The organism is Frankia sp. R43 (assembly GCF_001306465.1).
GTDB lineage: Bacteria > Actinomycetota > Actinomycetes > Frankiales > Frankiaceae > Parafrankia > Parafrankia irregularis.
The window spans coordinates 922,742-979,658 of sequence record NZ_LFCW01000001.1; the positions used below are offsets into that span (position 1 = coordinate 922,742).

General features: G+C 69.2%; 54 protein-coding genes and 3 pseudogenes (1 of these 57 only partly in view). 30 read left to right on the forward strand and 27 right to left on the reverse strand.

What is annotated here, in order from left to right:
* The first annotated feature begins 148 nt into the window (after nucleotides 1-148).
* The 4 genes from ACG83_RS03260 (at nucleotide 149) to ACG83_RS03275 (ending at nucleotide 4,779) form a co-directional block, all read left to right on the forward strand.
* On the forward strand, nucleotides 149-1,501 hold the full coding sequence (locus ACG83_RS03260) for a hypothetical protein (RefSeq protein WP_054564642.1): 1,353 nt from the start codon (nucleotides 149-151) through the stop codon (nucleotides 1,499-1,501).
* Nucleotides 1,498-2,034, forward strand: a complete 537-nt coding sequence (locus ACG83_RS03265; protein ID WP_054564643.1) for a flavin reductase family protein — start codon at nucleotides 1,498-1,500, stop codon at nucleotides 2,032-2,034. The genes ACG83_RS03260 and ACG83_RS03265 overlap by 4 nt, the downstream gene beginning before the upstream one ends.
* Before the next feature lie 93 nt (nucleotides 2,035-2,127).
* Nucleotides 2,128-2,898, forward strand: coding sequence for an SDR family NAD(P)-dependent oxidoreductase (locus ACG83_RS03270; protein ID WP_054565383.1), 771 nt, complete (start codon nucleotides 2,128-2,130; stop codon nucleotides 2,896-2,898).
* A gap of 111 nt (nucleotides 2,899-3,009) precedes the next feature.
* Nucleotides 3,010-4,779, forward strand: coding sequence for an amidohydrolase family protein (locus ACG83_RS03275; protein ID WP_054564644.1), 1,770 nt, complete (start codon nucleotides 3,010-3,012; stop codon nucleotides 4,777-4,779).
* A 29-nt stretch (nucleotides 4,780-4,808) separates the two neighbouring features.
* Here the strand turns inward: ACG83_RS03275 and ACG83_RS03280 are convergent, their stop codons facing one another.
* From ACG83_RS03280 to ACG83_RS03295, 4 genes are all read right to left on the reverse strand, one after another.
* The gene (locus tag ACG83_RS03280; protein WP_054564645.1) at nucleotides 4,809-5,204 is read right to left on the reverse strand and encodes a hypothetical protein; all 396 of its coding nucleotides are present in this window, start codon (nucleotides 5,202-5,204) and stop codon (nucleotides 4,809-4,811) included.
* Between the two features lie 10 nt (nucleotides 5,205-5,214).
* A complete protein-coding gene (locus tag ACG83_RS03285) occupies nucleotides 5,215-5,679 on the reverse strand; it encodes a MerR family transcriptional regulator (RefSeq protein ID WP_054564646.1) in 465 nt (154 codons plus the stop codon).
* Nucleotides 5,676-6,014, reverse strand: a complete 339-nt coding sequence (locus ACG83_RS03290; protein ID WP_054564647.1) for a hypothetical protein — start codon at nucleotides 6,012-6,014, stop codon at nucleotides 5,676-5,678. Before ACG83_RS03290 ends, ACG83_RS03285 begins: the two co-directional genes overlap by 4 nt.
* 174 nt (nucleotides 6,015-6,188) lie before the next feature.
* Nucleotides 6,189-7,109: a C40 family peptidase gene (locus tag ACG83_RS03295; RefSeq protein ID WP_235497559.1), complete on the reverse strand. Its 921-nt coding sequence runs from the start codon at nucleotides 7,107-7,109 to the stop codon at nucleotides 6,189-6,191.
* Nucleotides 7,110-7,657: 548 nt separating this feature from the next.
* Here ACG83_RS03295 and ACG83_RS03300 point away from each other — a divergent pair.
* Nucleotides 7,658-8,047 carry a BlaI/MecI/CopY family transcriptional regulator gene (locus ACG83_RS03300; RefSeq protein WP_054564649.1) on the forward strand — a complete coding sequence of 130 codons (390 nt, stop codon included), beginning with the start codon at nucleotides 7,658-7,660 and terminating at the stop codon, nucleotides 8,045-8,047.
* The gene (locus tag ACG83_RS03305; protein WP_054564650.1) at nucleotides 8,044-8,973 is read left to right on the forward strand and encodes a M56 family metallopeptidase; all 930 of its coding nucleotides are present in this window, start codon (nucleotides 8,044-8,046) and stop codon (nucleotides 8,971-8,973) included. Before ACG83_RS03300 ends, ACG83_RS03305 begins: the two co-directional genes overlap by 4 nt.
* Before the next feature lie 69 nt (nucleotides 8,974-9,042).
* On the opposite strand, the gene ACG83_RS03310 is transcribed toward ACG83_RS03305, so the two are convergent.
* From ACG83_RS03310 to ACG83_RS03320, 3 genes are all read right to left on the reverse strand, one after another.
* On the reverse strand, nucleotides 9,043-9,654 hold the full coding sequence (locus ACG83_RS03310) for a DUF305 domain-containing protein (RefSeq protein ID WP_054564651.1): 612 nt from the start codon (nucleotides 9,652-9,654) through the stop codon (nucleotides 9,043-9,045).
* 91 nt (nucleotides 9,655-9,745) lie between these two features.
* Nucleotides 9,746-10,162, reverse strand: a complete 417-nt coding sequence (locus tag ACG83_RS03315; protein WP_054564652.1) for a hypothetical protein — start codon at nucleotides 10,160-10,162, stop codon at nucleotides 9,746-9,748.
* A gap of 304 nt (nucleotides 10,163-10,466) precedes the next feature.
* The gene (locus ACG83_RS03320) at nucleotides 10,467-12,596 is read right to left on the reverse strand and encodes a copper-translocating P-type ATPase (protein WP_235497561.1); all 2,130 of its coding nucleotides are present in this window, start codon (nucleotides 12,594-12,596) and stop codon (nucleotides 10,467-10,469) included.
* Nucleotides 12,597-13,012: 416 nt separating this feature from the next.
* Between ACG83_RS03320 and ACG83_RS03325 the strand changes: the two genes are divergently transcribed.
* The 6 genes from ACG83_RS03325 to ACG83_RS03350 all read left to right on the forward strand — a co-directional run bounded on the left by ACG83_RS03325 (nucleotide 13,013) and on the right by ACG83_RS03350 (nucleotide 18,514).
* Nucleotides 13,013-14,143 carry a sulfite exporter TauE/SafE family protein gene (locus ACG83_RS03325; RefSeq protein ID WP_054564653.1) on the forward strand — a complete coding sequence of 377 codons (1,131 nt, stop codon included), beginning with the start codon at nucleotides 13,013-13,015 and terminating at the stop codon, nucleotides 14,141-14,143.
* Between the two features lie 112 nt (nucleotides 14,144-14,255).
* Nucleotides 14,256-14,477, forward strand: coding sequence for a heavy-metal-associated domain-containing protein (locus ACG83_RS03330; protein WP_054564654.1), 222 nt, complete (start codon nucleotides 14,256-14,258; stop codon nucleotides 14,475-14,477).
* 44 nt (nucleotides 14,478-14,521) lie between these two features.
* A complete protein-coding gene (locus ACG83_RS03335) occupies nucleotides 14,522-15,307 on the forward strand; it encodes a hypothetical protein (protein WP_235497562.1) in 786 nt (261 codons plus the stop codon).
* Nucleotides 15,308-15,476: 169 nt separating this feature from the next.
* Nucleotides 15,477-15,683 (forward strand): heavy-metal-associated domain-containing protein, encoded by a 207-nt coding sequence (locus ACG83_RS03340; protein WP_054564655.1) that lies wholly within the window; start codon nucleotides 15,477-15,479, stop codon nucleotides 15,681-15,683.
* A gap of 53 nt (nucleotides 15,684-15,736) precedes the next feature.
* Complete coding sequence (locus ACG83_RS45745) at nucleotides 15,737-15,961, forward strand: hypothetical protein (protein ID WP_054564656.1); 225 nt, start codon at nucleotides 15,737-15,739, stop codon at nucleotides 15,959-15,961.
* A gap of 24 nt (nucleotides 15,962-15,985) precedes the next feature.
* Complete coding sequence (locus ACG83_RS03350) at nucleotides 15,986-18,514, forward strand: cation-translocating P-type ATPase (protein ID WP_235497564.1); 2,529 nt, start codon at nucleotides 15,986-15,988, stop codon at nucleotides 18,512-18,514.
* A 33-nt stretch (nucleotides 18,515-18,547) separates the two neighbouring features.
* Here the strand turns inward: ACG83_RS03350 and ACG83_RS03355 are convergent, their stop codons facing one another.
* A complete protein-coding gene (locus ACG83_RS03355) occupies nucleotides 18,548-19,258 on the reverse strand; it encodes a hypothetical protein (RefSeq protein ID WP_235497565.1) in 711 nt (236 codons plus the stop codon).
* 38 nt (nucleotides 19,259-19,296) lie between these two features.
* On the opposite strand from ACG83_RS03355, the gene ACG83_RS03360 reads away from it, so the two are divergent.
* Complete coding sequence (locus ACG83_RS03360) at nucleotides 19,297-19,947, forward strand: TetR/AcrR family transcriptional regulator (protein WP_054564657.1); 651 nt, start codon at nucleotides 19,297-19,299, stop codon at nucleotides 19,945-19,947.
* Between the two features lie 107 nt (nucleotides 19,948-20,054).
* Here the strand turns inward: ACG83_RS03360 and ACG83_RS03365 are convergent, their stop codons facing one another.
* The 6 genes from ACG83_RS03365 to ACG83_RS03390 are packed head-to-tail and all read right to left on the reverse strand — an operon-like array spanning nucleotide 20,055 to nucleotide 26,618.
* Nucleotides 20,055-21,641, reverse strand: a complete 1,587-nt coding sequence (locus ACG83_RS03365) for a class I adenylate-forming enzyme family protein (protein WP_054564658.1) — start codon at nucleotides 21,639-21,641, stop codon at nucleotides 20,055-20,057.
* Entirely contained in the window at nucleotides 21,638-22,528 is an 891-nt protein-coding gene (locus tag ACG83_RS03370; RefSeq protein WP_054564659.1) for an amidohydrolase family protein, read from the reverse strand. The genes ACG83_RS03365 and ACG83_RS03370 overlap by 4 nt, the downstream gene beginning before the upstream one ends.
* Nucleotides 22,525-23,493 carry an enoyl-CoA hydratase-related protein gene (locus ACG83_RS03375; RefSeq protein WP_054564660.1) on the reverse strand — a complete coding sequence of 323 codons (969 nt, stop codon included), beginning with the start codon at nucleotides 23,491-23,493 and terminating at the stop codon, nucleotides 22,525-22,527. Before ACG83_RS03375 ends, ACG83_RS03370 begins: the two co-directional genes overlap by 4 nt.
* A gap of 30 nt (nucleotides 23,494-23,523) precedes the next feature.
* Nucleotides 23,524-24,702, reverse strand: a complete 1,179-nt coding sequence (locus ACG83_RS03380; RefSeq protein WP_054564661.1) for an amidohydrolase family protein — start codon at nucleotides 24,700-24,702, stop codon at nucleotides 23,524-23,526.
* A gap of 51 nt (nucleotides 24,703-24,753) precedes the next feature.
* Nucleotides 24,754-25,587 carry an enoyl-CoA hydratase-related protein gene (locus ACG83_RS03385; protein ID WP_054564662.1) on the reverse strand — a complete coding sequence of 278 codons (834 nt, stop codon included), beginning with the start codon at nucleotides 25,585-25,587 and terminating at the stop codon, nucleotides 24,754-24,756.
* Nucleotides 25,584-26,618, reverse strand: a complete 1,035-nt coding sequence (locus tag ACG83_RS03390) for a TIGR03617 family F420-dependent LLM class oxidoreductase (RefSeq protein ID WP_054564663.1) — start codon at nucleotides 26,616-26,618, stop codon at nucleotides 25,584-25,586. Before ACG83_RS03390 ends, ACG83_RS03385 begins: the two co-directional genes overlap by 4 nt.
* Before the next feature lie 81 nt (nucleotides 26,619-26,699).
* Here ACG83_RS03390 and ACG83_RS03395 point away from each other — a divergent pair, with 81 nt between their 5' ends.
* The 3 genes from ACG83_RS03395 (at nucleotide 26,700) to ACG83_RS03405 (ending at nucleotide 30,197) form a co-directional block, all read left to right on the forward strand.
* Nucleotides 26,700-27,350, forward strand: coding sequence for a TetR/AcrR family transcriptional regulator (locus tag ACG83_RS03395; protein WP_054564664.1), 651 nt, complete (start codon nucleotides 26,700-26,702; stop codon nucleotides 27,348-27,350).
* A gap of 23 nt (nucleotides 27,351-27,373) precedes the next feature.
* Nucleotides 27,374-28,522, forward strand: a complete 1,149-nt coding sequence (locus tag ACG83_RS03400) for an acyl-CoA dehydrogenase family protein (RefSeq protein ID WP_255354679.1) — start codon at nucleotides 27,374-27,376, stop codon at nucleotides 28,520-28,522.
* Between the two features lie 976 nt (nucleotides 28,523-29,498).
* The gene (locus ACG83_RS03405) at nucleotides 29,499-30,197 is read left to right on the forward strand and encodes a hypothetical protein (RefSeq protein ID WP_054564665.1); all 699 of its coding nucleotides are present in this window, start codon (nucleotides 29,499-29,501) and stop codon (nucleotides 30,195-30,197) included.
* A 449-nt stretch (nucleotides 30,198-30,646) separates the two neighbouring features.
* On the opposite strand, the pseudogene ACG83_RS47865 reads toward ACG83_RS03405, so the two are convergent.
* Nucleotides 30,647-30,727, reverse strand: a pseudogene (locus ACG83_RS47865) (DDE-type integrase/transposase/recombinase); the annotation flags it as partial.
* A gap of 63 nt (nucleotides 30,728-30,790) precedes the next feature.
* On the opposite strand from ACG83_RS47865, the pseudogene ACG83_RS46435 reads away from it, so the two are divergent.
* Nucleotides 30,791-31,006, forward strand: a pseudogene (locus tag ACG83_RS46435) (hypothetical protein); the annotation flags it as partial.
* 134 nt (nucleotides 31,007-31,140) lie between these two features.
* On the opposite strand, the gene ACG83_RS03415 reads toward ACG83_RS46435, so the two are convergent.
* On the reverse strand, nucleotides 31,141-33,807 hold the full coding sequence (locus ACG83_RS03415; protein WP_054564667.1) for a CHAT domain-containing protein: 2,667 nt from the start codon (nucleotides 33,805-33,807) through the stop codon (nucleotides 31,141-31,143).
* A 55-nt stretch (nucleotides 33,808-33,862) separates the two neighbouring features.
* Entirely contained in the window at nucleotides 33,863-34,663 is an 801-nt protein-coding gene (locus tag ACG83_RS03420; protein WP_054564668.1) for a hypothetical protein, read from the reverse strand.
* Nucleotides 34,664-35,783: 1,120 nt separating this feature from the next.
* Here ACG83_RS03420 and ACG83_RS43845 point away from each other — a divergent pair.
* Together ACG83_RS43845 and ACG83_RS43850 are read left to right on the forward strand one after the other, a co-directional pair.
* On the forward strand, nucleotides 35,784-36,362 hold the full coding sequence (locus ACG83_RS43845) for a hypothetical protein (RefSeq protein WP_152991245.1): 579 nt from the start codon (nucleotides 35,784-35,786) through the stop codon (nucleotides 36,360-36,362).
* A gap of 15 nt (nucleotides 36,363-36,377) precedes the next feature.
* Complete coding sequence (locus ACG83_RS43850) at nucleotides 36,378-36,881, forward strand: effector-associated domain EAD1-containing protein (RefSeq protein ID WP_152991246.1); 504 nt, start codon at nucleotides 36,378-36,380, stop codon at nucleotides 36,879-36,881.
* A gap of 7 nt (nucleotides 36,882-36,888) precedes the next feature.
* Here the strand turns inward: ACG83_RS43850 and ACG83_RS03425 are convergent, their stop codons facing one another.
* Nucleotides 36,889-37,212 (reverse strand): hypothetical protein, encoded by a 324-nt coding sequence (locus tag ACG83_RS03425; RefSeq protein WP_054564669.1) that lies wholly within the window; start codon nucleotides 37,210-37,212, stop codon nucleotides 36,889-36,891.
* Between the two features lie 1,574 nt (nucleotides 37,213-38,786).
* Here ACG83_RS03425 and ACG83_RS41925 point away from each other — a divergent pair.
* Nucleotides 38,787-40,175 carry a toll/interleukin-1 receptor domain-containing protein gene (locus ACG83_RS41925; protein WP_083472995.1) on the forward strand — a complete coding sequence of 463 codons (1,389 nt, stop codon included), beginning with the start codon at nucleotides 38,787-38,789 and terminating at the stop codon, nucleotides 40,173-40,175.
* Nucleotides 40,176-40,311: 136 nt separating this feature from the next.
* Nucleotides 40,312-40,767: a DUF4231 domain-containing protein gene (locus ACG83_RS41930; protein ID WP_083472996.1), complete on the forward strand. Its 456-nt coding sequence runs from the start codon at nucleotides 40,312-40,314 to the stop codon at nucleotides 40,765-40,767.
* A 68-nt stretch (nucleotides 40,768-40,835) separates the two neighbouring features.
* Here the strand turns inward: ACG83_RS41930 and ACG83_RS03430 are convergent, their stop codons facing one another.
* Together ACG83_RS03430 and ACG83_RS03435 are read right to left on the reverse strand one after the other, a co-directional pair.
* Nucleotides 40,836-41,351, reverse strand: a complete 516-nt coding sequence (locus tag ACG83_RS03430; RefSeq protein WP_235497567.1) for a 2'-5' RNA ligase family protein — start codon at nucleotides 41,349-41,351, stop codon at nucleotides 40,836-40,838.
* 169 nt (nucleotides 41,352-41,520) lie between these two features.
* On the reverse strand, nucleotides 41,521-42,783 hold the full coding sequence (locus tag ACG83_RS03435) for a helix-turn-helix domain-containing protein (RefSeq protein WP_152991247.1): 1,263 nt from the start codon (nucleotides 42,781-42,783) through the stop codon (nucleotides 41,521-41,523).
* 233 nt (nucleotides 42,784-43,016) lie between these two features.
* Here ACG83_RS03435 and ACG83_RS03440 point away from each other — a divergent pair, with 233 nt between their 5' ends.
* On the forward strand, nucleotides 43,017-43,640 hold the full coding sequence (locus ACG83_RS03440) for a hypothetical protein (RefSeq protein ID WP_054564672.1): 624 nt from the start codon (nucleotides 43,017-43,019) through the stop codon (nucleotides 43,638-43,640).
* On the opposite strand, the gene ACG83_RS03445 is transcribed toward ACG83_RS03440, so the two are convergent.
* Nucleotides 43,637-44,080: a hypothetical protein gene (locus ACG83_RS03445; RefSeq protein ID WP_235497569.1), complete on the reverse strand. Its 444-nt coding sequence runs from the start codon at nucleotides 44,078-44,080 to the stop codon at nucleotides 43,637-43,639. The genes ACG83_RS03440 and ACG83_RS03445 overlap by 4 nt on opposite strands.
* A gap of 127 nt (nucleotides 44,081-44,207) precedes the next feature.
* Here ACG83_RS03445 and ACG83_RS03450 point away from each other — a divergent pair, with 127 nt between their 5' ends.
* Nucleotides 44,208-44,744: a hypothetical protein gene (locus ACG83_RS03450; protein ID WP_235497570.1), complete on the forward strand. Its 537-nt coding sequence runs from the start codon at nucleotides 44,208-44,210 to the stop codon at nucleotides 44,742-44,744.
* 215 nt (nucleotides 44,745-44,959) lie between these two features.
* On the opposite strand, the gene ACG83_RS45930 is transcribed toward ACG83_RS03450, so the two are convergent.
* From ACG83_RS45930 to ACG83_RS03480, 6 genes are all read right to left on the reverse strand, one after another.
* Nucleotides 44,960-45,535, reverse strand: a complete 576-nt coding sequence (locus ACG83_RS45930) for an AlpA family transcriptional regulator (RefSeq protein WP_200931260.1) — start codon at nucleotides 45,533-45,535, stop codon at nucleotides 44,960-44,962.
* A 264-nt stretch (nucleotides 45,536-45,799) separates the two neighbouring features.
* A complete protein-coding gene (locus ACG83_RS03460; protein ID WP_054564676.1) occupies nucleotides 45,800-46,150 on the reverse strand; it encodes a hypothetical protein in 351 nt (116 codons plus the stop codon).
* Nucleotides 46,151-46,565: 415 nt separating this feature from the next.
* Nucleotides 46,566-47,996, reverse strand: a complete 1,431-nt coding sequence (locus ACG83_RS03465) for a DUF3987 domain-containing protein (RefSeq protein WP_054564677.1) — start codon at nucleotides 47,994-47,996, stop codon at nucleotides 46,566-46,568.
* A complete protein-coding gene (locus ACG83_RS03470) occupies nucleotides 47,996-48,835 on the reverse strand; it encodes a bifunctional DNA primase/polymerase (RefSeq protein ID WP_054564678.1) in 840 nt (279 codons plus the stop codon). Before ACG83_RS03470 ends, ACG83_RS03465 begins: the two co-directional genes overlap by 1 nt.
* A 166-nt stretch (nucleotides 48,836-49,001) precedes the next feature.
* On the reverse strand, nucleotides 49,002-49,262 hold the full coding sequence (locus ACG83_RS03475; RefSeq protein WP_054564679.1) for a hypothetical protein: 261 nt from the start codon (nucleotides 49,260-49,262) through the stop codon (nucleotides 49,002-49,004).
* Complete coding sequence (locus ACG83_RS03480; protein ID WP_083472998.1) at nucleotides 49,259-49,492, reverse strand: helix-turn-helix domain-containing protein; 234 nt, start codon at nucleotides 49,490-49,492, stop codon at nucleotides 49,259-49,261. Before ACG83_RS03480 ends, ACG83_RS03475 begins: the two co-directional genes overlap by 4 nt.
* Before the next feature lie 119 nt (nucleotides 49,493-49,611).
* On the opposite strand from ACG83_RS03480, the gene ACG83_RS03485 reads away from it, so the two are divergent.
* From ACG83_RS03485 to ACG83_RS03515, 7 genes and pseudogenes are all read left to right on the forward strand, one after another.
* Nucleotides 49,612-50,715 (forward strand): helix-turn-helix transcriptional regulator, encoded by a 1,104-nt coding sequence (locus ACG83_RS03485; protein ID WP_054564680.1) that lies wholly within the window; start codon nucleotides 49,612-49,614, stop codon nucleotides 50,713-50,715.
* Nucleotides 50,712-52,403, forward strand: coding sequence for a tyrosine recombinase XerC (gene xerC, locus ACG83_RS03490; RefSeq protein ID WP_235497572.1), 1,692 nt, complete (start codon nucleotides 50,712-50,714; stop codon nucleotides 52,401-52,403). Before ACG83_RS03485 ends, xerC begins: the two co-directional genes overlap by 4 nt.
* Nucleotides 52,400-52,717 (forward strand): annotated as a pseudogene (locus ACG83_RS03495) (hypothetical protein); the annotation flags it as partial. The gene xerC and the pseudogene ACG83_RS03495, both read left to right, overlap by 4 nt.
* Nucleotides 52,718-52,837: 120 nt before the next feature.
* A complete protein-coding gene (locus ACG83_RS03500) occupies nucleotides 52,838-53,944 on the forward strand; it encodes a site-specific integrase (RefSeq protein ID WP_054565389.1) in 1,107 nt (368 codons plus the stop codon).
* A complete protein-coding gene (locus ACG83_RS03505) occupies nucleotides 53,941-54,279 on the forward strand; it encodes a hypothetical protein (RefSeq protein ID WP_043591750.1) in 339 nt (112 codons plus the stop codon). The genes ACG83_RS03500 and ACG83_RS03505 overlap by 4 nt, the downstream gene beginning before the upstream one ends.
* Complete coding sequence (locus ACG83_RS03510) at nucleotides 54,276-56,540, forward strand: site-specific integrase (RefSeq protein WP_051623938.1); 2,265 nt, start codon at nucleotides 54,276-54,278, stop codon at nucleotides 56,538-56,540. Before ACG83_RS03505 ends, ACG83_RS03510 begins: the two co-directional genes overlap by 4 nt.
* A protein-coding gene (locus ACG83_RS03515; protein ID WP_023841883.1) for a DUF6262 family protein crosses the window boundary here: on the forward strand, nucleotides 56,530-56,917 show its 5' portion. Its footprint extends 62 nt past the window's final position; the window shows 388 of its 450 coding nt (coding positions 1-388); its start codon is at nucleotides 56,530-56,532; the stop codon falls past the right edge of the window. Before ACG83_RS03510 ends, ACG83_RS03515 begins: the two co-directional genes overlap by 11 nt.

Consider the following 56,917-nt stretch of genomic DNA (forward strand, 5'->3'; position numbering starts at 1 on the left):
GGTAGCGCGCGTCGCGCGCGAACCATCGCGACTCTCACCAAAACCCGGAACCACGAAACCGGAAACCGGAACAGCTTGACCGCAACCAGCACATTTTCTAGATTAGAACTGGTTCTAGTTCTATCCCGCAAAGGCGGTATACGGTGCGATGAGCGAATCAGGAGAGACCAGCGAAGCCCCCGTCGAGGAACTCGGCGAGGACCCCTTCGACGGCCTCGGACGTCGAGAGCTGTGCTCCCTCGGCCGTGAATGGCTGCTGCACGGCCACCTCCAGGACCGCATCGGAATGCCGCTGGTGCTGGAGAACAGCGACCGGGAGACGATGGAGAAGGCCGCCATCGACCAGTGGATGGCGGCCAGCCCGGTCTATTCCCGGCGGGTTCAGCGGGCGCTCGGGTTCGGCGCTCCCACCGTCGAGTCGATATTCAAGAACCTCCAGCTCGACATCGGCACTCCGCACCAGTACCTCGACGTCCGGTACCGCCTCCTCGGGCCCGACCGCGGAGAGTTCTTCCTCGCCCACTGCGGTGCGCTGTTGGATGTGGAGCCGATGGGCGAGGAGTTCGTCCGCGGTATGTGCCACACGATCGAGGACCCCACCTTCGACGCGACCGCCGGCGCGGGCAACCCCCGGGCCCGGGTTCGGCCGCTGCATCGACCGCCGCGCACACCGGCCGGCCGCGAGCCGCACTGCCACTGGACGGTCCACATCGACGACGGCCCGCCCGTCGCGCCTCACCGCAACGAGGCACTCGTGGCCGCGTCACTCGCGGCGACGGTGACGCTGCCGGCGCCACGAGACGTGCCTGGCACCGAGCCCGGGGGGTGGCCTGACTACAGCGGCCCGTTCGCCGCGGACTTCGCGCTCGAGGACCTGTCCCGTTCCGCGCTGGTGATCGCGCTGCGCGAGGTGGCGCTGCAGAGCCACCTGTTGTTCCGCTCCTACCAGCTCGCCGTCGAGGACCACTTCGGTACGGAGCGGGTGGCCCAGGTCGTGCCCCGGGTCTTCGCCGGCCTCGGTGGGCTGACCTCGGAACGGCTACGGCGCTCGATGCGTCTGCCGGGCGGCGCGGAGAGCGTGGCCAGGGTCCTGCGGCTGCACCCGATGCTGGCGCCCGCCGGCTATGTGAGGACCCGGATCGAACTCGTGGACGCCACCCGGGTGAGATTCGCCCTTCGGGAGAGTCCCGTGACCTCGGAACCCGACGGCCGCACCTGGTTCGCCCGCCTGGGCCACGGTGCGGACAGCCTTGCCCAGATAGCCGCGCTGGTACGCGGCGTCGACGCCCGGGCCAGGGTGGGTGCCGCGCGCCTGCGGCCGGACGAGGTGCTCGCCTACGAGATCGAGGTCGACCCGGCCGCGCCGGAAGCACCCGAGGCCCCGGAGGTGGGGCTGGCGAAGATCAGCAATGGTGCGGGCTTCCTCTTCCGGCAGCGCCGTTCCCCGCGTGGCCCCGAACCGGTCGCGGACGTGCCGACGCGGACGGGTGGCCGGCCATGAGCTCGCAGCCCGGCGCGGCGGAGCGCGATGTCAACCGCGGGACGGCCCGCGTCGACGACACCGATCATCTACGTCGCGTCTTCAGCGCCTTCCCCAGCGGGGTGACCGCGGTCGCCGCGCTCGTGGACGGGTCCCCGGTCGGCATCGCCGCCAGTTCGTTCACCTCGGTGTCGCTGTGCCCGGCCTACGTCTCGATCTGCGTCGCACACAGCTCCACCACCTGGCCGGTGCTGCGGACGGCCGGCCGGTTCGGTGTCAGCGTGCTCAGCGCCAGCCAGGAGCAGGCCTGCCGGCAGCTTGGTTCCCGTGCTGGTGACCGGTTCGCCGCCCTCTCCTGGCAGGCCACTCCCGGCGGCGCGGTGCTGATGAACCAGGCGAGCGCGTGGTTCGAGTGCGGCATCGAGCAGGAGGTCCCGGTCGGGGACCACAACGTCGTGCTGATGCGTGTGCTCGATCTGAACGCCGACCTTCGGATCCCTCCACTGGTCTTCCAGTCCAGCCGGTTCCATCGGCTGCACTCGGTCGGCGTGTAGATGACCGCCGACCCCACCGGCGATCTCCCCGTTGCCGGCGGCCCGCCGCTGCCAGCACGCCCCGCCCGCCCCGACTCGACGACGGAGATCGTGATGTCACCCACCCTGACCGGCCGGCGATTCATCGGACGCAACGCACTCGTCACCGGCGCCGCGTCCGGAATCGGCCGCTCCGTCGTTCTCCGCCTCGCCGCGGAGGGTGCCTCGGTACTGGCCTGCGACGTCGACGCGGCCGGCCTGGCGGAGACGGAGAAGCTGGCCACGGACAGCGACGGAACGGTGCGCACCCGCGTCACGGACGTACGTGACCCGGCCGAATGCCGGGCGGCGGTCTCGGCCGCCGTCGAGGCGTTCGGCAGCCTGCACGTACTCGGAAACGTCGCCGGGATCCTGCGTTTCAACAACGTGGCCGATGTCAGCGAGCAGGAGTACCGGTCCATGTTCGCGGTGAACACCGACGGCTATTTCTTTCTGTGCCAGGCCGCTGTTCCCCACCTTCTCGCCAGCCACGGAAACATCGTGAACATCGCCTCCAACGCCGGAGTCATGGGGGGCGCCTACACGGTTGTCTACTGCATGACGAAGGGCGCGGTCGTCCAGCTCACCCGTGCGCTTGCCATGGAGTTCCTCAAGAAGGACCTCCGAGTCAACGCCATCGCACCCGGTGGGACACAGACGAACATCGTCCGCACGGCCGAGTTCCCCGCCGACACCGACTGGGAGCTGGTCGGGCGCTACAGCCTGCCGAAGCCCCTGGCCACCCCGGAGCAGATAGCGGCTCTGTTCGCCTTCGTGGCCAGCGACGAGGCCGCGAACATCAACGGCGCCATCCTCGCCAGTGACGGCGGGCTGACCGCCGGGTAAGTCGCCCGCCACCGAGCGAGCTTTTCCTGTCGCCACTGTGAACGGTTCAGATGACGCACCGGTCGGCAGGTCACCGATGAGGTTGCCGACGCCGCGAGTTAGGAGGTTCCCGTGTTCGACCTGATCATCGCTGGCGGGCGCGTCGTGGACGGCTCGGGCCGACCAGGCGTCCTGGCTGATGTCGGGGTACGGGACGGTCGCGTTGTCGCCGTGGACCACCCGGGCGCGCTGTCCGGCGTGCCGGCGAGGACCCTGGACGCGACCGGGCTCGTCGTGGCGCCCGGCTTCATCGACGTGCACACGCACTACGACGCCCAGCTGTGGTGGGACCCTGCCGCGAGCGCCTCCAGCCAGCATGGCGTCACGACCGTGCTGGGCGGGAACTGCGGCTTCAGTCTGGCTCCGCTGCGGGCGGACGACGGCAGCGCGGCCGGCAGCGCGGCCGGGGGCGCGACCGAGGCCGACTACCTGCGCCGGATGATGGCGAAAGTCGAAGGAATGCCCTTGGCGGCCCTGGAGACCGGCGTCAGCTGGGACTGGGAGTCTTTCGGCGAGTTCCTCACCGGCCTGGAGGGACGCATCGCGGTGAACGCGGGCTTTCTCGTCGGGCACTGCGCGCTGCGCCGCTATGTCATGGGCGCGTCCGCGGTCGGATCGGCGGCAGACGACGACGCGGTCGAGGCGATGGTCGTCCAGCTGCACGGCGCGCTGGACGCCGGCGCCCTCGGGCTGTCGACGACACTGTCGACGTCGCACGCGGACGGCGACGGGCGGCCCGTCGCCTCACGCTGGGCCACGACCGACGAGCTGCTCACGCTGTGCCGCGCGGTCGGCCAGCATGAGGGCACCTTCCTGGAAGCGATCGTGCCCGGCTGCCTGGACCAGTTCGACGACGAGGAGATCGAGCTGCTCGCGGGCATGTCCGCGGCGGCCGGCCGCCCCCTGAACTGGAACGTCCTCACCGTCGACGCGGCCGTCCCGGCACGGGTTCCCCGGCAGCTGGAAGCGTCACGCCGTGCCCGCGAGACCGGCGGACGAGTGATCGCGCTGACCATGCCGACCCTCGTCCCGATGAACATGAGCCTGCTGACCTTCTGCGCGCTACACCTGATTCCCGGCTGGGGCGAGGTGCTGCGCCATCCCGTCCCGGAGCGGATCAGCAGGCTCCGCGACCCCGAGGTGCGCGCGCGGATGCAGGCCCAGGCCCGGTCACCGGAGGCGGGGGTCCTGCGCCGGCTGTCCAGTTTCGAGGGCTACGTCATCGGCGACACCTATTCCACGGCCAACACGGGCCTGTCCGGACGCGTCGTCGGTGACGTCGCGGCCGAACGCGGGCAGGACCCGTTCACCACCCTGGTCGACATCGCGGTCGCGGACGGTCTGCGCACGGTGCTGTGGCCGACGCCGACCGACGACGACCACGCCTCATGGCAACTGCGGGCACGCACCTGGGAACACGAGGACGTCCTGCTGGGCGGTTCCGACGCGGGTGCCCACCTCGACCGGATGGCCGGGGCGCCCTATCCGACCCGCTTCCTCGCGGACTGCCTGCGCGGGCGGCGACTGGTGAGCCTCGAGCGGGCCGTGGCCATGATGACCGGCGAACCCGCCGCGGCTTTCGGGCTGCCCGACCGCGGGATCATCGCTCCCGGTCACGCCGCGGACCTGGTGCTGTTCGACCCGCGTACCGTCGACTCCACACCGGCACGTACCGTCGACGATCTTCCCGCGGGTGCGTCCCGCCTGACCGCGGACCCGATCGGCGTCGCGGCGGTACTGGTCAACGGCGTCGAGATCGTCCGCGCCGGGCGGCCCACCGGAGCGACCCCCGGCACCCTGCTGCGATCCGGCCGGGACACCGCGAGTGTCCGGACCCGCTGAGATCGCCCCACCGCTGATCGCGCCCGCTGTCAGCAGGCGCATCCTCCGCCGCAGCCACCGGGCCCACCGGTTTCGGGAATGCCGGTGGACCTACGGCGTCGCTGCCATCCCAGGAACACCACCGCCAGGACGGCCAGCGAGATCGCGGCGGCGATCAGGCCCTGGTTGACCAGGGCGGCGGCTCCGGCCGTGAGTAGCCCCACGCCCACCAGCACCGGCAGCGCGCAGCACGCGGCGCAGGCGAGCATCGCCAGCGCCGCAGGTAGGGCCGCTCGGCGCGGCCCCCGGGGCTGTTCCAGCCCCGGGGGCCGCCCGGGGGCCATCCGGATCTCCGAGGGTGCCGCGACGGTCAGGCGTGGCTCGGCAGAACGGGGATCGGTGGGACGGGGATCGGTGGGACGGGGATCGGTGGGAGTGGAGGTCATGGCTGGCTCCTCACGGGGCAGCAGGGCCGGTCGGGGCGGTGTCGAGGTGTTCGGGTGGTGGGCGTCGGGCGATCTCGACGTAGGGCAGTGGGCAGTCGGGGCAGGTGCAGTCGGTGAGGCTGTCGCAGCCGGCCTCGACCACGTCGGACAATGCGGCTTTGATCGTTTCCAGGTCACGGATCCTGGTATCGATCTCGTCGAGCTTCGCCAGGGCACGCTCCTTCAGCGCGCCGGTGGGGTGGCGGCGGCGGCCGGTGGCGAGCAGTTCGGCGACTTCGTCGAGGGTGAAACCGAGCCGCTGCGCGGCCTTGATCACACCAAGCAGGGTCACGGCGTCGGCAGGGTAGAGGCGGTGCCCGCCAGAGGTGCGTGCGGGTTCGGCGAGCAGCCCTCGCCGTTCGTAGTAGCGCAGGGTCTGGAGGTTCACCCCAGCCGCGGCGGCCAGCTCACCGGACCGCAGCCCGGTACTGGTCACTGGGCTGCCGCGGCGGTGGCGAGCGCGGCGAGTCCGTCGAGTACCGCCGTCTGTGTGTCAGGCACCTGAACGTCGAGGACGACCTGGTCGACGGTTGGCGTCAGAGTGAAGGTGAAGAACGAGCAGCATCGGCTCTCCCGGTCCGTGAGGTCACGGACGGTCTCCTCCAGCCCGCCACCTCCGGTCAGAGTCAGCCGCAGATGGCGGGCGTTGATGCGCTCCATCCGCTGCAGGGTGGTCGCGAACAGGGCGTCGAACTCGGCAATCCGCAGCGGCCGGGCAGCGCTCGGCAGGGTGCAGGCGTCCGCCTGCGGCAGGTCTCCGGTGAAGGGCATCAGGTTTCTCCTGTCGGGCCTGCGGCGCCGTATGCCGGCGCCCTCGACCCGACGGTAAGGCTGTACCTGGGTACCGGATGCAAGTCCGCGGCACCAGGGATCTCACCATCCCCGCCGCCGAGCTACGGCGAGCAGATCACCGGCAGGGCCTCCTGGTGTACACGGGAGCCCGCACTACCGAACCCGACCCACATAATAAGTGGAGCTGTAAATGGGTTGCAGCCGGACATTGCTTCCGGTCCTTGGCGCTGCCCACATATAGCCGTTTCCGGCGTAGATGCCCATGTGGGTGATGTTTGACGGGCTGCCGAAGAAGATGAGGTCTCCGGGCTGTTTCCCGGCCTTCGGTATACGTGTCGTGGCCTGGAACTGCTGCTGGGCGGTACGTGGGAGGTTCCGTCCAAGCTGCCGGTAGACGTACTGGGCGTATCCCGAGCAGTCGAAGGCGTAGGGTCCCGCGGCGCCGTAGACGTACGGTTTGCCGTTCTGCAGGGACGCGAGGTAGACCGCCTTCGCCCCGATCTCGCTCGCCGGGACCGAGTCGTAGGCCGGTGTGGACGCGGCGCCGGACCGCCCCCCTCCGGTGCGAGCGGGCCTCGCCGCCGAGGGTGGTGCCTGGACTGTGACTGTCGCCGCTCCGGCAATCGAGGGGCGCAGCGCGCCGGAGCCGTCGAACACGGCGGTGAGGGTGGTCGTGGAGAGCAGTCGAGTGGATATCCGCGCCTCGCCGGCGGCGTCCGTGCGGAGCGTGGCCGTGGTGGTCCATCTCGGTCCGTTGACAGCCACGATCCGGACGGCGGACCCGACGAGTGGATCACCATCGGCATTGGCCGCACGGACGGTGAACATCACCTCGCCGTTGGGCGCGACGGTCGCCCGATCGGAGGAGAAGGCGACACCGGTGAAGTTCCGCGACGGATCAGCGACGGCGGTGGCCAGTGCCGCAGCCGCACTGTCCGTCACCGCGGGCTGAGGACCCGTGTTCAGGACGCCAGCCGTGCGGACGGGGGGTGTCGGCGATGCCGCGGTGGCAGCGTCGCCGGTGGTGGCGAGCGCGAAGCCGGTCGAGGCGGTGGCCAAGCTGCCCGTCGTCATCAGAGCGAGCGTCGCTACGCGGCGCTGCGACGCTGATGCACGGGGCGACATTCCGCCTGTGCGTTCCGTGACCCTCGCTCGCGGATGGCGCCCCTGCGTCGGTACCGGTTCCTCACGAGCCCGGTAGCCGCGCCTTCTCGCACGATCCACCCCTACGTCCCTTCGTGCCCCCAATGCGATGGATCTACTATGCCATGTAGCAGATCGACATCCAATCGGCGCCTGGACTCCACGGAAACGATCACCAGACGAGCTGCTTCACCCGGAAAACATGGGATCCGTCCACCCAGGTCTAGATGGATGGCACCCCGCGGATCCAGCTGTAAAAACTACGATTGGTAGTAGGTACCAACGACGAACGGATCGGGCCGCACCAGTCCGTCCCGCGACCGGCAAGACTGCGGAGATGGACGCAGGTCACCGGCCGCACCGATGTCCATCGATGTCCAGAGGCAGCCGATGGCGGCGACCGGGGCAGGCAGGACCGCTCTCGTCGGCGTGGGATGAGATGGATGCGGTGCTTGTCAGGTGCCGTGCGAGGGGGAGTCGTGGAACAACTCGGCGATCTGGAGGCCGACATCATGGACCGGGTGTGGTCCGCACGCGGTCCGGTGGCCGTCCGTGATGTCCGGGCACTGCTCGCGCCGGAGCGCCCGTTGGCCTACACGACGGTGATGACGGTGATGGACCGGCTGTTCCACAAAGGGTGGCTGACCCGGGAACGCGCCGGGCGTTCCTACCGCTACCAGCCCGCGTTGAGCCGAAGCGCCTACACCGCCCAGCTGATGAGGTCGGTGCTCTCCGGGGCGGACGACCGAGGCCTGGCGCTGCTCCACTTCGTGCAGGCCATGGATGCCACGGAGTACGAGACATTGCGTGAAGCGGTGCAGTGGCACTCCGCCAGCCGTGGTCGCGGCGACGAGGAACCCGCCCCGTGATCTTCGGTGTTCTGTCGGTGTACGCGGCCGTCGTCGCCTGCGGCCTGCCCTACTCCCTCCGCGACGCTTCCTGGTCCTCCCGCGCGCCCCGGCTCGCCGTCGTCATGTGGCTCGCCGCGATGATCTCCGTGGTATCCGTGGCGGCGTTGGCCGCGGCGCTCCTGTTCGTACCGCTGCACGCGATCGGGGACACGCTGGTCCTGCTCGTCCAGTGGTGTGGTTGGAGCGACCACAGCCTGACGGTCTCCGCCCGATGGACGGCTCCGCGGACTGCCGGCGTGGTCGTAGGTGCCGCCGCGGCGCTCCGCCTCCTCCAGGTCGCTGTAACCGTCGCCGTCGGAGGCCGCCGGTCGCGCGTCCGCCACCGCCATGACGTCCGCCTGCTCGGGCGTTTCCATCCTGCGCTGCGGATCTACATCCTGGATCACGCTGGTCGCAGTGCGTTCTGCCTCCCTGGCCGCAGCGGGGGCGTCGTCATCACCGAAGGCGCGCTGCGGGCTCTGCGCCCCACCGAACTCGACGCCGTCATCGCGCACGAACGCGCCCATCTCGCCGGCAGGCACCACCTCATCCTCGCCACGACGGCAATCCTGGCCAGGGCGTTCCCGATCGTGCCGCTCTTCGTCGCAGGCCACGAGGAGCTGCGCCGGCTCCTGGAGCTCACCGCCGACGACAGCGCGGCCCGGCGCAGCGCTCCCCACGTCGTCGCCGAAGCCGTGCTGAGGCTCGCTGCTCCCCCGGCCCCAGTGCTGGGCATGGCGAACACCGCGGTCCGGCAACGGGTACTACGCCTGCTGGCCGCGGATCCGCCGCTGCCCCGCTCCGCCGTTGCCACTCGCGGCCTCCTCGCCGCCGCGCTGCTGCTCCTGCCACTCGTGATGACCGTGGTTCCGGCTCTGCATGATCTCGGATATCACTGCGCCTGACCGTCGCGTCCGGGATCCGAGGTGCTTTGGGGCGCCAGCCGTACGCCGGCGCCCCAGGGACCTGGTCGGCTATCCGGTGCCGAGCAGCCCCTTCATGGTTGCGACCTCTGCGGTCTGGGTGGACACGATCGTCCCTGCCAGTGCGACGGCGTCGGGGAACCGCCCGTCCCGCTGCTCGGTGCGCGCCATCTCGATCGCGCCCTCGTGGTGCCGGATCATCATCTCGCAGAACATCCGGTCGAAGGCCGGTCCGGACGCCCCCCGGAGAGCGGCCATGTCGGTCTCCGACATCATTCCCATGCCCTCGGTGTCGTGCCCCCCGCCGCCGTGACCCCCGCCGGGCATGGCGGTGGGTTCGCCCCACGCGTCAAGCCAGCCGGTCATCGTCGCGATCTCCGGTGCCTGCGCCGTCCCGATCTGCTGGGCCAGCGTGAGCACCGCCGGGTCGGTGGCCCGCCCGGGTGCCAGCTCCGCCATCTCCACGGCCTGCTGATGGTGCGGGATCATCATCTGGGCGAACATCACGTCCGCGGCGTTGTGGTCGCCGGCGCTGACGGCGCTGCCGCTTCCTGCCGTGGTGGACGAGGATGGCGCGGGGGCGTCGCCGCTCCCACAGGCCACGAGCGTGGCCGCCAGGGCCAGTCCTACCGCGGCGAGTCCAGGGTGGTGTCTTCTTCGCACAGGTCGTCCTCGGTGTCGGGGTGCCAACGGAGCTGAGGCCGGAGCCGCCGAGCGCGCCGGCAGGCGTGCGCGACGTCCGGCGCCGGGCCGCTCACAGCCGCCACACGCAGTAGACGGACAGGTCGGTCAGGTACCGAGGTGGTGGCGTCGGCGGCGGATCGCCCCGCGTCTGCCGCGTCCCGGCGGAGGCGGAAGCGTCAGCGGAGGTAGGCATGGCCGCCAGGTCGTGCGGTTCGCCGTGGCGAGCGACCGGTTCGGGGTCGTCACGAAACACCGCCGAACAGAGCGTGCCCCGGTGGCCGTGGTCTCCACCGCCGGGCTGGTGCGGGTGGGGGCAGCGCTGGTGGACGTCACGGCCGGTTCCCTCGACGCAGAGCGGCGAGCCGAGTGCGTGCACCTGCGCGGCCAGGCCTGCGTGCATCGCCAGCAGCCCGAGCAGGACGGCTGACACGAGCACGAGCCGGGCCCAGAGTGCGCCGTGTCGTGCCGTTGCCTCGCAGCGCGTCACGTCACCCTCTCCGCTTCCGCCACCGGGATTCTACTACGGGCACTAGTACTCGACGTCGCACCCCTTCGTCCGCGAGCGGACACGACACGCCATCCAGGACGGCTTTATCGGCTTTTTTCTGGTTTCTCCCGCGAAGGATCACGCCCGCAGGCGGCGACAGGGCCGCACGCGCGCCGAGCATGCACGAGAACCTACTATTTGAAGTAGTAGTTCACGGTCGGGCCATGGGCTCGCCGACCGGTTCGGGCAGGTCGGCATCCTGGTACGCGGTGTCGGCACCGGCCGCGGCCACTGCGCTGCGGTGCTAGTCCACGTGCGGCCCTGTCGACGTCCGGGGCAGCTTCTGCCGTTTGAGCAGCAGGGCGTTCACCGCGACCAGGAAACTGGACCCGGACATCGTCAGCGCGGCGATCTCGGGTCGTAGCGTGAGGCCGACGAGGGGTGCGAAGACACCGGCGGCGATCGGCAGGGCGACCGTGTTGTAGCCGACCGCCCAGGCCAGGTTCTGGCGCATCTTGCGGACGGTGGCCCGGCCGACGAGCAGAGCGGTGGGCACGTCCAGCGGGTCGGAGCGCATGAGCACGACGTCCGCGGTCTCGATCGCCACATCGGTGCCGGCGCCGATCGCGATACCGAGGTCGGCCTGCGCCAGCGCCGGGGCGTCGTTGACGCCGTCGCCGACCATCGCCACCCGCCGGCCGCCGGCCTGCAACCGTGCGATCTCCGCCGCCTTGTCACCTGGCAGGACCTCGGCGATCACCGTGTCGATGCCGAGTTCCCTCCCGATCCGCCGCGCCGTGCCCGTGTTGTCGCCGGTGAGCATCACGACCTCGACGCCCGCGTCGTGCAGGGCGGTGACCGCCGCCGCGGCGCTCGGCCGCGGTGCGTCGGCGAGACCGACGAGGCCGGCGATCCGCCCGTCGACCGCCACCAGCACGGCCGTGCGCCCGTCAGCTGCGAGGGCGTCGAGCCGGAAGGCGGCATCACCGAGCGCGACCCCCTCGGCCCGCATCAGCCGGCTGTTGCCGACCGCGACCCGGTGCCCGTCGACGGTGGCCACCGCGCCCTGCCCCGGGACGTTGGTGAACGCCTCGGCAGGCCGCCGGGGCACTCCGCGCACGTCGGCGTGGCGGGCGATCGCCGCCGCGAGCGGATGCTCGGATTCCCGTTCGACCGCAGCGACCAGCGGCAGCAGGTCCTCTTCGGGGAAGCTGGGTGTGGGGAAGCTGAGTGTGGGGAAGCTGAGTGCCTCGATGCCGGTGACCTCGGGCTCGCCCTTCGTCAGCGTGCCGGTCTTGTCCATGACGACCGTGGTGACACCGGCAGCGGCCTCCAGCGCGGTCGCGTTCTTGAACAGGACGCCCCGGCCGGCACCCAGCCCGGTGCCGACCATGATCGCTGTCGGGGTGGCCAGGCCGAGGGCGTCCGGGCAGGTGATGACGACGACGGTGATCGCGAACAGCACCGCCTCCTGCGTCGGCCGGTCGGTGGCGAGCAGCCACACCAGCCCGGTGGCGAGCCCGCCCACGAGGGCTACCAGGACAAGCCAGAAGGCGGCCCGGTCGGCCAGCCGCTGGCCGGGAGCGCGGCTGTTCTGCGCCTGCTGGACCAGGGAGACGATCTGCGCCAGGGCGGTGTCGGCGCCGACCTTCACAGCCCGGACCCGCAGGATGCCGGTGGTGTTGATGGTCGCACCGATCACCTCGGACCCCGGCGCCTTGTGGACGGGCAGGCTCTCGCCGGTGACCATCGACTCGTCGATGTCGGACTCGCCGGCGACGACCACCGCGTCGACCGGGATCCGGCCGCCCGGCCGGACCAGCAGCAGGTCCCCGACGACCACCTGCGCGGTCGGCACCTCGACAGGCTCGCCGTCCCGCAGCACCAGCGCCTTCTCCGGCGCCAGCTCCAGCAACGAGCGGATCGCGTCGTTGGCTCCGCCGCGGGCACGCATCTCGAACCAGTGGCCCAGCAGCACGAAGGCGGCGAGCACGGTGGCCGCCTCGTAGAAGACCTCGCCGCCGCCGGTGAGGGTGACGACCAGGGAGTACGTCCAGCCGGTACCGATCGCGACGGCGACGAGGACCATCATGTCCAGGGTCCGCGCACGTAGCGCTCTGAACGCCCCGTCGAAGAAGATCCACGAAGCCCAGAAGATCACTGGCAGGCTCAGGATCAGCTGGAACACGTCGTTGCGCAGCCCGAACGGCGCAGGGACGTCGAAGCCGAGCACGTCCCTGCCGATCGCCGACCACAGCAGGATCGGGACCGAGAAGACCGCGGCCACCAGGAACCGACGGCGCATGTCGGCGACCGTCGCGGCCATCGACAGGTCGCCGTGCCCACCGTGGCCCATCGCCTCATGCCCAGAGGCGACCGGGACCCCGTCTCCTCCCGGCCCGCGACCGTCCTGCAGACCGCCAGCCCTCACCATCTACTGCACCACGTAGTAGTTCATCGAGCCAAACCCTCTTCCCTGGACGGCCGGATCGCCCACCGGCCCCCACTCTCTGCGGCGAAGACCCAGATGCTCGGAGCGGGAGACAAGCAAAGCGCTTACTACCACCGTCACCGCCTCGACAGCGGGTTGGACCACATCGACCGGTCACCGTCGACCCGCTTTTCTACTACGTGAAGTAGTGGTTTAGCGTGACCTTCGGCCGCTCACGCCGGACCGCCCGCTGATCCCACCCCGGTTCCGGTGCTCCCTTCGACAAGCAGTCGGGCAGGAAACAGGAAAGGGGTTCCACACCGAAGGCGCCCACGACGTCGGGCGCCGCCGCCTTCTCCCCAACCGGTACTCGACCGGGAGTCCTCGCTCGATCCCCTACCCGCCGCCGCGGAGGTCCGGTGAATCTCGCAGCTGTTCTCGTGACCGGCCTGTTCGCGGGCGGGGTGTCCTGTGCCGCGGTCCAGGGCGGGCTGCTGACCGGTCTGATCACCCGGCAGCACGCCGCCGCAGCGGGATCGGCACGGTCGTCGGGCGGCGCTCCCCTGCGCGGCCGCCATTCTGTCCGGGTCCAACGCGCGCGGTCCGGTCCCAGACGGCGGCCGCAGCAGGTCGGGACGGAACCGGACTGGCGCACGCGGCTCGGTGACGACCTCACACCGGTCGGTGGGTTCCTGGCCGGCAAGCTGGTCTCGCATGTCGCGCTCGGGGCGCTGCTGGGGGCGGCCGGCAGCGCGGTGGAGCTGTCGGTCGGCGCCCGCACCTGGCTGCAGATCGGTGCCGGCCTGCTGATCATTCTGTTCGGTCTCGCCCAGCTCGGCGTGCCCGGATTCCGCCACGTCGTCGTCGAACCACCCGCGTCGTGGACGAGGATCGTCCGCCGGCGGGCCCGATCGCAGGCCGCCCTGGCACCCGCGCTGCTCGGCCTGGCGACCGTGCTCATCCCCTGCGGGGTGACACTGTCGGTGGAGGCGCTGGCACTCGCCGCCGGGTCCGCGCCGGCGGGCGCGGCCACGATGGGAGTGTTCGTCCTCGGCACCGGCCCGCTGTTCGCCGTCCTCGGTTATGCCGCCCGCAAGGCCGCGACCGCGTGGCGCAGCCGACTGGCCCTGGTCACCGGACTGGTCGTCCTGGCGATGGGGCTCTACACCCTCAACGGCGGCCTGCAGCTGGCCGGTTCGCCCCTCGCCGCGGGCCGTCTCGCCGAAACCCTCGGTCTCACCCAGCCACCGGCGGCCGACACATCCGCCACCTCGACCGCCGGTGGCCGCCAGACCGTGGAGATCACCGCCCGCGCCGACTCCTACAGCCCGGGCAACGTCCAGGTTCAGGCCGGTGTGCCCACCACGCTGGTCGTGCACTCGGAGAACGTGCGGGGCTGCATCCGGTCGTTCGTCATCCCCGGTCACGACGTCGAGGAGATCCTGCCAACCCAGGGGGACACGGCGATCGACCTCGGAGTTCTGGAGCCCGGCCAGCTGCGCTACGCGTGCGGCATGGGCATGTACACCGGCCTCATCACCGTCGTCTGAACCTCGTCCGCACCGTCATCCGACCTCGTCCATCTCGACCGAACGATCGACCGAACGACCGAACGCCCTGCCCTGCCCTGCCCTGCCCCAACGAGGAGAACGGAGTACCACGGTGCCCGTCACCACGCACACCTTCCGCGTCGAAGGAATGCACTGCGGCAGCTGCTCGCTGCTCATCGACGACGCGTTGGAGGACCTGCCCGGCGTGCGCGGCGCGCGGACCGCCCTCCGGCAGGCGCGCACCACGGTCGAGCTCGACCTCGACCAGAACAGCCCGCAGGACGTCGTCGCGGTGATCGAAGAGCTCGGCTACCAGGCCTCGCCACTGCCGTGACGTATCCGGGCAGCGGACACACCAGCCGGCGGTACGCGGCACCGGTGGACAGTCCCCCGACCGCACCGCTTGTCATCCGCCGGACGGGACGTCACGCGGCCCGCAACGCGGACGCGGCCCGCGCAGGGCGCCGGAGGCAGACCGAATCCCGGATCATGGACGACACGGGAGCGGGCCGCATCCTGGCGGCATTCGCCTCGCTCGGCGCCGCCGCCACCCACGCCGCGGTCGCGCCGAGCCATTTCGGCAGCTGGCCGCTGTCCGGGGTGTTCTTCATCGCGACCGCGATCTTCCAGGCGGGCTGGGCCCTCCCCGCGCTCCGGCAGGCCGGCCGACGGACGATGGCCGCGGGCCTGCTGGTCAACGCCGGGTCGATCCTGCTGTGGCTTGTCAGCCGGACCTCCGGGCTCCCCGTCGGCCCCCACGCCGGACTGCCCGAACAGGTCGACCGAGTCGACCTCACCACGGTCTCGTTCGAGGCGGTGGTCTGCGTCGTCGCGCTGTGGGAGCTGTGGTCCCGGCACGCCCGCGGGTTCCGCTCCTCCTTCAGCGCGGCCGTCGTGATCGGTGCCGCCGGCGCCGGTGTCACCGGCCTCGCGATCCCCGCGGTGGAACTCGCCGGTTCGCACAGCCACAGCCACCCGACGACGGACGAATCCGTCCCGCACTCCCACGGTCAGGACGGGGAGCATCCGGCGACCCCAACCCCAGGCGGCGGCGACGGCGTACCCCCCACGTCACCGGCGGTGGGAGAGACCGGCGAACCGGAGCGGCCTCGGCCCGCGTCGAGCCACACCCATGCCCCGGGTACCGCACCCCACAACGACTGAGTCCGGGTTTCACACCTGGCCCCTGGCAGGTGTCGTGCTCCGAACAGCGGAGGGCGCACCTCTTTCCATGGATACCCCCCGGGGGTATGTTCGGTGCGTCGAGCCAGCCGCCGCCAGGGCGCGTGGCCCGTCGAGCAGCAGCACCTCGCCAGATCCGAGGGAGGACCCGATGAGCGAGACCACCTACACCGTGACCGGCATGACCTGTGCGCACTGCGTCGCCTCGGTCAGCGAGGAACTCGGCGAGATCGCCGGCGTCACCGACGTGGCGGTGGACCTGGGCTCCGGCGCCGTCACGGTGACCAGTGACCGGCAGCTCGATCCGGTCGAGGTTCGTACCGCGGTCGAGGAAGCCGGCTACCAGCTCGTCGGCTGAGGCCGGCGCCGCGGGACGCGGCCACGGCCACGCCCCGCGAGAAGGAGGTACGCATGAACACGATCGCGAAACTGTCCGCCTTCGGTGCGGCGCTCGCCCTGGTCTTCGGCGGTGCCTACGGCGTCGGCACGGCAGTCGGCCCGCTCGACGCGGCCACCACCAGTACGGACCACGACGACGCCGCCACCGCCGGCGGCGGCCACGGAGGCGACCACAGCGGCTCCGCCCCGGACCTGCCGGGTGCCATCGAGCGCGGCACCGACGGCCATGGCCACTGATCGCGAAGGGAAGGTACGGCCGGTATGAGCGCAACCACGACGACGACCACCGGCGCCGCGATCACCGAGATCGAGCTTGCGATCGGCGGGATGACCTGCGCGTCCTGCGCGAACCGGATCGAACGCAGGCTGAACAAGATCGACGGTGTCACGGCCACCGTCAACTACGCCACCGAGAAGGCCCGGGTGAGCGCCCCAGGCGGCGTCGACCCGGCCGTGCTGGTCGCCCAGGTGGAGGCAGCCGGCTACACCGCCGACCTGCCCCGGCCGCCGGCCGCGGACCTGGAACCGGGCGCGGCCGGAACCGGGGCCGGCGCCGAACCCGATCCGACCCGGTCGCTGCGCCACCGCCTGATCACCAGCATCGTGCTCGCGGTTCCGGTCATCGCGATGGCGATGACGCCCTCCCTGCAGTTCACGAACTGGCAGTGGTACTCCCTCGCCCTCGCAAGCCCCGTCGTGACCTGGGCCGCCTGGCCGTTCCACCGCGCCGCCTGGACGAACCTGCGCCACGGCGCCGCGACGATGGACACACTGATCTCGATCGGCGTCAGCGCGGCGTTCGGCTGGTCGCTGTACGCCCTGCAGTTCGGCACCGCCGGGACACCGGGGATGACGCACCCGTTCGAGCTGACGATCGCCCGCGGCGACGGCACCGGCAACATCTACCTGGAAGTCGCCGCCGGCGTCACCACCTTCATCCTCGCCGGTCGGTACTTCGAAGCACGGGCGAAGCGACAGGCCGGCGCCGCGCTGCGCGCACTGCTCGAACTCGGCGCCAAGGACGTCGCCGTCCTGCGCGACGGCGCCGAGATCCGGATCCCGATCAGCCAGCTGGCCGTCGGCGAGCGGTTCGTCGTCCGGCCCGGCGAGCGGATCGCCACCGACGGCGTGGTCGACGAGGGATCCTCGGCCGTCGACGCCTCGATGCTGACCGGCGAGTCCGTCCCCGTCGAGGTCGCCCCAGGTGACACCGTCACCGGAGCGACGGTGAACGCCGGCGGACGTCTGATCGTGCGTGCCACCCGCGTCGGCGCCGACACCCAGCTCGCCCAGATGGCGAAACTCGTCGAGGACGCCCAGACCGGCAAGGCCGCAGCGCAGCGGCTCGCCGACCGGATCTCCGGCGTGTTCGTGCCCGTCGTCATCGCTCTCGCGGCTGCCACCCTGGCCTTCTGGCTCGGCGCGGACGCCGGCCCGGCCGCCGCGTTCACCGCCGCGGTCGCCGTACTGATCATCGCCTGCCCCTGCGCCCTCGGGCTGGCCACCCCAACCGCGCTGCTGGTCGGCACCGGCCGGGGAGCGCAGCTCGGCATCCTCATCAAGGGCCCCGAAGTACTCGAATCCACCCGCCGGGTCGACACGATCGTCCTCGACAAGACCGGCACCATCACCACAGGACGCATGAGCCTGGTCGGAATCCACGTCGCCGCCGGCGCCGCTGACACCGCCGGCACGGCCGACACCGCCGGCACGGCCGGCACGGCCGGCACCGCCGGCACCGCCGGCACCGCCGGCACCGCCGACGCGGACGAGACCGAGGTGCTGCGGCTCGCGGGGGCGCTGGAGAACGCCTCCGAACACCCGATCGCCGCCGCCATCGCCCGCGGCGCCCGCGAGCGCGTCGGCGATCTGCCCGACGTCGAACAGTTCACCAACCTGGAAGGACTCGGCGTCCAGGGCGTCGTCGACGGGCACGCCGTCCTCGTCGGACGACCGGCACTCCTGGAGAAGTGGAGCCAGCCGCTGCCGCCCGACCTCGCCGCAGCCAGAACCACCGCCGAGACCGCCGGCCGCACCGCCGTCGGCGTCGCCTGGGACGGGAAGGCCCGCGCCGTCCTCGTCGTCGCGGACGTCGTGAAACCCACCTCGGCCCAGGCCGTCACCCAGCTCCGCGAGCTGGGGCTCACCCCCGTGCTGCTCACCGGCGACAACACCGCCGTCGCCCGCACCGTCGCCGCCGAGACCGGCATCGGCACCGGCCCGGACACCCTCATCGCCGAGGTACTGCCCGCCGACAAGGTCGACGTGGTCAAACGTCTGCAGGCGCAGGGCAAGGTCGTCGCGATGGTCGGCGACGGCGTCAACGACGCCCCCGCCCTCGCCCAGGCCGACCTCGGCCTCGCGATGGGCACCGGCACCGACGTCGCGATCGAGGCCAGCGACCTGACCCTCGTCCGCGGTGACCTGCGGGTCGCCGCGGACGCGATCCGGCTCTCCCGCCGCACCCTGGCCACCATCAAAGGCAACCTGTTCTGGGCCTTCGCCTACAACCTCGCGGCCCTGCCGCTGGCCGCGGCCGGCCTGCTCAACCCGATGATCGCCGGTGCCTCGATGGCGTTCAGCTCGGTGTTCGTCGTCGCGAACAGCCTGCGGCTGCGCCGGTTCGCCGCACAGGTCGACGCCCCACCCGCCACGACGGCACCCATCCCCCGACACCACCGAGACGAAGCGGCGTCGACACCCACCGAGATCGCCGGACCGGCCGGGCTACCCGGGCAGCTCCAGCCTTCCCACCGGAAAGATCTTCGAGACCCTAGCCGCCTGCCGTGAGCGGAGCTACCGCTCAGGACGCCGATTTACCGCTCAGGACACCAGGAAACAGTTCGTCACCCGGCGCAGGCAGTAACACGGCCTGGCACGCGGGCCCGCCTGTGCGGCATCCCGGTGGGGACGGCCGGCGATCCACAGGCGTTCGCCCTCCACCGACGTCCAGTGCCACAGCAGGCGCCTGCCGAAACGAATCTGTAGCGGCAGTCGGGCAAGAGGCGCGGCGCCTGTCGGGAAGGTGGGCCACCGGCCCTGTGCGCGCAGCACGATCACTTTCCGGTCGGTGACGACGACGATCCGGGGGCCGATCACGTGGTAGGTGAGCGCGGGCCACAGGAGGATGTAGAGCACGACAAGCCCGAAGAGGAGCAGGGGCACCGCGATGACGACGCCGTAGCCGAAGATCATGAAGAGGCAGTAGGCGACCCAGTAATAGATCTGGTAAGCGGCCTCGGGCACCAGAAGGTAGCCGACCACAGCGAGCGTGTAGCCGAACAAGGGCACCAGAATGCGCAGGTACGGTGTGCGCGTCTGGGCCATGAACACCTGACGGATTTCTTCGCCGGGTTCCAGGTAGGGCCGCACGCGAAAGGCGATCTTGTTGTCCATGGCCATCTCGAGGTTGAGCGTAAACGCGTTTCGGCCGGAATGCAGCCGGTGTTCGGCGGGCGAGCGTCGTGGCCGCGCATTCGACCGGCAACCGGGCCTGTCGACGTCGGGCAGACCGAGCGCCCGGCAGAGCGGCACGCGCCGGGCTGCACGTTGGTCGAGGCTAGAATCCTGATGTGGAGAACGCCATTGCCTCCCCGAGCGGGGTGGCCGCCCGCATCGCAGCGCGGACAGCGGCCGAACGGCGACGGCCCGACTACGCCAGCGAGGTCACCGCACTGATCGAGGCGGCCCGGAAGGTCATCGACGCCAGCGGCACGGCGGCGAAGGCGAGGGTGGCCGACATCGTCACCGTGGCCGGCCTGTCCAACGACGCGTTCTACCGGCACTTCCCGTCGAAGGACGCCCTGGTCGCCGCACTGATCGAGGACGGCGTCGAACGGGTCGCCGCCGCCCTCGCCCGCCGTATGGCCAAGGAACCCACGGCCGAGGGCAGAATCCGCCAGTGGCTCGACGCGGCGCTCTCCCAGACCGACGAGACCCAGGCCGCGTCCACCTCGGCGATCCTGTCGAACAGCGCCAACCTCAACACCGGCTTCCCCACCGGTGACCACAGTGCGAAACGGCCGCTCGCCGAGCTCCTCCACGAACCTTTCGCGATGCTCGGCAGCTCGACCTGCGAACTCGACGCCGAACTCGTCACCCACGCCGTCTACGGAAGAGTCAGCGGCCATCTCAGAGCCGGTACCCGCCCCACCCCTGACGAGGCGGAACGCCTCCTGCGGTTCTGTGTGTCCACGGCGCTCGATGGCAGACCGCCGGTATAGGCGGGCGATAGGTCCCCGCCACCGGTGAACCGTGGTCAATCCCGTCGCGCCGGGGGCGTGCTCCAGCGCTTCCAGGACGGGGCGCACCCTCCAGACTGTGGTGATGTTCAGACTCGGGCCGGGAAAAGGGACAGGAGCTCGAGTTTCCGGACCTTGCCGGATGCGGTCAGCGGGAACTCCTCGACGAACCGCCACCGGCGTGGAACCTTGAAGTGCGCGATGCCTTCCGCCGCGAACTCGGCCAGTTCTTCGGCGGTCACGGCGCCGGGTGTGGTGAGCCGGACGACCGCGGCGACCTCCTCGCCCCACCGGTCGCTGGGCACGGCGAGCACGGCGACGGAGTCGACGGCCGGGTGGCGCAGCAGGGCGTCCTCGACCTCGATCGGGTAGATGTTCTCGCCGCCGCGGATGATGACCTCACGGGTCCGGCCATGGATGCGGACCACGCCCGCGTCGTCGAGAGAGCCGACGTCGCCGGTGCGCAGGAAGCCGTCGGCGTCGAAGACCTCGTCGGTCGCCTTGGGCATGTCCCAGTAACCGATCATCGTCAGCGGCGATCGGACCCGGACCTCACCGATCTCGCCGCGGCCGACGACCTGCCCGCCGCCGTCGACGATGCGCAGGTCGGTGTGCGGGATCGTCACGCCGACGGTGGTCGCCACGTGATCGGCGTCCCCGGCCGGGTCGGACTGGGTGACGATGGGGCACTCCGACTGCCCGTACCCGACGGAGACGGTCGCCCCGTGCGCCTGCAGCCGCTCGACCAGCGACGGCGGCACGCTCGCCCCGCCGAGCCCGACCGACCGCACGGTGGTCAGCGCCTCGTCGAAGCCGGGGGTGTCCAGCAGCGCGTAGAACATCGTCGGCACCCCACCGGTGCGGGTCGCGCCGGTGGCCCGCATCAGCGCGACCTGCCTGACCGGGTGAAACCGGGACATCGCCACGTAGCAGCCGCCGGAGGCCAAGGCCGCAAGCACGATGACCACCGACCCGCCCACGTGGTGCAGCGGAACCGGGTTGAGCCAGACGTCCTGCTCGTCGGCGTGGAACGTCCGGGCCCGGAGGTGCCCGGCGTTGAGAGCGGCACGGTGACTGAGCGTCGCCCCTTTCGCCCGGCCGGTGGTACCCGAGGTGAACTGGATGAGGAACGGGTCCTCCGGCAGCACCACGGGCCTGTCGGCGACGGAGGGCATGGCCACGTCCTTCGCGACGCCGGTCAGGTCGACCGCCTGACAGCCGAGCCGCGGGCGGACGAGCTCGGCCGCCCGCGAGCGCAGGTCGACACCGCGGTTGTCCGCCCCGGCGAACAGCAGCCTCGGACTGGCCAGGGAGAGCGCGTGGGCCACCTCGCCGTCGGTCCAGGCCGTGTTGAACGGGACGAGCACGGCCCCGGCGAGCGCGCAGGCGTACTCGACGATCACCCATTCCGGCCCGTTGGCGGCCCACAGCGCGACCCGCTCCCCCGGCCGGGCGTTGCGGCGGATCTCGGTCGCGGCCGCCTCGGCAGCGCGAAGAAGCTCACTGTAGGTGAGGCTGTCGAGCGCGGCGGGGTCGTCGTCGACGGCCCAGACCAGCGCCGGCCGGTCAGGCTGCCCGGTGGCCCGCAGCCGCAGCTGGTCACCGACAGTGCGGTCCAGCAGTGCCTCATCGGCCCGCGCCGGGACGGCGGACAACGCCCCCCGGGCCGGGGTCATGACGCTCCCAGGCCGGCCTCGGCGCCGGCGTCAGAGCCGACGCCGAGCACCCGGGCGGCGTTGTGGCGGAGGAACTTCGGCCAGACCATGTCCTTTAACGGGACGCCGTCGAGCTCGGCGAAGGTGCGCTCCAGCTCGATGCCGAACGGGTAGTAACCACCGTAGATGACCTTGTCGGCGCCGCGGGTGTTCGCGTAGTCGATGATCGCCGCCGGGTAGTGCCTCGGCGCGAACGCGGTGGTCGAGTAGTACAGGTTCGGCCACTTCAGCAACAGCTTCACGGCCAGGTCGACCCAGGGCTCGGCGCCGTGACGCATCACGAACACCAGCTCGGGGAAGTCGTAGCACACCTGGTCGACCCGCTCGACATGCTGCGGCGCCATCGGGATGCGAGGCCCCGGCACGCCCACGGAGACGAACACGGGCAGGCCGAGTTCGACACAGGTCGCGTAGATCGGGTAGGCGTGCCGGTCGTCGATCGGCACCTGCGGCGACAGGCCCGACGGGAACAGCGTCACGGCCCGCAGGCCGTGTTCCGCCACGGCGCGGCGGATCTCGCGGACCGCGCCCATGACGTCGTTCGGGTCGACGGCGAGCGAGCCGGCGAAGCGTTCCGGGTGCTTCACCAGCGCGGTCCTCGCCGTCTCGCTGGTGATGTTGACCAGGGCCAGCTCGATGCCGTGGGCGTCCATCTTCCCCAGCGTCTCGTCGATCGCCTGCTCGTCGGAGACCTCGTCGGGCCGGTTCGCCGGCATGCCCTTGAACATGTAACCGATGGTGTTGTCCGCCCGGCCCGCGTCGCGCAGCCCGGGGATGGACGGGATGTTGCTGGTGGAACGGAAACCCATCAGGGTGTCGATCACCTTGATGTCGCGTGGTCGGGTCATCGGCTGGCCGCCTGTCTCGCGTCGTCGGCGTCGGGAAGCGTGAACCGGGCATGCGCGGGGTCAAGGCCACCGAACACGGGCTGGCGCCGCTCCCGCCAGCTGCGGACACCCTCGGCGAAGTCCGCCGAGGCCAGCGCCGCCTCCAGGTAGGCGTCACCGCGGGCGACCGCGGCCGGCAGCGTGGACGTCAGGTCCGTGTAGGTCTGGCGCTTGACGACGCCCATCGCGGCCGGCGAGCAGCGCGCGGCCAGGCCCGCCGCGTACTCCTGCGCCGCGGCGAGCAGGCCTGTGTCCTCGGCGACCCGGTTCACCAGACCCAGCCGCTCGGCCTCGGCGGCGCGGACCAGCCGGCCGGAGAGCAGCAGGTCGTTGGCGACGCCGAGCCCGACGATCCGGGGCAGCAGCCAGGTCATGCCAAGCTCGGCGATCAGTCCGCGGCGCACGAACGCGGTCGCGAACTTCGCCGACGAGCCGGCGAACCGCACGTCGCAGAACAGCGCCAGCTGCAGGCCGACCCCGAAGCAGGCCCCGTTGACCGCGGCGACGACCGGCTTCGCGATCGTCATCGCCGCCCAGTAGGTCGGCCGGGCCGCGTCGATCTCGTACGAGCCGGCGTTGGTGATGTTGTCGAGGCTGCCACCGTCGGCGCCGACGCAGAAGTCCGGCCCGGTGCCGGTCACCACCAGCGCGCGCACCTCGGGGTCCGCCGCCAGCCGGTCCAGCGCGGCGAAGAACTCCCGCCCCAGCCCGGGAGTCCAGCCGTTGCCAGGCGGCCGGTCCAGGCTGACCGTGGCCACGCCGCCGGCGACCTCGACCCCGACCGTGCCGTCCTCGGCCCACGGCGACCGGCTCGGGAACGGGGCCGCGCCAGCCGCACCAGCCGCGCGACTGGTCGTGGCTTCCGGCGGCATGCTTCCCGCCGCGATGGCCGCCTCCTCCGGCGCGGTGGTCTCAGGCCCGGTCACGAGGCAGCCCCGGCGGCGCCTGCCCGGCGGTCACAGGCTGAGGAGCGCGGCGGAGTTGTCCCGCAGGATCCGCCGGCGGGTCGCGGTGTCGAGGCCTTCGATCTCCTTCTCGAACTGCAGCGGCTCGGCGAGACCCTCGGCGTGCGGCCAGTCCGAGCCGAACAGGACGTGGTCGGCGCCGATCAGGTCGATCAGGTCGCCGATGTCGTCCTCGTAGTAGGGAGCCACCCACACGTGCCTCTTGAAGGTCTCCACCGGGTCACCCGAGAAGCCCTCCGGGGACTGGTTCGCGTACTTCTTCATCAGGCGCAGCAGCGGCCTGACCCACGCGGCGCCGTTCTCGATGCTGACCGCCCGCAGCCTCGGGTGGCGGGCGAACACGCCGTCGACCACGAGGCTGGCCATCGTGTCCTGGATGGCCCGGTCACCGACGACGATCTTGGCGAGGACGTTCGTCTTCCCGAACGCCTCCAGCCTCGCCGAGCCGCCCCACATCGCCGACATCCGGTGGTAGCCGCTGTCGCCCAGGTGGAACGCGACCGGCACGCCGGCCTCGGCGAGCCGGGCCCACACCGGGTCGTGCGCGGGATGGCCCAGCGACCGCCCGCCGGACCCCGTACCCGGCGCGGGCACCGGAGCGGGCCGGACGTGCACGATCCGCGCGCCGAGCGCGAGCACCCGCTCCACCTCGGTGACGGCGGCCTCCGGGTCGGCCAGCGAGATCAACGGGACCGCGAACAGCCGGTTCCGGTAGGCGTAGCCCCAGTCGTCCTCCAGCCAGCGGTTGAACGCGTGCAACGACGCCATCGTCGCCGGGACGTCCTCGCGCAGCGCCTCCTCCACTCCGACGCCCAGGGTCGGGTAGAGCACCGCGGCGGCGAGGCCCTGCTCGTCGAGCCGGCTGACCCGCGCGTCCCGGTCGCGGTACTCGGGGGCCAGCGGTTCGAGCTCCATCAGGGTCGCCCGGCTCACCCCCTCGGGCATGACACCGCGGAAGTAGAGGTCCAGGCAGCCGGGCTTGGTGACCGGGTTGAACGTGGGGTTCGGAATGAACTGGCTCACCCGCCCACCGAGCACCATCACGACCCGCCGGCCCTTCTGCAGCATCTGCACGCCGCGCTGGGTGAACGCCGGGTCGAGATGGCGGGTGAACGCGTCGAGCGGCTCGTAGTAGTGGTTGTCGGCGTCAATGGGCCGCAGGTCAGTCACCGCGGGATTCCTTCCGTCGCAGTACTCGGCCGTGTACTCGGCCGTGCGGGATCAGGGCGCCGGCCGGAGATCCTCGAAGGCCGGGGCGCGTTGTTCCCGCTGAGCGCTCAGGCTCTCCAGGCAGTCGTCCGGGTGGTACATGCCGGCCTGCCACAACGCGACGAGGTCGAGGCCGTCGTCGACCGCGTGGTCGCGGGCGTGGTTCAGGGAGTGCTTCGAGCCCCAGACCGCGAGCGGGCTCTTCGCGGCGATCTCCCGGGCGATCTCCGACACTCCGGTCAGCAGGGCTTCGTGGTCGTCGAACACCGCGTTGACGAACCCGACGGACTCGGCGCGGGCGGCCGGCAGGCGCATTCCCCGGTAGGCCATCTCGCGGGCGACGCCCTCGGGCATGACCTTCGGCAGCCGCTGCAGCTGGCCCACCTCGGCGGTGATGCCGATGTTGGTCTCCTGGACCAGGAAGAACGCGTCCCTGGTGGCGTAGCGCAGGTCGCACGCCGAGACCATGCCGAGGCCGGCGCCGACACAGCCGCCCTGGATCGCGGCGATCACCGGGACCCGGGCCCGCTCCAGCGTCGTGAACGTCTCCTGCAGCGACCGGATGCCCTGGTACAGCACAGCCCGCTTGCGGCCGGGCTCATCACCGCCGCCGCTCGCGCGGAACATCCCGCCGTCGAACACGCCGAGGTCGAGACCGGCGCAGAAGTGCCGGCCGGTGGAGGAGATCACGATCACCCGGGCACGGGCCTCACGGTCGATCTCCTCGACCAGCGTGCGCAGCTCCGCCCAGAACGACGGGATCAGCGAGTTCTTCCGCTCCGGCCGGTTCAGCCGCAGATACGCGACCCCGTCCTCGTAGCGGACGTCGAAGCAGGTCAGGCTCATCCCACCGCCTCCTCGACGGGCTGCTTGAGCTTCTCGATCACCGGCGCCCAGGCCTCGGGGTCGTCCGCGTAGGGCACGTTGAGGCGCAGGCCGGTCACGAGCCGGCCGAACCGGTCCCGGACGACATCCGCCAGGCTGCCGGCGTCGGCCACGACCGCGAGCGTGTGCAGGATGTCGTCGTCCACGAGGCCGGCCATCTCCTCCCAGCGCTGGTCCACCGACAGGCGATGGGCCTCGCCGTGCAGGTCGCCCCAGCCGTGGTGGTCGAGAACGGCGCGGTAGGCAGGCGTCGACGCGTAGAAGGCGACCTGGCGGCGCACCCGGTCGATCTCGGGCTCCAGGTCGGCGCCCGCCGGGCCGGTCGCGAGCAGCACCGGCAGGCACACCTCCACCGCACCGTCGGCGCGACCAGCCCGCGCGAGGCCGCGACGCAGCGCCGGCAGTGTCACCTCCGCCAGGTAGGAGGGGCTGGTGAACGCGTGGCACATCAGCCCGTCGGCGACCTCGCCGGCGACCTCGGTCATCCGCGGGCCGACCGCCGCCAGGAACACCCGCGGCGGCCCGAACGGGTTCGGGCCGGGCTGGAACAGCGGGTTCGACAGCGTGTGCCGGTAGAAGGTGCCCTCGAACCGCAGGCGTCCACCGGGCTGCCAGCTCTCCCAGATCGCCTGCAGCGCGAGCACGAACTCCCGCATCCGTGCCGCGGGGTGCGACCACGGCATCGAGAACCGGCGGGTGATGTGCGCCTTCACCTGTGACCCCAGGCCGAGGATGAACCGCCCACCGGTCAGGACCTGCAGGTCGTTCGCGACCATCGCCGTCGTCATCGGGTTGCGGGCGAAGGCGACGGCCACGTTGGTGCCGAGGTCGACATCCGCCGCACCGGCGGCCAGCGCGACCGGCAGGAACGGGTCGTGCGCCGCCTCCGCCGCGAACAGCCGGTCATAGCCCACCGACGCGGCGAGACCCGCGCCGCGCGCCGCGGACTCACGGTCCGCGAGCGAGTGCGGCAGCCCTCCGTCAATCTTCACATCGACTCCAACATCATTCCAGATGGCGGATCTCGATCCAGACTTCCTACATCATTCTGGGTAGCACAATATGATTCTGATATGACGAACGCAATCGGTCGTCCGAGCCGGGTGGCGACCCGCATCGCGGCCCGGACGGCCGCGGAGCGTCGCCGCCCCGACTACACGGCCGAGGTGTCCGCGCTGATCGACGCGGCGCGGCACATCATCGAGACGACCGGCACGGCGGGGAAGGCACGGGTGGCCGACATCGTCGCCGCCGCCGGTCTGTCGAACGACGCGTTCTACCGGCACTTCCCGTCGAAGGACGCCCTGGTCGCGGCACTCATCGAGGACGGCGCCGAACGCGTCGCGGCGGCCATCGCCCGCCGGATGGCCGCCGAGCCGTCCGCCGAAGGCAGGATCCGGGTGTGGGTCGAGGGGACACTGGCCCAGACCGACGCGTCGCAGGCCGCGTCGACCGCGGCCGTGCTGTGGAACAGCAGCACCCTCAACTCGTCCATCCCGACGGGAGACCACGCGGCGAAGATCCCTCTGGCCAGGCTTCTCCACGAGCCGTTCGCCAGCCTCGGCAGCACCACCCCCGGACTCGACGCGGAACTCGTCACCCACGCCGTCTTCGGGCGGGTCGGTGGCCATCTGCGAGCGGGCACCCGGGTGACTCCCGGTGAGAAGGAGCGACTCCTGAGGTTCTGCCTGTCCACGCCACTCGACGGGCGGCAGCAGGCCTAGCGCCCGGCCAAGGAGGAGATGGCTTGCCCACGTCCCCGTTCACGTCCCCATTCGCGTCTCCGTTCGCGTCCACCCCCGAGCAGGATGAACTGCGCCGCACGGTGCGCACGTTCATGGCGCAGAAGTCGCCGGAGGCCGAGGTCCGGCGGCTGATGGCCACGACGATGGGCTACGACCCCGCCACCTGGGCCAGCCTCGGACACGACCTCGGCCTCGTCGGCATCCTGGTACCACCTGAGCTCGGCGGCGCCGGGGCGACCTTCGTCGAACTGTCCATCGTGCTGGAGGAGATGGGGCGCCGGCTGTTCTGCGGGCCCTACCTCTCCACCGCCGTCCTCGCCGTGACCACCCTGCTGGAGTCCGGCGACGAGACCGCACAGCGACGCTGGCTGCCCGGCATCGCCACCGGGGACACCGTGGCGACTCTCGCCCTGACCGAGGACGACGGGCGGTGGGACGAAGGCGGAATCACCGTGACCGCGACACCGGACGGGACGGGCTGGGCACTCAGCGGAGCCAAGCAGTACGTCCTCGACGGACACACCGCCGACCTCGTTCTGACAGCCGCCCGCACCACCCGGGGCGTCTCACTGTTCGCCGTTCCCGGTGACGCTCCCGGAATGTCCCGGACACCGATGACGACGCTCGACCAAACCCGCAAGCAGGCGCGGATCGAGCTGAACGACGCCCCGGCGACACTCATCGGCGCGGACGGTCACGGCTGGCCCGTCCTCGAACGCGTCCTCGACGCCGCCGCCGTGGCGCTCGCCGCCGAACAGGCCGGCGGCGCCCGGTTCGCCCTCGACATGACAGTCCAGTACGCCAAGGACCGCATCCAGTTCGGGCGCCCCATCGGCAGCTTCCAGGCGATCAAACACAGCTGTGCGGACACGATGCTGGAAGTCGAATCGGCCACGTCGGCGGCGCGCTACGCCGCCTGGTGCGCGGCCACCCACGACGACCTGCTGGCCGAAGTCAGCGCCATCGCCGGCACCTACTGCTCGGACGCGTACCTCCACGCCGCGTCGGCCTGCATCCAGATCCACGGCGGCATGGGCTTCACCTGGGAACACCCGGCGCACCTCTACTACCGGCGGGCGGCGTCCTCACGACTCCTCTTCGGCGCACCCGACCACTGGCGAAGTCTGCTCGCGGACCGGATCGGATCCTGAACGAGTACGAGGCGGCCCCGGACGGGCAGAAAGGCGCGATCCTGCGCCGGGAGAACCTGTGCTCGGCGCATATCGTGGAGTGGTGTAAAGCCCGTGAAGCGGGCGCGCTGGCGGGCCTGTCGAAACCGAAGGGCCGCCCACCGGTCGCAGGGCCGCGGGCTGGTGGCGCTGCCTGCGCGGGATCGGCTCCGGGCGCGGCGGAGCCGGGCTTTCCCGCACCTGGTGCCGGCGGTTCTTCGACCACTACAACAACCACCACCGCCACTCCGGGATCGGTCTGCTCACCCCGACCGTCGTGCACCACGGCCAGGCCGACACCGTCCGCCAGGCCCGCGCCAGCGCGCTCGACGCCGCCTACGCCGCACACCCCGAACGGTTCGTCCGCCGACCCCCGACCCCCGACCCGAGCTTCCCAAGCCCGCGTGGATCAACCGACCCGACGACCAGGACACCGACCGGCAGGCCAACTAATTTCCCGAAGATCCTGACTCAAACAGCTTGAGGGATTCCGCCGCACAGGTTAAAGATCAAAATCAGCGGAACCACTACCGGCGGATCCGCGTCAGATGGGAGCGGATCAGGTCGGGGCCGTTTCCGGGCCACCATTCCCTGTTCCAGGCACATGCTTCGGACGCCGGGGAAAGGGGAGGGCCAAGAAGAGGAACTCGCCCAAACCGCGGATATTCCGCGCGCCATTATGCACCCGGAGACGCGCTGCTGAATTTCCCTGGCCCGGGTCGCCGCCCGTCGTAACATCGCCGCGCGGCCTGCTGCCCCTCGGTAGCTGCCGTCCGTCGCCACCCATACGGCTACGGACTAGTCGAAGCGCCTGGCGACATGGTGATGACCCTGGTCGGTCGACCTGGCTTGGACCTGTTACGAAAACCGAGCCGGTGATCCTGGCCGGAGCCAGGATGATTCCCCATGTCTCCGGTGAGAGCCCAGGGCGCTCGGAAACCGACAAGAGAGAGCAGCAGTGAACCAGAGCATCGAACGTGAATCAGCAGGCATCACCCGCGGGCCCGCCCGGCGACGGCACCGGCTCCTGCGCGGGATGGCGACCGCGGCACTCGCCACGACGATGGGGGTGAGCCTCGCGGGGACGGCGCTCGCCGATACACCCCAACGCGCGGCGCTCGGAGAGGGCCGTCCCACCAAGCATGCCTGCATCACCGCTGACGGGACCAATCTCAACGAGTTCTTCCACATCAGACAGCAGATCATCGGTCCCCCCACCTGCCGTACCGCCGTCGCGGGTGAACCGTGGGTCCGCATCGGACCGGGGTGGGTCACGGCGGCCAGCGCCGCCACCGCGGTCTACCCCGCCGATTACACGCCGACGAAGCCCAACCCGATCGACGACTTCAACTCGAAATTCCTCCGCGCCCGCTTCGTGGTGGACATCGGCACGCCCCAGGAGAAGTCGTTCGGCTTCGGTCGGAAGGCACTGCGTACCGGGTTCTTCACGGAGGACGGACTTCCGTTCTCCCAGCCTGTCTCGCCGCCGCTCAGACCCCTCAGGGTCGGCCAGCACACCTCCACCGTCTTCCTCACGCTGCGGGCCCGGCACTGCGACGGGCTGGGTACGGTCCCGGACGAGAACTGCCTGCCCGCTGGCGAGTTCGCATACACCGGGAACACCCCCTTTGAGGTCGTTCCGCGACCCGTCCACTAGGGACACACAGCATACGGACGTCGCTGCCCCCGCCACGAAACGTCACACGGCAGGGCTGTCCAGATCTCTCCTCGCCCACGCGGTCGGCTGCCCGGCAGCCATCTGTGACGAGATCAAACAGAGGACAGTTCTGACCAGCCCCGGCCACCAGGCCGGCAGAGACGACCGGGGCTTTGGAGCACGAGTCGCGGCTCGATCATGATCCACCGCTGCCCGGCTTCGACGGCAGTCTCGTACGAGGGTGGAGCGGGGCGACGAACCGCTAAGCTGCAGTTACAAGTCGTCCTCACATCGCTTTGGATGGCTGTTGCATCGGCGGAGTCCGCTGTGCCGCGGCTGTCGATCAGTCGTGATCGACAGCCGCCGACGTCGTACCTGTCCACCGGTTCCGGCGGTGTCGGAGTTCGCGGGGTTTCGGTTCCCGCCTGAGATGATCGTCCTGGCCGTGCGGTGGTCGACCGCCCGGGACACATAGGTCCAGCGGCCGGAGACTTGACATACGTCTCATCCACGAACCACCTCTCGCCAGGCCAGTGTCCCGAGATCACCGTTCGCCCGGTCTCTACGAGGCTCCTGGTCAGGGACGATGCCCAGTGAGCACCCGGCCAGCAACCTCGCCCGACGGATCGAACACACGTTCCGTAGACCTGCCGGGTCCGAACGGCACCGCCCGCATGGTGACCGTGATCGTGGGAACCGTCGTCGGACTCGCCTTCCTCTTCGGCCTCGGCAACGTCGCCACGCTCGGCATCCGCTTCGGGGTCCCGACCTACGTCGCGATCCTCGTGGCACCCGCAGTCGACCTCTCGCGCAGCTCTTCCCGAGGAGCCCCGGAGGCTGGGCGTTATGGCCTGCGGGGTGGGGTTTCTTCGGGTCCGATCGCCCAAACCGGAGGTGCGCAGAGTGGATCGCCGGGGCCTTGAAGAACGCGGTCAGCTGCGCCTTACGCCCCGGTGAGGATGAACGGTGCCCAGTAGCACGGGTGCGAAAAGGGGCGCTCGTCCGGGGGGCCACCGAGCATCAGGTTTGTGTAGGCAGGCAGGAACTGGGTCTGACCCTGCTCGATCCTCGCTTCGTATACGGCGGCCAGCGACGCGCGGGTGCTGTCGCGAAGCCAGAGCTGAGCGTCGCGCAGGGCCGCTGCGGGGTCCGCGTCATGGCCGGTCAGGTTGTCGTAGAACCGCTGCATCAGCAATGCGGTGCTCCGGTCTTCGACCGCCCACAGGCTACTCACCACCGCCGCGGCGCCGGCTTGAAGGAACACGTTGATCAGGCCCTCGGCCTCGTCCCACGACAGACTCAAGTCCACCATCCCCGTGTCGCAGGCCGAAAGGGAGACCAGCCGGACGCTGCGCAGGTCCTGGCGGAGGATGTCTTCGAAGGACAGCCCGCTCTCCTGGAGGCGCAGGACTGGCGGTGGCGTCCAGGCCATGCGGAACCTCGCCCCCGTCAGGGCCCAGTCCGCCCCGTGGCACGCGAGGTGGACGATGGGCGCGGCAGGCATGCGTCGCAGCAGCTCCGTCCGGGTCGCCCGCCCGTCCAGCAGCGGGCTCGACCCCAGGGTGGCGGCCACCATGTCCAGCTCCTCCGGGACATTCGGCAGCGGCGGCAGAGAGTCGTACCGGCTGACGCCGGCGACGAGCGCGGGCCCACGCGCCGCCGGACGGTCACGGCGCCGCGTCGCCAGGGCAAGTGCGTATGCGGATGGGATGTAGCTCACCGTCAGGTCGTCGAGGAGGCACCACGGCGCCGCGGTGTCTCGCGGTGCCGCCGCATGGATCGGGAGAAACTGCAGACCTGCTGTCGGGATCACCACGATGCTGGATGTTCCGAGCTCACGCAGCCGGTCCCGCAGCTTCCCTGCGACGGCCTCCCACAGCTCTCCGCAAACGTCGAGGACCCTGTCCTGCCACAGTTCCCATTCGCGCAGTCCATCGTTGCGCTCCGTGTATGCGGAGAACCACCCGGGCGCCGCCTCCTCCCCGGCGAGCCACTGGAGGACCGCCGCGTTCGTGAGCGACGGGAACGCCAGCACGTTCTCGGGTGCTACATGCTCATCACCGTGGGCCACGATGAACACCGCTCCGCCGGTCGGGCTGAGCAGCGGCACGACCAGCGCGGTTCCAGGTTCAGCGGGGGACATCGCGGCCACTGTCAGGTGTTCCGGCTCTCGTGCCGGCTGGACGCGCGGGATTCGCTCCACCAGGCTGGCGAGCTGCCCTCGCAGGACCCCCAGGCGCCGAGTGTCCTGCGAGTCGTGTATGCCGCCGTACTGCGCGGCTTCCAGCTCGCGGATCTGGCTGGTCAGGCGCGTCAGCTCGGCGCGTTCCCCGGCAGTCACGCCCGTGTCCCCGCTCAGGCCGGCGCCCTCGGTCCAGCGCAGCGCGTCGGTGAGTAGCTGGGCCTTGCCGGATTCCAGGGTCGTGAGGGCCTCGTCGAGCCGTCCCAGCTGGAAGTAGCAGTAGGCGAGGCCGCTCGCCAGCCCTGCCAGGCTTCCCTCAGGGCGGAAGCCGGCCGCTGCCGCGCGCCGACCGGCCACAGATCTGGCCTGGCCCACGGACGACCGCGCAAGTGCCAGCGCATCCTCGAACCGTTCGAGCGCCTCGTCCCAGCGCCGCTCCCGCAGGAGAAGGTGGCCAAGGAAGGCCAGCGCCTCGCGCCGGTCGGCCGCGCGCTCCGACCCGGTCAACGTGTCGACGGCCGCCTCCAGCCGCTCGATGGCCACGTCGATTCCACCGGTGGGAAAACCGAGCGCGAGCCGCGCCACTGAGACCTGGATGCGTGCCCAGCCGGCGCGGTCCTCGTCCATCCTCATGAACGTCAGCGCCTGGAGGTAATGATCGATAGCCTTGTCGAGGACGTCCTCACCGTCGGTGTCGGCGCAGTGCTCACCGTAGTAATCGCCGAGAAGCACGTGAACCCGCGTGGTCTTGCGCAACGAACCGTTCCGTGTATACGCCGTCATCGCCCTGTGCAGGCAGTCCGCCGCGTTCTCCCCGGCCACCGCTTGCTGGGCGCCTCCGGCGCGCAGCAGTGTCGCGCCGATCTCGGTCTGGGCGTCGGCCCAGAGGTCCGATCCCTCCCGGCCTTCGAGCCACCGCGACGCCTCACGGAAAAGGCTAAGCGCGATACCTATGTCCATCGGCCCCAGGCCGCTACCCACGCTCCTGTCCCGGTACGCCCGGCCACGGGCAAGGCGGGCGGCGACACGTAGTTCGGTGTCGCCCTCGTCATCGATCTCAAGTGAGTCGGAGTGCTCCAGGACCTGGCTGAGGTTCTCCTCGTGCGAGCCCAGAACGCGCCGGTCATACGCTATCGCCAGCCGCGCGCGAATACGGTCATGGTTGCGGACGAAGAGGAAGTCCAAACGGACGTCAGCTGGCTTTGCGCCGTCATTCAATGGCCGCTTGTACACGAGCCGCAGTGCCTCGGTGTAGCTGGCGATGGCCAGTTCGACATCATCCGCGCTCACGGGACGCGATCGGGCGAGGTAGGCGTCGCCAAGGCTGGTCAATGCCTCGATCGCGACCGCCTGGGCGCCGACGTCTCTCGCCCCGTCGAGCAGCTGGGCCGCCTTGCATAACGGCGACAGCGCCGCCGTCGGGCCCAAGCTGTCCAATCGCTGACGACCCCGGCGTACGAGCACAGCGGCTCGTACGGCCCGGTCACGCAACATGGTAAGACTCGACGAGCCGCCACCCCGCCTCACCCGCCGGGGCGATGCTGGAGATGCGTTCAAGCGCCCTGAGCGCCCTGGTGAACGCCGCCGGCGTCAGCGGTTCCAGGCCGAACTCCTGGCGCTGCCGGTCGGTCTCGGCCCGCAGCTCCCCCTCCGTCGCGGCCTTGTCGTCGCGGTCGGCGGCAGCCTGGGCGAAGGACCAGAACACGCTTGCCTCGTCCTCACCGATCGCCGTCGTGACCGAGCCCATGAAAGCCTGGATGACGGTGAGGGCACCCGCGGCGATGAGTAGCGGGTTCGGACTCGCCAGTGCCGCCTGCAGCGCCACCGTCGTGGCGGAGGCAAGCTTGACCAGCTCCGCGAGGTCGACGCGGAAGTTCTTCAGCTTGAGGCTCCTGGCGCCGTCCACGCCGCCTGGCGCGAGCGTGATGGCGCGTTCCACCGCTTGCGCATCGGCGTCGAGATCGACGTCCACGGCGGCGAGGACCCATGGCATCACGGCCGCGGCCTCGCCGCCGGCCAGCGCGAGCATCGCGTCCTGGGCTGTGAGCCGCCCCGCCAGCAACGACCGACCAGCCTCGGACCCCGAGAGCAGCCGCACGACGGTGAGCGCCGCGGCGGGATGTCCGGAGACCTGTTCCGGGTCGCCCAGCACCGCGATCGAGGCGTCGAGCCCGGCGCCGATGACGTCCCACTGATCCGGCGCAAGCTGACGCCGCAACGTGGGATAAATCCTGTTCACCGCGACCAGAACCAGCTGCGGATCGCTGCTGGAAGCAACGGTCATTCCGCCTACCCCCGACCCGTGCCCGTACGTCGGGCGGGTGTCGCCCACAGTGCATTGTGCGGTATCGCTCGGTTGGACATCAGGGTTCTACACCGACTACCGGGAAACCATCAGCCCGATCTGGAGCTGACGACGGCGTGCGGGAACCGGGATAGCTGGCGGCTACTCATCACCCAGGTCAGGAACGCCCGCAGCGAGCGTCTCGCCTGGTCGAGGTGGGTGGCGTGCCAGCCGTCGATGTCCGTCTGGGTGAGGGTCTCCAGCCGTCCGGCCGCGCTCGTCGAGCCACGCCAGGAACAGCCGGGCCTGGGTGAACTGCTCAGCAGCGGTCTTGAGGCTGTGCGTGGTCAGCGGGCACGCGGTCGCCCGGTGGCGGAGCCGGGGAAGCTGGGACCACTTCGCCGGGAGTGCCGTCGGAGTAGCGGCCCAGGCAAGCCAGCGGCAGGTGTTGGATCTCGGTACGTCGCGCTCCGGACGACGCCTTCGGTGATGCCAACGCCGAGCCGTCGCTGCCGGCGACTACTTCACCCGACGCGACCCCGAACGCGCCCTGCGCCGCCTGACCCGCCAAGCCAACGCCCTCGGCTACACCGTCCGCTCGACGCCATCCCCGAGGCCGCCTGAGCCGGGCACCGCCGTCACCTCACGTTATTCTTCGGGTCAGTATCAGGTCTGCACCAGCATCTGCCGCAGGAACGCCGCCGCGGGAATCTCGATCTCAGCGGCCCGGTGCGGTGGGAGCGGCCATCGCCTGGCGCAACGCGAGCGCGTCCTGCCCGAACATCACCCGAGGCGGTCCCCCAACACGGCGCCCGCCCCCGAGTTACCGCCAGCCGAAGGCTCGGCGCAGGCCAGCACAATCCGCGCCCTCGCTGCCAGACGCCGCGGCCCCGACGCCACCAGGCGGCCGAGCTCTGCGCGATCCTCATCTGACAACGCAAGGGCCGCAGCAGGAAGCGACCCCAACACGGTATACGACTTATGTCGGTGATCTCAGGTGCAGGGGACTAGACGAAGATCTTGCTCAAAGGCAAGCTGCGGGATGGATTACGTAGAGCCGACCCCTCCCGCGCATGCTTTAGCGGTATCGTGATGCAGAGGCAAGGGTGGCATATACGGCATGAGGCAAGACGGGGGAAAGATGCAGGACGGCGCGGGAATGCAAGTGCGCGTAAGCGACGGCCTTCTGTATATCGGGTTTAACGTTTACAATCTTCGCAGCATAACGCAGGTGTCTCGCGAACTCCGCATTGTTGGCTACGCTGGTATCCGGCTACAGCGAATTTCGCAGGCCTTGCCGTGGTTCATCCCTAGCTTCCTGTGGATTCTCTTCACCTCAACGTTTGGCAGCAATGAGGCTGCACCCTGGATAGTCACTCTGACCGCGGTCGTCGGCTTTGCGATTATTGCGCCAATCCTCCAGCCGAGTCGACATATCTTTGTAATGACACTCGGGAGCGGTGATGCCCGCGTAGACGCCCTGGCTAGCCGAGACCCCGGCGCGATCGATTCCGCGGTTCATCTGATCATCGAAGCCCTGAAGCACAAAGAGGACTATAAAGTAGAAACGCTGGTCCACAACGTGATGAACATTGAAAGAATAGGGAACATTGATAACCGCGGTGGACAGGTCGGGAACAGGGTCGTGATAGGTGCCAAGGCTGCGCCTTCCGGCAGACCCGTCGGCGGCCTTGAGTGAGAGGAGTGCCAAGTCGTGGGAATCGAGTACCCGCACCGGGATGGTGAACGCTCGCCGCAGATCAATGTAGGAGATATCGAAAATTTTGACAATCGCGACGGCTTTTTTGGCATATCGTTCTATGGTGATCTCGGAAATGGGGTCAATCGCCACTCTGGCCCCGCGAACCGCTCCCACGTGTCGCCGAACGAAAACGCCACGGGGGTCGACTCTGAGGCTGCCCGGGCGACTTCAGGGAATCCAGGAATCTTTACGGAATTGGAAATTGAGGCGCTAGCTAAGATCTATCGCGACCCACAGTCCGCCCGTGAAGTCCTAGCGCGAGCGGGTCTGCCGGTTCAACGACTGCCAGCATGGAGCGATTCACTCAGTTTCTGGCGTCGAGTTGGCGAACTGGTCGGGCATGGGGTCGTGGCAAATGGCAGGCGAAAAATTCTTTCTGCCGCATGTTTTGATTTCCCGGCGAACTCAATACTGGCAACTGCCCTGCGAAGCGAGAACATGAACGAGAGTTGGTGACGTCACCTTAAATGAAGCGTAAGGTGATATTACGTGAGCATGCTGCCAACTTGTACACCCCATGGGTCGCCTCGGTGGCACCGCGGGCGGGACGCCACAGCAGCCGTTCACCCCGCGCCAACCAGCAGGCGAGGAAGACCGCCGCCAGCAGATGCCCACCCAGCATCATCGGCCCGCCGTGCACCAGATCCACACCACGCGCGGCGAGATCGCCCGCCTGGGAGCCACCCGCACCCGCATGGTGATGGCCGGGCGGAGTGGACATCGCGAAGGCCACATGCAGACAGGACTGCACCGCCATCACAAGTCCGACCAGACGCGGCGCGGTCACCCACACTCCAGCCAGCTCCCACCCGGCCCGCCAGGTCAACAAAAACCCGACAACGGTAACCAGGAGAGGCGGTGGGGGTGCGGTCGAGACCGCGTGCGCACCCATCCCGAGCAGATAGCAAGCGCGGCAAACGCACCGGACCGGAAGACACAGCCCAGCGGGGAAGCGGCCCACACCGGACGAGGCGTCGTCGGCACCGGCCAGGCATCACCCGACCGCAGGGGCACCGCGACGCCCACGGACAGAAGTGTAGAAGCAGCAAAGTCACGGCTGTCAGGCCACCCAGTCAAAGGTGGCTCGCTCTGAACCCTAACCCAAACGTCACACGACGTGACGACACGGTCGCGGTCATCGCCCAAGCAACCCTGCCGCCGCTACGCTTCGCAGCCAAGGGCCGCCAGTACATTCAGGGAATCGAACCAAAAGATCAACGCCCCGACCTGGACATCTGCTACTCGATCAAGCATCGAATCTCGTAGCTCTTACCTATTTGCCCAGGTCAGGGCATTGTTACGCATCGTGGTGGAGGTGGCGGGAATCGAACCCTTCGACCGGCCGCGCGACCGAGAGTGCGATTAGACAATAGTGCCTGCAAGATAAGGGGTTTCTGGGAACGGACGGGTGCGGACGATGGCCGCCGAAGGGCCGAAAGTGGGCCCGGCGTCCGCACCATGTCCGCACCGGCGGTCCCATGACGATGTGCCGCTGCGTGGTCTCGCCTGGCCCGAGCCGGCCATCGGCGGCGGCGCCGCCGATGGCCGGCTCGCGGCGTAGCCGATCAGGACTGGGGTAGGGCTGCCGCGGACAGCACGAACCCGGCAGGACCGTGGAGGCTGGTGGGCGTCTGGGCGACGTTGATGCCATCCGCCGTTGGGTGCGGCCTCTAGATCTCACAGACAGGCACGGCCCAGGCAGGCCGCACCGGTGGTACATCGAACGAAGGTTCGGCGTATCCGATGCCAGGACGCGGATGCGGGCCAGACAGACCACGGCTGGAGTCCGCGCCGCGCCAGCGATCGGCACCCGCCAACCGTCACTGGCCGGAGATGCTGCCACACTTCACCCACGTCCGGCGTATTCCTGTCGGTTGAGCTCGCGTTTGACTGTCGCTTTGCCGTGCCCAGGCTTAGCGGCAAGGGTGGCCAGCGACCGCGTGCGTTCCGCCTGGGCGGTCAGGGGTTGCAGTAGTCGATGATGGTGAGCAGGGTACGAAACACTCTGCGGCGCTGCCGGAGAGTCTGCTCGGGTGCATATCTGCCAAACCTGGTAGTCGGTTGAGGTTCGGCGGCGCCGACGCCGTGGGCGTTGGTGAGCAGCCGTGGTTCGCTCCCACACTCGGCCCGGGACCTCACCTCGGCCGACCACGAATCGCAAATCCGATCGAACCATCGAGATTCGTAAGAATATACACCACTTGGAATCCGGGACCGCTCAGGCGACCTTCTCGACGAGGTGCGAGCACGAGCCAAGCAGGGTACACCGTAAATGATGCAGGCATATCTGACGATATAAAAATTGACTTGACAGGGGCAAGGTTTCACCATCACCGGAAAAGAAACTCAAGCGGGGCTTAAATGAAGATTCTTGTGATCTCCGATATCGAGAGTGAATTTTCTTCTAATGTCCAAAGTTCACTCTCTTCCGCAGGAAATGTGGCTATATCCAACCATGATCCGGATATTTCTCAGGATAAGATCGATGTTGCTGTAACCGTCGTCCCACCAGACGCAAGAATTGAGCAGTCGGAGAATCTCCGACAGCAGGTCGAAGTCGTGCGACAAGCCGACGTGGTGGTGGTCGGAGCAACTCTTTCTCAAAGCTCCGCTCTTCCAGCCGAGATCACAAGCCTTCCAGTCGAAGGTCCCTGGGTCGAAATCTGCGAAGGCGGGAGAAATATCACCCCATTGCTAGCCAGACTCGACACGCTTATGGCAGCACGCACACAGACGGAAGAGCAAGTAACCGAAAAACTTCCGATAAGGGTCTTTATTTCACACTCAAGCGACGACAAACTTGCCAGTGACGTACGCGTCGAGCTTGAGCGACACGGCATGGATGTCTTCTGGTCCGAGCAATCAATTGGAGTAGGCGAAGACTGGCTAGCAACCATCACCACTAGCATTAACGAAAGCGACGTTTTCGTTCTTCTACTTTCACCCAATGTTATACAAAAGCCAGATTGGGTATATCAGGAACTCCTCCTCGCAAAAGAGGCCAAACGCCGCATTATTCCAGTTATCTTGAAGCCAATTCCAGGAATTCCTCAAAATTTCGCCTTCCTTATACGCAATTTGCATTTTATCAATCTGGATCCAGGGTTCGAGGTAGGGATTGGCAGGATCGTTGAGGCGATCAGCGGTCAGGCTGGGGCGCCATCAAAAATAGACGGATTCCGGGCGAAGGTTCACCGGACTTCTGAGAAAGCCCGCCGAGTCGCTCACGAGCACGAACTTGGTAAAAAGGCCAAAAAATACGGCTCCGCAGCACTCGCGGGAGCCGCAGCTACTGCTGTCGCTGCCGGCAAAATCTTGAGCGAACAGCAGGAAGAACAGCGTGTCGCTAGCAGAATAGAAGAGAGGAGGAAGGAACATGCACGAAAAGTTTCAATGAAAACCTATCTCGATCGGACCTTCACCTTGCTTCAGGAGGCGGTCGAAGAGACTCAGCGCGCTTTCGAAATGTCTCCATCTGACTATAGAGAGGAATTTCGCCCTAAATTTTGGTATGTGCTCGGAAAGCTCGAGAGCGAACCAGTTCCAGAAAGAGTCCGGCATGAGCACGAGGCTCTAGTCACTGAACTGCGCAAGCTTCTCGACGAGTTCGACGACCTCGTACGAAAAATTGAGATGGGAAATCGATCCGCCGCTCATAGATTCCACGACAGGCTTAACAGAAAATGGGGGGCAACGCTTCAATCCAGCCTTGACTGGATCAGTTCAGTTAGCGCTTCCCTTGAAGAGTAGCCCATCACGAGGCGGCCTGCCCACAAGACTGCATGGACGGCAAAATTTACGGTATAAAACGCAGGACAGTAGCGGCCCTTGATCTCCGGTGTGCCGTAATCTGCCAGTAAACAAAATTGTTGAGGGTGATCCAGGGGTGGACGCTAGAGATTCTGACTTTGCCCTTCGCTTGGCAAACGACAGCTACGACTGGTATCGTACTCATGCTATCCGATCCCGTAAGCGCTACAGGCAGAATGAAATCCTGTTGCTATGCATCGCCGCAGCGATCCCGACCTCGGCGGTAATCGCTCCAAAGAACCCGGCGGTTCCGTCAATCATGGGCGCTTTGATTGTCGTCATGAGCGGTATTCGCACTATCTTTCACTGGCACGACAATTATCTCCGATACAGTTACGCGCGCGAGGCGGTAGAGGCGGAGCGCAGGCTCTATAGGACGGAATCCGCACCCTACGACGATCCAAGAACGCGGATGAAGCTGCTAGCGGCGAAAGTGACAAATATAGAGCATGACGAGATGGCGGAGTGGATAAAGATCTCTTCCGATCTCCCCAAGATTTCCGGAGGACGTCAGGATGGAGCTGTCCCCTGATTTTATCGGTGCTCCGGCAAGGCTAATCCCTGAATAACCGATCACCTAATCGTGCCGGATCATCTCACTCATCTGTCCGCGCCGAGTGGCAGCGTCGCGACCGTCGACCAGCGGTACACCTGCTCGTCTCGATTCAAGTTGATCAACTGCACGGCTGCCACCCGTGTGCGAACGGTTTTGGGTTCGGCTTCGGTGAGCCGCTGACGGAGCAGCTCCGCGGGAGCATCTGCGCCGGAATAGGCGACTGACACATGGGGGGTGAAGCCATCAGCTCGGTCGGGCACTCGACCCAGCCCCCACACGGCGCCGATCGCCGACCGGGCAGCGACCCGCACACTGTCAAGCGGCGCCCAAGGCGCCACCTGCAGCATCACGGCTTCCGGGTCCGCATCCACTGGTCCGAGCACCAGATCGAACGGGGCGAGGTTGGAAAGGCGGATCCTCGCCGCGTCGATGATGGCGGCAAGGTCCGTTTCGGTGACCTCGTCGGCGAAGCCGACACCCTGCATGGTCAGGTGGAGGCCCACGTCAGGAACCGGGTCGAGGGTGGGTAGGTCGAGGAAGGCCCGGTAGTAGCTGGCCACCTCTGCGACTTCGGGGGCCTGCTCGAAGGTGACGTGGAACGTGTAAAAGGACCGACCCACTCGCCATCCCGGCCGCCACCACCAGTGATCCCGCATCCGGTCCAAGCGGGCGAACGCCTCACGGCGCGCGGCGACATGGTCCTGCTCACGTATGGCCATGAGCGGCAGGTTAGCTCCGGGAAAGGGCGGGAGGTGGCGAGTTCTGCCAGTCCGCGGCCCGCTCGGCGAGGCTCCTCATCGACGCGGTGGACAGGTACCTGCGGCCGGCGTCGAGGAACTGCCCGGTCCGCGTGGCCACGGTGGCAATGGGCCGGGCTGCGGAAATGGAAAGGGCATGGCCGACGAGCTCGGCGGCCTGGTCTGGTTCGCCGACAGACAAGAAGGTCATGGCGATGTCGATCCGAGTAAGAGACCGCGGGCCGGCCATCCCTGCCGCGTCGAACCGGGCGAGTGCGGAGAACGCGAACCGGCGGGATCCCTCGAGATCGCCTACGGACAGCAGCGCCGTCGCCGCGTTCCCGTCGATGCGGGCCGAGCAATAGCCGTGCAGGGAAAGGCATGGGCTCACCGCACCGGGCAGGCAGTCGGCGGCAAGTTCCCGGGCCCGGTCGACAGCGGCCGTGACTGTACGGGAGTCACCGAGCCGTCCGGCGGCGCGGGCCTGACCTTGGACGAGGAGCCGTGCCTCCTGGGGACCGCCGCGGCCGTAGCGAAGCCCGTCAACGGCCAAGTCGAGGCAGGAGCGGTACTCACCGGCGTAGTACTCCGCGAGTGCCTGCGTGCCGCGCACCCACGCTCGAAGATCGTCGTCCTCGACGATGTCGGCGAGCTGGAAGGCCTCGTCGCAGTAGGCCCGCGCGGTGGCCATGTCACCGCGGTCGACGGCCAGAGAGCCGAGCAGGCCGGACAGCCGGGCAGCGACCCCGTACAAGCGGGCGCGCTGGCGGAGAGTCTGCCGGCCATCGCACAGGCCCTCGACCCACTCCCGCTGTTTCACCAGCCGGGGCACGAGCATGAGCGGGCCGAGTCGCTCGTACTCGCCGACAGCATCTGCGATCATGCGTTCGAGCTGGTCGAGGGCGGCGTCAGAGACATTGGAGGCGCCAGCCCGCCGCATCCGGTCGAGGATCTTCATCGTTGGTTCGAAGCTCGGTTCACCGATTCCGTCAGCATCGACGCTCGCAGGTAGGCCGGGCCGCAGGCCGAGCTGCTCCGGGGTGGCGCGGAAGAGGCGGGCGAGCAGGTCTGGGTAGGGCGCGCGGGGCGCGGCGGTTCCCCGCTCCCAACGGGAGACAAGGTTGCCGTCAGCGCCGACCCGCACCCGCAACTCATCCCACGCGACGGCAGCAAGTGCCTCGGCCAACTGACGCTGGTTCAGACCTGATGCTTCACGGCGGCGTCGAAGCTCCCGCCCGAATGCGCTGTCCCCCATCCCCACCTCCCACCAGGAAAGTAGCCGGGCTGGTGCGGACTGTGAATAGGCCCTCACGTGGTCTAGCCGCTCGCCTAGTCGTTCACGTGCACGCCTACTCGACGGCCTACGCCGTCGCCGTCAGGGCGGCGGAGGTGAGACGGAACGCTCGATTCACGTGACCCGTCCGGGGGCCAAGGGCCTCGTACCGATTCGGGCACAGACCAGCACCCACACCGAGCCAGGAGGCTCCCATGGACGCCAGCACAGCCACGGCCACCCTGGAACCGGAATCCGACGGGCGGGAGGTCATGCCCGACCCGTTCGGGGTCGCCCCCCGCGCCGTCGAGATTTTCGACGCGTTCCGGGATCACCGCGAGTTCGACCGGCTCCGCACCAGCACGCTGAAGTACCCGGACTGCTGGGCCACGTTCACCGGATATCCGATCATCGCCGAATGGGACCTGGACGCCGACGGGCCCTATCTGTTCACCGAAGCGCTGAAGGTCATGGCCATGAAGTCCGCGGTGTTCGAGCAGACCGGGGACGAACGACTCGCCGAGCTCGACGTGTCCGCGCCGGTCGATGAGATGGTCCACGCGCTGACTGCGCAGTTCACGATCCTGTCGCGGATGCAGACCGAGCTCGATGTCGTGTTCGTTCACAGCACGGACAACGAGCGGTTCCAGTACGACGAGGATGGCTACACCGACCAGATCTACGCCGCGGCGAACTGGGGTGTGATTCCCCGCAGGTACTGGATCGGCCAGGAGGAGACCCGCCGCCGACTCGCGGTCCTGTTCGAGCACTACGAGTCGATCGGCGTCGAGCAGGGCGGGCGCCGGCACAACTTCACCTTCAGCTACGCCACCGGTTAGCCGGCCGCCGCCAGAGCCGCCCGCAGGGCGTCCACCACAACTTCCGCCGGGAACCTGCTCGCCGCGGCCTGCTCGGCTTCGGTGAGCACCCGATCGACCTGCCCCGGGTCTGCGTGGCGAACCAGCGCCGACATCCACCCGGCAAGCTCCTCCGCCTGCTCCGGCAGCGGTCCCGGGGCAGGTCCCACGGACGCCTCCGCAGGCCACGGTTCCCCAGCGGAGGCATACCGCCCCGGCGAATATCCGATCTTGTCCGGGTGAACGCAGACCGGAACCCCGGTCATCACATCGCAGCGGTAGCCGCGGCTGGTGTCATACCGGCTACCCGGACCGGGGCCGTCCGCGATGTCGAAACGGCCCCGATCGTGCACCTGCCCGGGGCACACCGAGCACAGGGCATCCTCATCCCAGGGACGATCTATGTCGTTGTCGCCGGACATCACCGGTCCATCATCACCACCAGCCGGACCGATCAGGCGCCCGACCCGGCGGTCTGTCCTCGCACCCCCACGGCCTTCCGTCGTCGACGCGGCACTCGCCATCGCGCGCCGCTGGTGCGCCGGCCACGTGATCGACGGGGCGCCAGCTCTCGCACACGCCGTGCGTGTCGCCGTTCTACTCGGCCGGCACCTGCCCGACGCTCCCCCACCACTGATCGCCGCTACCCTGCTGCACGACATCCCTGACTACACAGGTCCTGACGCTCTCGCCGCGGAGGTCGGCGACCGTTGCGGCACCGCGACCCTCGTCACCCTGTGGCTGATCCACGGCGAGCACATCGCCATGGATCAGTACCGGCACGACCCGGCCGCCGCTACCCGCCGTCTCACCCTGCTCCGCCCGGACATCGCGGCCACGCTTGCCGCGGACAAGGTGATCAGCTTGTCGTATGTGCTCGGCGGCGCACGCCACGCCCCGGACGTCCACGCCTATTGGGCCGACCGCCGCGCCTTCCTTCTCCTCGTGCCGTACTTCCGCGACTTCCTGGCCGCGACGGCACCTCACCTTCCCGATGGCCTCGCTGACCAACTCGGCGACCTGGTCCGCGAAGCGGGCCGCGCACTCGTGCTCGCCGCTCATTTACCGGCTCACCAACCCCACTGATGCGCCGCCGCAATCCCCGCAGATCACGACTCGTCTGAGGCTCTGAGCCCGGTTGCGCCGTTCCGCCCTGCGCCCTGGCTCATGGGGTTGTGTTAGCTCATGACCCCCTTCGCGGCCCGTTCGCCGTCGGGGCGCCTCCATGGGGCCGACGGCCCGGATGTTCGTCCATGGGGTCCAGCCGATCCACAGGTCCGCTCCCCCGGCCGGCCGGGGGCTCAGGAGCTCGGCAGCCGGCCCACCGGTTGTGTCCTCTCATCAACCGGTCGGTCGATGGGTCGACCGTGATGCGGCTGGTCGATGGGTCCGTCGGCAAGCTCCGGCCGGTGTTCGTTGATCCACTCGTCGATGTCGTCGGCATCCCAGCACCGGGCCGAGCCGACCCGCCCGACCGGTCGCGGCCACCCGGGGCTGTGGGTGAGCTGGCGAACCCGCTCCCGGGACAGGCCCATGCGTCGGGCGACCGCTCCTGTCGTCCACACAATGCGGCGGCGGCCGTCGGGATAGCGGATCACGTCCAGGTCCAGGCAGCCGGACCGTTCGATCACCGGCACCATCAGCGGGGCGTCGAGAGTAGGCAGGTAGGGCCGGCCCGACGGGCAGGCCCGGGTTCCGCGTTGGGGCGGGAACGCTCCGCGAGAACGGCCGAAGTGCGCCGGCAACGTCCAATCCATGACGAACCAGTACCTGCGCCACGCGGTGGCGGTGGACATGCCCAGGGCCTGGGCAGCGGCGCGTAGGGAGAGGCCGCGGAGCATGGCTCGGATGACGGCGTCACCCTCAGAGAGCTTCACGTGGTGCGGGGTCTGGCGGCGTAGGTGAGGGATGGGCCCGCCGCGGGGCCGGGGTGGTGGGGGTATGTGGTCCATCGGTGTTTCACCTCCTACGTCATGGCGGGCGGTGCAACATGCTGTGGGAGACCGGGGCTGTCACACGGCCTGGGTGTGACACAGTGCGGAACGGTTCGGCGTTGGGGGCTCATAAGGTCGAGCCGGTCCGGCGGGAGCTCATGGGGTCGGGGTTGTTCGGTCGGTCAAGCGTTCGGGCGGTTGCGGGGCTCACGGGGTGGTCGGTCGGTCATGTGGTCCGTCGGTGAGGCGGCCGGCGGCGGCCGGGTCGAGCGGGATCCGCCAGCGTCCGCGGTCGTTCGGCGCGTAGCCGAGTGCGCGTAGCTCGGCCTCGTCGAGGCACCGCCGGTTGCCGGTGATGGGGCCGGTGCGGTGGGCGTCGAATCCGCCGGTGCTGGCGAACGTGCGGTGGCAGGTCGGGCAGTGGGCGGCACCAGTGCCGATCGGCCACCGGGTGGTGCAGCCGCCGCATCCGGCTGTCGGGTCGTTGCGGGCCCCAGGGGAGCCGGTAGAGGGCCGCGGGCTTGTGGGGGTAGGGGTCAGTATGGATGTGTGGATCATCAGGTTTCCCGGGAATGAGCTCGCAGCCGTGGTGGCAAGGCGGGCGGAACGGTCAGAAGCAGGCCGAGACGTCGGCGGTGTGGATCAGATCGGAAAGTCGGCGGCCTGGTCGCGGGCGGTGCGGGCCCACTTCCGCCGGTCTGCGGCGCGGCGGATGCCTATCCGGCGACGGGCGGCGGCGATTTACTCCGGGCCCCAGCGACGCTCTCGGAACGGAGGTCGATACCAGGAGTGATCGGCGATGGCCGCCGTCAAGATTGCCGCTGTAGCTGTCGGGCGCGGCTACCTGTGATCGAAACGGTGTCGGCAGAACGGTGTCGACACAGTGTCGACACGGGGCGGTGTCGACACCGTTCTGCCGCATTTCTGATCTTCGGCATCCTGGTATCACTGGATTCTTGACCATCTCTTCCTGTCACCGTCCTTCGGTGTCGACACTGTCGACACCGTCCGGATCCGGGGAGATCGAGAGACTCACACGGGGGTCTCGGGGGGCGTAGACGACCGTCGTCCGCGTCCCTCCACCCTCCGGCGTCTCCTCACGCACCGTGCAGGGGAACAGGGCTCGATACTCGGCGAGTACCTCGTCAAGCTGGGCGGCTTTCCGGATGCCGCACGGCTTCGCCCGGCCGATGTCCCGGCGGGTCACCCGCCCGCCCCTCTCTGCGATCCACCCGGCGAGACGATCAGCGACGTTGATCAGTGTCTCTTCCCGGCGTGAGGTCGCGAGCGTCTCCGCGGTGCCGCCGAGCACCTCCCAAACGCTGATCGTGTAGTCGACCAGAGCAACCGCGCCGGTCATGGCCTCCGGCGGTATGGGCCCCTCCCCGCCGGGGGTGACCAGCTCGGCAAGCACCAGCGCGACGCGCAGGGCCTGCCGGTCCGCCTTGGATGCGGCACCGGCGACGGCCGCAGAGGTGTCGGTGCGACGCTCAATGTCCGCCCACCGGGCGACGGCCGCGCGCCATGCCCGGTCGGTACCCGTGTCCAGGTGCCATTCGCGTGCCTGAGACAGCCGGGCAGCTTTCTGCACCCACGCCTCCCATCCGGCCGCCGGGGGCGTTGGCGTGGCCGTCACCGTGCCGGGCGAGTAGTGCGGAAGCCATCGGGCGCGGGCCCCGTCTTCGTCGTCACCGAGCAGAGCGACGTACTGAGGTTGGATGCCGCCGACGATCGGCGCGACGGGCGCCGAGACGCGAATGCTGATGTCGGAGCCCACTCGGTCATAGGAGACAGCCGCGCCATCCCAGATGGACAGCCACCGGGCCCGGTCTCCGCCGTCCCCACCGGTGCGGTATCGCCCCATCCCGGCAAGATGGGTGCGCAGCTCGTCTACAGCCGCCGCGCACCGGCCGCCGGTCGTGTCCATGACCCGCATGAACATCTCGATGGTGACGTCATCGACGGTCCACCGTGGCCGTGCCGGCCGCGCGGGCCGCGCCTTCTTCGGCGCGGCCTCCCAGTCCTCGATTTCGCGGCGCCACATCTGATAGGCCGCTTCCTCGACGTCGTCCAGCGGCGTCCGGGCGATGCGCAGCGCGGGTGACTTCCCGCCCGACCGCGGGGCGATCAGCGGGACCCACAGCCCCGGCCGTTCCACCCACGACGGGTAGTCCGGATTCGGCAGCAGCCTCGCATGCATGACACAGGTCGCACCCACGCCGAGCCCGGCACCGCCCACCATGGCGTCTGGCAGACCCGTCGAGGTGGCGCGGTCGAGCAGGTCGCCGAGTGCACCGACCGCCATCGCCGCGCGCGGGTATATCGGCACCGGCACGACCGGCGCGGGCGTCTCCGATTCGGCCTGCCGCTGTCGGACACGGCCGACGATCGACTCGGCGTCCATCACCGGGGCGTCTCCAGCCCGCGGCGCATCCCGGAGGTGATCGTGGCCGCGACCTCACGGTCCAGCAGACCGACCTGCCGACCGGCCGTCAGCAATGCGTCCGCGGCCACCAGATCGCCGAGACGGCCCGCGGCGATGTGCTCACCAGCTCGGCATGCAGCCCAGTGAAGGGCGTTGTTCCGGTCACCTTCCCGCGCACGTAGGACCACGTCCACAAGGCCCACAAGGGGATCCCGTGACCCGGTCCGGCGTTCCCGCTCGACCCGATGTTCGGTAAGGCGGACTACCGGCGGGACCGCAGGATCGGCGGGGGCAAGCTGCCCGGCCGGCCACGGCGCCAGGAACCCGGCGATGTCACCAGCAAGCAGACCGGACACATCCCCGCACCAGGCGTACCGCTGTCCATTCGGGTGGATCGACGGCGGCGCTACTACCTGCCCCCCGTCCGCCTTCACGTCCAGGCCGGAGCCGAAGGAGTGCGCGCGGCTGGTGACCTTGGCCCCGGGGCGGCGGTAGTAGAAGTGGATGCCGTCCGACCCCGTGACGACCACCGCTGTCCCAGGCAGGGCACCCACCCGCGTCTCCAGCTCGGCGAGAGATTCGGCGCCGCCGGATCGCGGGTCGAGGTCCAGCACGGCGAGTCCGGATCGCGGGCCCGTGACGATTCCAACGTTCGCGTCTGGACGGCGGGCCCACCACCGCCGGATGACGTCCGGGTCGGTGCTCGCCGTGTTCGTCCAGTCGGGAAGGATCGGCCGTTTCCCGCGTGGCTCCAGCGGCACCACTGGCCAGTCCAACCGGGCGTACCGGAGTGCGGCGCCGAGCAGGGCAGCTCCCACATCCGCGTGAATCCGGCCCGCCGTACGCTGAACGTGATCTGTGCCGTTGCCCGTGTGCTGATCTGCGAGAGTGCCACCTTCCCGCCGGAGGTGGCCTCTTTCGTTGAGGGACTTCACTCGATCTGTCCTTGGAGTCTTCGGCGCGGTCGTGGTCGGCGGTGAGGGCTCACCCGGTTCTCACCGGCCCGTCCACGTCGGCGGGTTCGACTCCCAGCAGAGCCAGGATCGGTCGGGTCGGGACGATGTACCGACAGCCGTGGCGGATCACCGGCACGGGAAATTGGCCGTCACGGATCAGCGCCCGCGCCTTCCACAGCCCCATCCCGAGCGCGCTGCCGGCCGTCTCGACGTCAGTCGTCGCGGGCAGCTCCCGGAGCTGGGCAGCCGTCCAGGAACCCCGGCGGGCCTTCCGGACTGAGCCGGTCATGCCGACACCCGCCGATTGGCCTCCGCCTTCTCCTGCTCGGCGATCCAGTCGTCGACGGCCTCACGGCGGTACAGCACGGTGTTCCCGACCTTGAAGCCGCACGGGCCGTACCCGCGGAGTCGCCAGTTCCTGATCGTGCCTACGGGCCTGCGCAACTTAAGCGCCAGATCTTCCGTGGTCAGGAACTCCTGCCAACGCTCCCGCTCGTCCGCGATCACCGTGTCGTCCACAGCACCATCCCTCGTCTCACGCTGATGACCATCCATCAACGTGAACCGAGTGAAGCCCCATGATCCGCTACTTGTCAAGTAGGGACTTCTGCATCAACGCGTGCGGTACAGTCCGGCGCATGACACCGGATCACACGGACTCACGGTCACTGCGTGCGGTGATCGGTGAGGGCGTGCGCCGAGTACGGACCGCAAAGAAGGGCGTCCGACAGGAGGACGTCGCCAAAGCCGCACGCTCCTACGGCCTGAACTGGGACTACTCCCGCGTAGCAGCACTCGAACGCGGCGAGAAAGCAATCAGCGCGGAGGAACTCGCGCTTCTGCCCGACATCCTCTCGATCGCGTGCGTCCGGCTGGTGAAGCTGCCGAACCTGATCGACCCGGACGTCTGGGTGCAGGTAGGAGGCCGGGTCATGCCGGGCTCCGACCTCATCAAGATCTACGCCGGGCAGGGAGCTCTCAGGGCACAAGCGGCACACACGAACCCCGACGACTGGATCCGACGCAACGTCGAGGTCACGCGAGCCTGGGACGACAGAGACCGGCTCATGCGACTCGGCGCCATCGTCGAGAACTCCGAGTACTTCGACCTACATGCGCTCGTCGCCTCCGTGACCGTGGGTCTCACCGAGGAACGAACCGCCCGCCGAATCGGCGAACGCCCCCTGGTCGTGGCCTATCTGTCGCGCCTCCTGTGGGGACGTCCACTCGGCGAACAACGAGACCGGCTGGTCTCGGAACGAGCCGACGCCGGAGACGACCCAGCGCGCCTACGTGCACTTCGCGGCCGGGTCACCCGACAACTGATCGACGAGATGACGGCGGAGATCGGACGGCGAGAGGCCCACCACGACCTGTACGCCGAGCACACCCGCCACGTCGAGTTCTGGTCGTTGAACCGCGACAGGTACCACGCCGTGTCGGCCACATCCGACCCGAAGCTTCATCAGCACCGAATCGACACAGACAGCCCAGGCACGGTCGATGAGTGGCTGACCAACACCAGCCGCCGCGACATGGACATCGCCGAGCGTGCCATTGCCGACGTCCGTGAACAGTTCCGCGAACGCGGCTTGCCCCTACCCACCCTGCCAAGCGGTTTCCCGCGCCTGGACGCGGAGGCAACCGCGTTGGCACGGCTGGCCGCCGCCAGCGGACCACTCGGCGAAGCGGACACACCCAGCACACACGGCATCGACCCGACCAACGAGGACACCCAGTGAAGATCACTGCAAAGCACAGGTGCGGGTGCCGCAGCCCGGAGACCGGGCAGAAGTACCCGGCCGGCACCTGCCCAGACCGAAACAAGCGCGGGCACGGCTTCTACGCCGGTGAGTTCCGGGTGCCGGCCGAGCTCGTCGCTCTGGCCGGCACGGACCGGGTCCGGTTCCGCGGCGACACCCGCAAGGAGGCCGAGGACGACGGCGACCGCAAATGGGCGGCGATCCGCGCCGGTCAGCAGCACATCGGCAAACTCACGGTGAGTGCCTACCTCGACGACTGGTTGGGCCGGAAGAACGCGCTCCGGCCGACCACCCGGGCCCGGTACGGGCAGTTCATCCGGCTGCACCTGGTGCCATTCCTCGGAGAGATGCCGCTGTCGGGTCTGCGTGCCGAGCACATCGACGCAGCGCTGAAACTCGCCGTGAAGGCATCCCAGGAACGCCGGGGGCGGCCGGTTGGTCCGGCGACTGTGAAGGACGTGTTGGAGATGCTGCGGACCGCGTTGAACGACGCGGTTCGACAGCGGAAGCTCGACTTCAACCCTGCGAACGGTGTTGAGCTGGCGTCCTACTCGACACCCGAAGTGGAGCCTTGGGAGGCAGCAGAGGTCGGCCGGTTCCTCGACGAGGCCGCAGACGACCGGCTCGCCGCGGCGTACGAACTGATCGCGTTGCACGGCCTGCGCCGGGGTGAGGTCTGCGGGGCCACCTGGAGTGGGCTGGACGAGGCCGCTCGGGTGCTGGTCGTCCGCCAGCAGATCACCCGGTCCGGCGCATCGCTCGGCGTGTGGGCGCCAAAGACGAAGTCCGGCCGCAGGAAGGTGGATCTGGCTGAGGTCACGGTGGGATCTCTTGGCGTGCACCGGCTCCGCCAGGACGAGGAGCGGGACGCCGTCGGGCCGACATGGGACAACGGGACCTTGCCCGACGAGCACGGCAAGCCGGTGCATCTTCAGGATCTGATCTTCACGCATCCGTCGGGCCGACATCTGGCCCCGGAGTACCTCACCCGACAGATGCAGCGGATCGCCCGGCGGGTCGGTCTGCTCGGCACAGTGAAGGTCGCGGCGGAAGCCGACGCGAACACTGTCGTCATCGGCACCCGGTACCGGCCGGCGGCGGGCGTGTGGACGCTCTACCGGGACCGGGAACCGGTCGGGCAGGTGACCGTGCTCGGCGTCGCCGTCCAGGGCTCACGGTCGGTACTGCACCTGGCCGAACCTCTGCCGGTCGACCTGGCCACGGGAGACGAAATCGGCGAACGCCTGCTGTCCCCCAAGCGGCTACACGACCTTCGCCACGGGTCGGCGTCGATCATGCTTGGTGAAGGCATCGACATCACAACCGTGTCCAAGATCCTCGGTCACTCTTCGACGTCGATGACCGGGAACACGTACGCACATCTGCTCCGGTCGACCGGGCAGGCGGCGGCGGAGACCGTAGCCGCGGCGATCCCCCGCAAAACGGTTCGTCCGCACCATGTCCGCACCAGCGGCGCGCACGGTGGCGGGATTGTGAAGGCTGGTGGCGTTCCTACAGGTAGAGGGGCCGTCCAAGGTGGACGGCCCCTCTCGGCATCGGTGGACCTAACGCACCACAATAAGAACCGCCTGATCTTGGTCCAGGGACCTGAGATCGCTATCCGACCGGTCTCCACGAGGCCCCTGGCCAGGGGTGATGCCCAGTGAGCGCCCAGCCGGCGACCTCGCCCCTCGAATCGAACACACGTTCCGTAGACCTGGTGGGCCCGAACGGCACCGCCCGCATGGTGACCGTGATCGTCGGAACCGTCGTCGGGCTCACCTTCCTCTTCGGCTTGGGCAACGTCGCCACACTCGGCATCCGACTGGGCGTCCCGACCTACGTCGCGATTCTCGTGGCACCCGCAGTCGATCTTTCCGTCGTCGGGCTCCTCCTCGGCGCCCGCCACCTCACCCTTCACGGCGGACCCGCCGATGTCATCCGCGCGGCACGACGCCTCCTGATCTTCGCCAGCGTTATCTGAAGCTGTCGTAGCTCTGTCTTCGGTGTCCGGGACGGGCGTTCGAGGCCCGATGATCTGCCTTGTGGACATGGTTATCTCCACCTCGTCCAGCACGTGGATGAGGTGGAGGAGGAGCGGATGCATGTCCAGCGGGTGGCCTTGCCCGGTTCCCGGGTGGATTCGTGGACTGTCCTGGGTGTCGACGACGCTCCGGTCGAACCGGTCGAGCGGTATCTGGCCTATCTCAGCGATATCGAGCGGTCTCCGAACACGGTCAAGGCCTACGCCCATGATCTGAAGGACTACTGGGTCTTTCTGGGGTGGCGGGGGCTGGACTGGCGGGAGGTGCGGCTGGAGGACATCGGCGAGTTCGTGGCCTGGTTGCGGCTGTCGCCGGCGGGCCGGGACGGGCGGGTGGCGGTGCTGCCGTCGGTGGAGCCGGCGGTGTCGGCGTCGACGGTGAACCGGAAGCTGTCGGCGTTGGCCGCGTTCTACGCCTACCAGGTGCGCCATGGCGTGGATCTGGGCGAGTTGCTGACGACGTGGGGGCCGCCGGGCCGTCGCGGCGGGTGGAAGCCGTTCCTGCATCACATCGGCAAAGGCAGGCCGCAGCCGCGGCGCACGATCGCGTTGAAGACCGCGAAGAAGCTGCCGCGGGTCCTGGCGGCGGCCGAGGTGCAGGCTGTGCTGGACGCCTGCACCCGGCTGCGGGACCGTTTCCTGTTCGCTGTTCTCTACGACACCGGGATACGGGTCGGCGAGGCGCTGGGCCTGCGGCATGACGATATCGACGCGGCTGCCTGCGAGGTTATCGTTGTCCCGCGGGACAACGATAACGGTGCACGGTCGAAATCCCGGGGGCGGCGGGTGGTCCCGGTGAGCGCCGGCCTGGTCCGCCTTTATGCGGACTACCTGCATGGCGAGTACGGGGATCTGGACTCCGACTATGTGTTCGTCAACCTGTTCGCCGAACCGCGTGGGCAGGCATTGTCCTACCCGGCCGCCTACGATCTGGTGAAAAGGCTGCGGAAACGCACCGGGATCGATTTTGACCCGCACTGGTACCGGCATACCTATGCCACCCGGCTGCTTCGCGACGGGGTGCCTGTCGAAGTGGTGTCCACTTTACTTGGCCATGCCAGCGTCACCACCACGCAGACGGTTTACGGGCACCTGACCGTGGAAGACGCTCGGCGGGCGCTTGCGGCGGCGGGCTGGTTCACCGGGACCGAGGTGGCCCTGTGACCGCCTACGAGATCATCCACGCCGAGCAGGCTGGCTGGCAGCGCCGTGCCGCCGCCGAGTTGGGGCGGATCCTGGCCGAGCACCCTGGCCTACCGGCGCTCGCCTGGACCGTGGGGCCGGCCGGGGCGACGCTGTCCGGCCGGGTCGGCGGGCTGGTGCCGGCGGCGCGGGTGCGGGCGGATTTCGATGCCTGGCGGGCCGCGCTGGCGCTCGGCGAGCACCAGCCCGGCACCGGCGCAGGGGTGACCCATCTGCACGCGGCGGCCTACCGCAACCGGGTCCGGGTCACGCTGTCCGCCACCGTCTGCGACGACGACGAAGGCGATGTGCGATGAGCCGCCCCCACGCCGGTTCCAGGCCGGCGGGCGGAGCGCCCGCGGCAGGCCGGGCGGGGCTGTCGGCCACGCTGATGGCCGCGGTCCGCGCGGAGTTCCGGGTCGAGGTCCTCACCATCGACCCGGCCGACCCGGTCTTCGGCGGCCCACCCTGCACGGTCGCCGGCTGCGAACGGACCAGTCGCAGCCAAGGATTGTGCGTCGGCCACAACCAGCGATGGCTGCGCGCGGGAAGGCCCGACCTGACGTCGTTCCTCGTCACCACCGCACCGGCGCTGCGCGGCCGTGCGCCCCTGGCCTCGTGCCGGGTGGAGACCTGCCGTAACGGACGTCATGCCTACGGCCTGTGCACGGCGCACGAGCACGTCTACGCACGGGCCGGCCGCCCGGAGCTTGCGACCTGGCTGGGCCAGCTGCCGTCGGTCGACCCCTCGGTGCCACGCGAGCCCTGCCGGGTGACCTACTGCGACCTGTGGGCGCAGGGCAGCGTCCCGTTGTGTGTCACCCACGCGTCGCGGTGGAGCCAGGCCGGGAAACCCGACGTCGAACAGTTCGCCCGGGATTACGGCGACTGGACACCGCGCGTCGAGCAGATCGATCTGCGCCGGCTCGGCCCCCAGCTGCGGCTGGAGATGCAGTACGTCATCCAGCGGCGCCGCGACGACGCGCAGATCCGCACCACCCCGACTCTGGTCCAGACCGTCGTGCACTTCTTGGCCCGCAGCGGCGCGACGTCCCTGCTCGACCACACGGAGCAGACCTGGCGGGACCGGTTCGGGCCCCGCGGACCGAACTCGGGCACCTCCGCCCGGGCCCTGCTGCTGTTCGGGCACCGCCAGATCGAACAGCTCACCTATGGCAGCGGCTGGGACGTCGAATATCCCCGCGACGTCTGGCGGCTGCACAACCTCGGGATCACCGAGTTCCACCGGCACCTGCGGTTCGACCGGATACCCCAGCCCTGGCTGCGCGGGCTCGCGAAGCGGTGGCTGCGCTGGCGGCTCGGCGGCGGCCTGAGTGAGAACGCGGCCGGGCAGTCGCTGGCGGCCCTGGTGCGTTTCGCCGTGTTCCTCGCCGCGAAGGGCATCGACTCCCTGGCCCAGGTGGACAGGCCGATCCTCGAACGCTATCTCGCCGAGGTGCACAAGGCCTTGGGCGGGAAGTCGTCCCACGGGACGACCATCGGCTACCTGGGCGCCTTCTTCCAGGCCATCCGCCGGCACCGCTGGGACACCTCGCTGCCGGCGAGCGCCGTCTTCTTCACCGAGGACTACCCGGCCCCGCCCCAGCTGCTTCCCCGTGCCCTGGCCGAACACGTCATGGCCCAGGTCGAACACCCCGACAACCTCGCCCGCTGGCACGACCCGGCCAGCCGCGTCGTCACCCTCATCCTCATCCACACTGGCCTACGCATCGGCGACGCACTGCAACTCCCGGTCGACTGCATCGTCCGGGACACCGACGGCGCCCCCTACCTGCGCTATCTCAACCACAAGATGAAACGGGAGGCGCTGGTCCCCATCGACGAAGAACTCGAAGCCGAGATCACCCGGCAGCAGCGCCGCGTCACCGACCGGTGGCCCGACACCACCCCGACGCTGTTTCCCAAGACGAAAGCCAACCCGGACGGCCGGAAACCACTCGCCAGCTCCACCTACCGCACCGCACTCGCCCGCTGGCTGACCCGCTGCGACATCCGCGACGAACACAACCAGCCAGCTCACCTGACCCCACACCAATGGCGCCACACCCTCGGAACCAGACTGATAAACCGAGACGTCCCCCAGGAAGTCGTCCGGAAAATACTCGACCACACCTCCCCAGAAATGACCGCCCACTACGCCCGGCTACACGACACCACCGTGCGCCGCCACTGGGAAAAAGCCCGCAAAGTCAACGCCCACGGTCAGGAAGTGACACTCGACCCGGACGGGCCCCTGGCCGAGGCGGCCTGGGCGAAACAGCGGATCTCCCGCGCCACCCAGGCGCTGCCGAACGGCTACTGCGGCCTACCGGTACAGAAAAACTGCCCGCACGCGAACGCCTGCCTGACCTGCCCGACTTTCCTCACCACCGCGGAATTCCTACCCGAACACCGCCGGCAGCACCAGCAGACCCTGCACATCATATCCGCCGCCGAAGCCCGCGGCCAGCAGCGCCTGGCCGAGATGAACCGCCGCGTCGCCGGAAACCTCGAGAAAATCATCACCGCCCTCACCGAAGACAGCAGGCAGAAAGACACGGTCGCCGATGCGTCCTGACAACACCGCCCCCATCACCGCCGCCGCCCGCCGCCGGCACGACCAGGCCCGCGCCCGCGCTACCCAGGCGCTGCGCGAGCTCGACCGCGCCGGCGCCCCCGTCACCTTCGGGTCCGCGGCAGCCGCAGCCGGCGTCTCCCGGTCCTGGCTCTACACCCAGCCCGACCTGCGCGCCGAGGTCGAACGCCTCCGCGCCGCCACCAGGCAGACACCATCCCCGCCCGTCCCCACCCGCCAGCGCGCCTCCGAGGCCGCGCTGCTCGCCCGGCTGGAAGCAGCCCTGCAACGGAACCGGGAACTCGCCGACGACAACCAGCGGCTACGCCGCCAACTCGCCCACGCCCTCGGCGACCAGCGAAAACCACCCACCGGACACG

Coding starts and splice junctions, on each gene's coding strand:
- ACG83_RS03445 (WP_235497569.1), bottom strand. CDS start 44,080: ATGTCCGGCGACAACGACATAGATCGTCCCTGGGATGAGGATGCCCTG.
- ACG83_RS03440 (WP_054564672.1), top strand. CDS start 43,017: ATGGACGCCAGCACAGCCACGGCCACCCTGGAACCGGAATCCGACGGG.
- ACG83_RS41925 (WP_083472995.1), top strand. CDS start 38,787: ATGAAGATTCTTGTGATCTCCGATATCGAGAGTGAATTTTCTTCTAAT.
- ACG83_RS03475 (WP_054564679.1), bottom strand. CDS start 49,262: ATGACCGGCTCAGTCCGGAAGGCCCGCCGGGGTTCCTGGACGGCTGCC.
- ACG83_RS03365 (WP_054564658.1), bottom strand. CDS start 21,641: ATGACCCCGGCCCGGGGGGCGTTGTCCGCCGTCCCGGCGCGGGCCGAT.
- ACG83_RS03435 (WP_152991247.1), bottom strand. CDS start 42,783: ATGGGGGACAGCGCATTCGGGCGGGAGCTTCGACGCCGCCGTGAAGCA.
- ACG83_RS03270 (WP_054565383.1), top strand. CDS start 2,128: ATGTCACCCACCCTGACCGGCCGGCGATTCATCGGACGCAACGCACTC.
- ACG83_RS03395 (WP_054564664.1), top strand. CDS start 26,700: ATGACGAACGCAATCGGTCGTCCGAGCCGGGTGGCGACCCGCATCGCG.
- ACG83_RS03485 (WP_054564680.1), top strand. CDS start 49,612: ATGACACCGGATCACACGGACTCACGGTCACTGCGTGCGGTGATCGGT.
- ACG83_RS03320 (WP_235497561.1), bottom strand. CDS start 12,596: ATGGTGAGGGCTGGCGGTCTGCAGGACGGTCGCGGGCCGGGAGGAGAC.
- ACG83_RS03460 (WP_054564676.1), bottom strand. CDS start 46,150: ATGATCCACACATCCATACTGACCCCTACCCCCACAAGCCCGCGGCCC.
- ACG83_RS03420 (WP_054564668.1), bottom strand. CDS start 34,663: ATGACCGTTGCTTCCAGCAGCGATCCGCAGCTGGTTCTGGTCGCGGTG.
- ACG83_RS03340 (WP_054564655.1), top strand. CDS start 15,477: ATGAGCGAGACCACCTACACCGTGACCGGCATGACCTGTGCGCACTGC.
- ACG83_RS03465 (WP_054564677.1), bottom strand. CDS start 47,996: ATGGACGCCGAGTCGATCGTCGGCCGTGTCCGACAGCGGCAGGCCGAA.
- ACG83_RS03295 (WP_235497559.1), bottom strand. CDS start 7,109: ATGACGACGGGCAGCTTGGCCACCGCCTCGACCGGCTTCGCGCTCGCC.
- ACG83_RS03350 (WP_235497564.1), top strand. CDS start 15,986: ATGAGCGCAACCACGACGACGACCACCGGCGCCGCGATCACCGAGATC.
- ACG83_RS03290 (WP_054564647.1), bottom strand. CDS start 6,014: ATGCCCTTCACCGGAGACCTGCCGCAGGCGGACGCCTGCACCCTGCCG.
- ACG83_RS03385 (WP_054564662.1), bottom strand. CDS start 25,587: ATGAGCCTGACCTGCTTCGACGTCCGCTACGAGGACGGGGTCGCGTAT.
- ACG83_RS45745 (WP_054564656.1), top strand. CDS start 15,737: ATGAACACGATCGCGAAACTGTCCGCCTTCGGTGCGGCGCTCGCCCTG.
- ACG83_RS03510 (WP_051623938.1), top strand. CDS start 54,276: ATGAGCCGCCCCCACGCCGGTTCCAGGCCGGCGGGCGGAGCGCCCGCG.
- ACG83_RS03260 (WP_054564642.1), top strand. CDS start 149: ATGAGCGAATCAGGAGAGACCAGCGAAGCCCCCGTCGAGGAACTCGGC.
- ACG83_RS03265 (WP_054564643.1), top strand. CDS start 1,498: ATGAGCTCGCAGCCCGGCGCGGCGGAGCGCGATGTCAACCGCGGGACG.
- ACG83_RS03280 (WP_054564645.1), bottom strand. CDS start 5,204: ATGACCTCCACTCCCACCGATCCCCGTCCCACCGATCCCCGTCCCACC.
- ACG83_RS43845 (WP_152991245.1), top strand. CDS start 35,784: ATGAGGCAAGACGGGGGAAAGATGCAGGACGGCGCGGGAATGCAAGTG.
- ACG83_RS03370 (WP_054564659.1), bottom strand. CDS start 22,528: ATGACCCGACCACGCGACATCAAGGTGATCGACACCCTGATGGGTTTC.
- ACG83_RS03500 (WP_054565389.1), top strand. CDS start 52,838: ATGCATGTCCAGCGGGTGGCCTTGCCCGGTTCCCGGGTGGATTCGTGG.